The organism is Stutzerimonas stutzeri, from assembly GCF_000952685.1.
GTDB classification, from domain to species: domain Bacteria; phylum Pseudomonadota; class Gammaproteobacteria; order Pseudomonadales; family Pseudomonadaceae; genus Stutzerimonas; species Stutzerimonas stutzeri_E.
In genome coordinates this window covers 114994-172664 of sequence record NZ_JYHV01000007.1, presented here as the reverse complement: position 1 = coordinate 172664, position 57671 = coordinate 114994, and the positions used below count along the sequence as shown (strand labels likewise).

Annotated in this window: 50 protein-coding genes, 3 tRNA genes and 2 rRNA genes (2 of these 55 only partly in view); 26 read left to right on the top strand and 29 right to left on the bottom strand. The window is 59.9% G+C overall.

What is annotated here, in order from left to right; genetic code table 11:
• From UF78_RS02975 to tyrS, 5 genes are all read right to left on the bottom strand, one after another.
• Positions 1–1764: ribosomal RNA gene (locus tag UF78_RS02975) — 23S ribosomal RNA — on the bottom strand; it reaches 1127 nt to the left of the window's first position.
• A gap of 249 nt (positions 1765–2013) precedes the next feature.
• Positions 2014–2089 (bottom strand) — tRNA-Ala (locus UF78_RS02970).
• A gap of 30 nt (positions 2090–2119) precedes the next feature.
• Positions 2120–2196: transfer RNA gene (locus tag UF78_RS02965), tRNA-Ile, on the bottom strand.
• A gap of 91 nt (positions 2197–2287) precedes the next feature.
• Positions 2288–3824: ribosomal RNA gene (locus UF78_RS02960) — 16S ribosomal RNA — on the bottom strand.
• Together the 16S and 23S rRNA genes with 2 tRNA genes alongside form the textbook arrangement of a ribosomal RNA operon.
• A 565-nt stretch (positions 3825–4389) precedes the next feature.
• Complete coding sequence (tyrS, locus tag UF78_RS02955) at positions 4390–5595, bottom strand: tyrosine--tRNA ligase (RefSeq protein WP_045160569.1); 1206 nt, start codon at positions 5593–5595, stop codon at positions 4390–4392.
• A 185-nt stretch (positions 5596–5780) separates the two neighbouring features.
• On the opposite strand from tyrS, the gene UF78_RS02950 reads away from it, so the two are divergent.
• Positions 5781–7187 carry an OapA family protein gene (locus UF78_RS02950; RefSeq protein ID WP_080890540.1) on the top strand — a complete coding sequence of 469 codons (1407 nt, stop codon included), beginning with the start codon at positions 5781–5783 and terminating at the stop codon, positions 7185–7187.
• Positions 7187–8278 carry an anhydro-N-acetylmuramic acid kinase gene (locus UF78_RS02945; protein WP_045160568.1) on the top strand — a complete coding sequence of 364 codons (1092 nt, stop codon included), beginning with the start codon at positions 7187–7189 and terminating at the stop codon, positions 8276–8278. Before UF78_RS02950 ends, UF78_RS02945 begins: the two co-directional genes overlap by 1 nt.
• A gap of 84 nt (positions 8279–8362) precedes the next feature.
• On the opposite strand, the gene erpA is transcribed toward UF78_RS02945, so the two are convergent.
• Positions 8363–8713 carry an iron-sulfur cluster insertion protein ErpA gene (gene erpA / locus UF78_RS02940; protein WP_014851496.1) on the bottom strand — a complete coding sequence of 117 codons (351 nt, stop codon included), beginning with the start codon at positions 8711–8713 and terminating at the stop codon, positions 8363–8365.
• A 142-nt stretch (positions 8714–8855) separates the two neighbouring features.
• Complete coding sequence (gene argC / locus UF78_RS02935) at positions 8856–9890, bottom strand: N-acetyl-gamma-glutamyl-phosphate reductase (protein WP_045160567.1); 1035 nt, start codon at positions 9888–9890, stop codon at positions 8856–8858.
• A 135-nt stretch (positions 9891–10025) separates the two neighbouring features.
• Between argC and hemJ the strand changes: the two genes are divergently transcribed.
• The 3 genes from hemJ to UF78_RS02920 all read left to right on the top strand — a co-directional run bounded on the left by hemJ (position 10026) and on the right by UF78_RS02920 (position 12493).
• Positions 10026–10454 carry a protoporphyrinogen oxidase HemJ gene (gene hemJ / locus UF78_RS02930; RefSeq protein WP_045160566.1) on the top strand — a complete coding sequence of 143 codons (429 nt, stop codon included), beginning with the start codon at positions 10026–10028 and terminating at the stop codon, positions 10452–10454.
• A gap of 20 nt (positions 10455–10474) precedes the next feature.
• On the top strand, positions 10475–11449 hold the full coding sequence (locus UF78_RS02925; protein ID WP_045160565.1) for an NAD(P)H-dependent flavin oxidoreductase: 975 nt from the start codon (positions 10475–10477) through the stop codon (positions 11447–11449).
• A gap of 108 nt (positions 11450–11557) precedes the next feature.
• A complete protein-coding gene (locus UF78_RS02920) occupies positions 11558–12493 on the top strand; it encodes a DUF805 domain-containing protein (RefSeq protein WP_045160564.1) in 936 nt (311 codons plus the stop codon).
• A gap of 16 nt (positions 12494–12509) precedes the next feature.
• Here the strand turns inward: UF78_RS02920 and UF78_RS02915 are convergent, their stop codons facing one another.
• Positions 12510–13985: an AAA family ATPase gene (locus UF78_RS02915; protein WP_045160563.1), complete on the bottom strand. Its 1476-nt coding sequence runs from the start codon at positions 13983–13985 to the stop codon at positions 12510–12512.
• 81 nt (positions 13986–14066) lie between these two features.
• Here UF78_RS02915 and UF78_RS02910 point away from each other — a divergent pair, with 81 nt between their 5' ends.
• Both UF78_RS02910 and coq7 read left to right on the top strand, forming a co-directional pair.
• A complete protein-coding gene (locus tag UF78_RS02910) occupies positions 14067–14408 on the top strand; it encodes a histidine triad nucleotide-binding protein (RefSeq protein ID WP_025240292.1) in 342 nt (113 codons plus the stop codon).
• Between the two features lie 62 nt (positions 14409–14470).
• A complete protein-coding gene (gene coq7 / locus UF78_RS02905) occupies positions 14471–15118 on the top strand; it encodes a 2-polyprenyl-3-methyl-6-methoxy-1,4-benzoquinone monooxygenase (RefSeq protein ID WP_045160562.1) in 648 nt (215 codons plus the stop codon).
• A 44-nt stretch (positions 15119–15162) separates the two neighbouring features.
• Here coq7 and speD read toward each other — a convergent pair whose 3' ends face one another.
• The gene (gene speD / locus UF78_RS02900) at positions 15163–15963 is read right to left on the bottom strand and encodes an adenosylmethionine decarboxylase (protein ID WP_045160582.1); all 801 of its coding nucleotides are present in this window, start codon (positions 15961–15963) and stop codon (positions 15163–15165) included.
• A 267-nt stretch (positions 15964–16230) separates the two neighbouring features.
• Entirely contained in the window at positions 16231–16653 is a 423-nt protein-coding gene (locus UF78_RS02895; RefSeq protein ID WP_045160561.1) for an OsmC family protein, read from the bottom strand.
• A 217-nt stretch (positions 16654–16870) separates the two neighbouring features.
• Here UF78_RS02895 and crp point away from each other — a divergent pair, with 217 nt between their 5' ends.
• Entirely contained in the window at positions 16871–17515 is a 645-nt protein-coding gene (gene crp, locus UF78_RS02890; RefSeq protein ID WP_045160560.1) for a cAMP-activated global transcriptional regulator CRP, read from the top strand.
• 55 nt (positions 17516–17570) lie between these two features.
• Here the strand turns inward: crp and trpC are convergent, their stop codons facing one another.
• The 13 genes from trpC to UF78_RS02825 all read right to left on the bottom strand — a co-directional run bounded on the left by trpC (position 17571) and on the right by UF78_RS02825 (position 32322).
• Positions 17571–18404 carry an indole-3-glycerol phosphate synthase TrpC gene (gene trpC, locus UF78_RS02885; RefSeq protein WP_045160559.1) on the bottom strand — a complete coding sequence of 278 codons (834 nt, stop codon included), beginning with the start codon at positions 18402–18404 and terminating at the stop codon, positions 17571–17573.
• Complete coding sequence (gene trpD / locus UF78_RS02880; protein ID WP_045160558.1) at positions 18401–19447, bottom strand: anthranilate phosphoribosyltransferase; 1047 nt, start codon at positions 19445–19447, stop codon at positions 18401–18403. The genes trpC and trpD overlap by 4 nt, the downstream gene beginning before the upstream one ends.
• Complete coding sequence (locus tag UF78_RS02875; protein ID WP_045160557.1) at positions 19447–20040, bottom strand: aminodeoxychorismate/anthranilate synthase component II; 594 nt, start codon at positions 20038–20040, stop codon at positions 19447–19449. The genes trpD and UF78_RS02875 overlap by 1 nt, the downstream gene beginning before the upstream one ends.
• Positions 20041–20042: 2 nt before the next feature.
• Positions 20043–21527 (bottom strand): anthranilate synthase component I, encoded by a 1485-nt coding sequence (gene trpE, locus UF78_RS02870; protein ID WP_045160556.1) that lies wholly within the window; start codon positions 21525–21527, stop codon positions 20043–20045.
• A 179-nt stretch (positions 21528–21706) separates the two neighbouring features.
• Positions 21707–22408 carry a phosphoglycolate phosphatase gene (locus UF78_RS02865; RefSeq protein WP_045160555.1) on the bottom strand — a complete coding sequence of 234 codons (702 nt, stop codon included), beginning with the start codon at positions 22406–22408 and terminating at the stop codon, positions 21707–21709.
• Positions 22405–23079, bottom strand: coding sequence for a ribulose-phosphate 3-epimerase (rpe, locus tag UF78_RS02860; RefSeq protein ID WP_045160554.1), 675 nt, complete (start codon positions 23077–23079; stop codon positions 22405–22407). The genes UF78_RS02865 and rpe overlap by 4 nt, the downstream gene beginning before the upstream one ends.
• A gap of 101 nt (positions 23080–23180) precedes the next feature.
• Entirely contained in the window at positions 23181–24461 is a 1281-nt protein-coding gene (gene gabT, locus UF78_RS02855; protein ID WP_045160553.1) for a 4-aminobutyrate--2-oxoglutarate transaminase, read from the bottom strand.
• Between the two features lie 183 nt (positions 24462–24644).
• Positions 24645–25472, bottom strand: a complete 828-nt coding sequence (locus tag UF78_RS02850; protein WP_045160551.1) for an ABC transporter permease — start codon at positions 25470–25472, stop codon at positions 24645–24647.
• A 63-nt stretch (positions 25473–25535) separates the two neighbouring features.
• Entirely contained in the window at positions 25536–26789 is a 1254-nt protein-coding gene (locus tag UF78_RS02845) for an ABC transporter permease (protein ID WP_045160550.1), read from the bottom strand.
• A gap of 75 nt (positions 26790–26864) precedes the next feature.
• Positions 26865–27896 carry an ABC transporter substrate-binding protein gene (locus tag UF78_RS02840; protein WP_045160549.1) on the bottom strand — a complete coding sequence of 344 codons (1032 nt, stop codon included), beginning with the start codon at positions 27894–27896 and terminating at the stop codon, positions 26865–26867.
• Positions 27897–27947: 51 nt separating this feature from the next.
• On the bottom strand, positions 27948–29057 hold the full coding sequence (locus UF78_RS02835; protein WP_045160547.1) for an ABC transporter ATP-binding protein: 1110 nt from the start codon (positions 29055–29057) through the stop codon (positions 27948–27950).
• 210 nt (positions 29058–29267) lie between these two features.
• Positions 29268–29897 carry a response regulator gene (locus tag UF78_RS02830; RefSeq protein WP_045160545.1) on the bottom strand — a complete coding sequence of 210 codons (630 nt, stop codon included), beginning with the start codon at positions 29895–29897 and terminating at the stop codon, positions 29268–29270.
• Positions 29898–29901: 4 nt separating this feature from the next.
• Positions 29902–32322, bottom strand: coding sequence for a PAS domain-containing sensor histidine kinase (locus UF78_RS02825; RefSeq protein WP_045160581.1), 2421 nt, complete (start codon positions 32320–32322; stop codon positions 29902–29904).
• A 104-nt stretch (positions 32323–32426) separates the two neighbouring features.
• On the opposite strand from UF78_RS02825, the gene UF78_RS02820 reads away from it, so the two are divergent.
• Positions 32427–33440: an alpha/beta hydrolase family protein gene (locus UF78_RS02820; protein ID WP_045160544.1), complete on the top strand. Its 1014-nt coding sequence runs from the start codon at positions 32427–32429 to the stop codon at positions 33438–33440.
• A 30-nt stretch (positions 33441–33470) separates the two neighbouring features.
• Here UF78_RS02820 and UF78_RS02815 read toward each other — a convergent pair whose 3' ends face one another.
• The 3 genes from UF78_RS02815 to UF78_RS02805 are packed head-to-tail and all read right to left on the bottom strand — an operon-like array spanning position 33471 to position 35932.
• On the bottom strand, positions 33471–34241 hold the full coding sequence (locus tag UF78_RS02815) for a DnaJ domain-containing protein (protein ID WP_045160543.1): 771 nt from the start codon (positions 34239–34241) through the stop codon (positions 33471–33473).
• Positions 34242–34913: an N-acetylmuramate alpha-1-phosphate uridylyltransferase MurU gene (gene murU / locus UF78_RS02810; RefSeq protein ID WP_045160542.1), complete on the bottom strand. Its 672-nt coding sequence runs from the start codon at positions 34911–34913 to the stop codon at positions 34242–34244.
• On the bottom strand, positions 34910–35932 hold the full coding sequence (locus UF78_RS02805) for an aminoglycoside phosphotransferase family protein (RefSeq protein WP_045160541.1): 1023 nt from the start codon (positions 35930–35932) through the stop codon (positions 34910–34912). The genes murU and UF78_RS02805 overlap by 4 nt, the downstream gene beginning before the upstream one ends.
• Positions 35933–36063: 131 nt before the next feature.
• Here UF78_RS02805 and UF78_RS02800 point away from each other — a divergent pair, with 131 nt between their 5' ends.
• The 11 genes from UF78_RS02800 to UF78_RS02750 all read left to right on the top strand — a co-directional run bounded on the left by UF78_RS02800 (position 36064) and on the right by UF78_RS02750 (position 50292).
• Positions 36064–38847: an LPS-assembly protein LptD gene (locus tag UF78_RS02800; protein WP_045160540.1), complete on the top strand. Its 2784-nt coding sequence runs from the start codon at positions 36064–36066 to the stop codon at positions 38845–38847.
• Positions 38828–40135 carry a peptidylprolyl isomerase gene (locus tag UF78_RS02795; RefSeq protein WP_045160580.1) on the top strand — a complete coding sequence of 436 codons (1308 nt, stop codon included), beginning with the start codon at positions 38828–38830 and terminating at the stop codon, positions 40133–40135. Before UF78_RS02800 ends, UF78_RS02795 begins: the two co-directional genes overlap by 20 nt.
• Positions 40136–40215: 80 nt before the next feature.
• Positions 40216–41196 (top strand): 4-hydroxythreonine-4-phosphate dehydrogenase PdxA, encoded by a 981-nt coding sequence (gene pdxA / locus UF78_RS02790; protein WP_045160539.1) that lies wholly within the window; start codon positions 40216–40218, stop codon positions 41194–41196.
• A 248-nt stretch (positions 41197–41444) separates the two neighbouring features.
• Positions 41445–42254: a 16S rRNA (adenine(1518)-N(6)/adenine(1519)-N(6))-dimethyltransferase RsmA gene (gene rsmA / locus UF78_RS02785; RefSeq protein WP_045160579.1), complete on the top strand. Its 810-nt coding sequence runs from the start codon at positions 41445–41447 to the stop codon at positions 42252–42254.
• A gap of 26 nt (positions 42255–42280) precedes the next feature.
• A complete protein-coding gene (gene apaG / locus UF78_RS02780) occupies positions 42281–42664 on the top strand; it encodes a Co2+/Mg2+ efflux protein ApaG (RefSeq protein WP_045160538.1) in 384 nt (127 codons plus the stop codon).
• On the top strand, positions 42661–43485 hold the full coding sequence (locus UF78_RS02775) for a symmetrical bis(5'-nucleosyl)-tetraphosphatase (protein ID WP_045160537.1): 825 nt from the start codon (positions 42661–42663) through the stop codon (positions 43483–43485). The genes apaG and UF78_RS02775 overlap by 4 nt, the downstream gene beginning before the upstream one ends.
• Positions 43478–43807 carry a thiosulfate sulfurtransferase GlpE gene (gene glpE / locus UF78_RS02770; protein WP_045160536.1) on the top strand — a complete coding sequence of 110 codons (330 nt, stop codon included), beginning with the start codon at positions 43478–43480 and terminating at the stop codon, positions 43805–43807. The genes UF78_RS02775 and glpE overlap by 8 nt, the downstream gene beginning before the upstream one ends.
• A 271-nt stretch (positions 43808–44078) precedes the next feature.
• A complete protein-coding gene (locus UF78_RS02765; RefSeq protein ID WP_045160535.1) occupies positions 44079–46001 on the top strand; it encodes a PrkA family serine protein kinase in 1923 nt (640 codons plus the stop codon).
• Between the two features lie 114 nt (positions 46002–46115).
• Entirely contained in the window at positions 46116–47387 is a 1272-nt protein-coding gene (locus tag UF78_RS02760) for a YeaH/YhbH family protein (protein ID WP_045160534.1), read from the top strand.
• Positions 47388–47397: 10 nt separating this feature from the next.
• Positions 47398–48954: a SpoVR family protein gene (locus tag UF78_RS02755; protein ID WP_045160533.1), complete on the top strand. Its 1557-nt coding sequence runs from the start codon at positions 47398–47400 to the stop codon at positions 48952–48954.
• Between the two features lie 84 nt (positions 48955–49038).
• Complete coding sequence (locus tag UF78_RS02750; RefSeq protein ID WP_045160532.1) at positions 49039–50292, top strand: multifunctional CCA addition/repair protein; 1254 nt, start codon at positions 49039–49041, stop codon at positions 50290–50292.
• Positions 50293–50308: 16 nt separating this feature from the next.
• Here UF78_RS02750 and folK read toward each other — a convergent pair whose 3' ends face one another.
• Both folK and folB read right to left on the bottom strand, forming a co-directional pair.
• On the bottom strand, positions 50309–50851 hold the full coding sequence (folK, locus tag UF78_RS02745; protein ID WP_045160531.1) for a 2-amino-4-hydroxy-6-hydroxymethyldihydropteridine diphosphokinase: 543 nt from the start codon (positions 50849–50851) through the stop codon (positions 50309–50311).
• Positions 50842–51195 carry a dihydroneopterin aldolase gene (folB, locus tag UF78_RS02740; RefSeq protein ID WP_045160530.1) on the bottom strand — a complete coding sequence of 118 codons (354 nt, stop codon included), beginning with the start codon at positions 51193–51195 and terminating at the stop codon, positions 50842–50844. The genes folK and folB overlap by 10 nt, the downstream gene beginning before the upstream one ends.
• 75 nt (positions 51196–51270) lie before the next feature.
• On the opposite strand from folB, the gene plsY reads away from it, so the two are divergent.
• Positions 51271–51840, top strand: coding sequence for a glycerol-3-phosphate 1-O-acyltransferase PlsY (plsY, locus tag UF78_RS02735; protein WP_045160578.1), 570 nt, complete (start codon positions 51271–51273; stop codon positions 51838–51840).
• A 12-nt stretch (positions 51841–51852) separates the two neighbouring features.
• Here the strand turns inward: plsY and tsaD are convergent, their stop codons facing one another.
• Positions 51853–52878, bottom strand: coding sequence for a tRNA (adenosine(37)-N6)-threonylcarbamoyltransferase complex transferase subunit TsaD (tsaD, locus tag UF78_RS02730; protein ID WP_045160529.1), 1026 nt, complete (start codon positions 52876–52878; stop codon positions 51853–51855).
• 196 nt (positions 52879–53074) lie between these two features.
• On the opposite strand from tsaD, the gene rpsU reads away from it, so the two are divergent.
• The 5 genes from rpsU to UF78_RS02705 all read left to right on the top strand — a co-directional run.
• Entirely contained in the window at positions 53075–53290 is a 216-nt protein-coding gene (gene rpsU, locus UF78_RS02725; protein WP_003283508.1) for a 30S ribosomal protein S21, read from the top strand.
• A gap of 137 nt (positions 53291–53427) precedes the next feature.
• Positions 53428–55359 carry a DNA primase gene (gene dnaG, locus UF78_RS02720; RefSeq protein ID WP_045160528.1) on the top strand — a complete coding sequence of 644 codons (1932 nt, stop codon included), beginning with the start codon at positions 53428–53430 and terminating at the stop codon, positions 55357–55359.
• A gap of 67 nt (positions 55360–55426) precedes the next feature.
• On the top strand, positions 55427–57283 hold the full coding sequence (gene rpoD / locus UF78_RS02715; protein ID WP_045160527.1) for an RNA polymerase sigma factor RpoD: 1857 nt from the start codon (positions 55427–55429) through the stop codon (positions 57281–57283).
• 119 nt (positions 57284–57402) lie between these two features.
• Positions 57403–57479, top strand: a tRNA-Ile gene (locus UF78_RS02710).
• Positions 57480–57606: 127 nt separating this feature from the next.
• Positions 57607–57671: the 5' portion of a tyrosine-type recombinase/integrase gene (locus UF78_RS02705; protein WP_045160526.1), read on the top strand. 1030 nt of this gene lie beyond the right edge of the window; 65 of the gene's 1095 nt are visible here — the first part of the coding sequence; it begins with the start codon at positions 57607–57609; its stop codon lies beyond the right edge, outside the window.

Genomic DNA, 57671 nt, shown 5'->3' with positions numbered 1-57671 from the left:
ACAGTCGCAGCGGCCTGGTATCTTCGACCGGCATGAGCTTACGGGGTAAACCCTTCACCCTCACCGGCGCACCTTCTCCCGAAGTTACGGTGCCATTTTGCCTAGTTCCTTCACCCGAGTTCTCTCAAGCGCCTTGGTATTCTCTACCCAACCACCTGTGTCGGTTTGGGGTACGGTTCCTAGTTACCTGAAGCTTAGAGGCTTTTCCTGGAAGCATGGCATCAACCACTTCTCCTTCTAAAAGAAGGATCGTCATCAGTTCTCGGCATTAAGATCCCGGATTTACCTAAGACCTCTGCCTACCACCTTAAACTTGGACAACCAACGCCAAGCTGGCCTAGCCTTCTCCGTCCCCCCATCGCAGTAACTAGAAGTACGGGAATATTAACCCGTTTCCCATCGACTACGCTCTTCAGCCTCGCCTTAGGGACCGACTCACCCTGCGTCGATTAACGTTGCGCAGGAACCCTTGGTCTTTCGGCGTGCGAGTTTTTCACTCGCATTGTCGTTACTCATGTCAGCATTCGCACTTCTGATACCTCCAGCAAGCTTCTCAACTCACCTTCACAGGCTTACAGAACGCTCCTCTACCGCTCAACTTACGTTGAACCCGTAGCTTCGGTACCTGGTTTGAGCCCCGTTACATCTTCCGCGCAGGCCGACTCGACTAGTGAGCTATTACGCTTTCTTTAAAGGGTGGCTGCTTCTAAGCCAACCTCCTAGCTGTCTGAGCCTTCCCACATCGTTTCCCACTTAACCAGGATTTTGGGACCTTAGCTGACGGTCTGGGTTGTTTCCCTTTTCACGACGGACGTTAGCACCCGCCGTGTGTCTCCCGTGCTGACACTTGCTGGTATTCGGAGTTTGCATCGGTTTGGTAAGTCGGGATGACCCCCTAGCCGAAACAGTGCTCTACCCCCAGCAGTGATACACGAGGCGCTACCTAAATAGCTTTCGAGGAGAACCAGCTATCTCCGAGCTTGATTAGCCTTTCACTCCGATCCACAGGTCATCCGCTAACTTTTCAACGGTAGTCGGTTCGGTCCTCCAGTTAGTGTTACCCAACCTTCAACCTGCCCATGGATAGATCGCCCGGTTTCGGGTCTATTCCCAGCGACTAGACGCCCTATTAAGACTCGCTTTCGCTACGCCTCCCCTATTCGGTTAAGCTCGCCACTGAAAATAAGTCGCTGACCCATTATACAAAAGGTACGCAGTCACCTAACAAAGTAGGCTCCCACTGCTTGTACGCATACGGTTTCAGGATCTATTTCACTCCCCTCTCCGGGGTTCTTTTCGCCTTTCCCTCACGGTACTAGTTCACTATCGGTCAGTCAGTAGTATTTAGCCTTGGAGGATGGTCCCCCCATATTCAGACAAAGTTTCTCGTGCTCCGTCCTACTCGATTTCACTTCTAAGATCCTTTCGCGTACAGGGCTATCACCCACTATGGCCGCACTTTCCAGAGCGTTCCGCTAAAATCAAAGAAGCTTAAGGGCTAGTCCCCGTTCGCTCGCCACTACTAAGGGAATCTCGGTTGATTTCTTTTCCTCAGGGTACTTAGATGTTTCAGTTCCCCTGGTTCGCCTCACACACCTATGTATTCAGTGTGTGATAACCATCTTATGATGGCTGGGTTCCCCCATTCAGACATCTCCGGATCACAGTCTGTTTGCCGACTCCCCGAAGCTTTTCGCAGGCTACCACGTCTTTCATCGCCTCTGACTGCCAAGGCATCCACCGTATGCGCTTCTTCACTTGACCATATAACCCCAAGCAATCTGGTTACTGTCTATAACGTGAAGACGACATTCGCCGAAAATCCGCATTTCGCTCTCTCGAGCAACTCGCAAATTTTACCTTGACTTGAATAATCACCAGTGAAAGTAATTACCCAAATCTACTTCTATCACATACCCAAATTTTTAAAGAACAGTTACTGGCGCAAAGACCAGAAATCAATACACTCAAAGAGCGCATTCATTTCTGTGCTTTCAGCGATTATCGAGTTAATGGTGGAGCCAAGCGGGATCGAACCGCTGACCTCCTGCGTGCAAAGCAGGCGCTCTCCCAGCTGAGCTATGGCCCCATCTACAGATCGGCCACATCCCATGACAATTGGTGGGTCTGGGCAGATTCGAACTGCCGACCTCACCCTTATCAGGGGTGCGCTCTAACCAACTGAGCTACAGACCCAATCGTCTCTCTCGGGTCGAAACCCAATCGCTTTTCGCTAGTGAATCAAGCAATTCGTGTGGGAACTTATGAAGAAGCTGAAGTCTTCGATTAAGGAGGTGATCCAGCCGCAGGTTCCCCTACGGCTACCTTGTTACGACTTCACCCCAGTCATGAATCACTCCGTGGTAACCGTCCCCCCGAAGGTTAGACTAGCTACTTCTGGAGCAACCCACTCCCATGGTGTGACGGGCGGTGTGTACAAGGCCCGGGAACGTATTCACCGTGACATTCTGATTCACGATTACTAGCGATTCCGACTTCACGCAGTCGAGTTGCAGACTGCGATCCGGACTACGATCGGTTTTATGGGATTAGCTCCACCTCGCGGCTTGGCAACCCTTTGTACCGACCATTGTAGCACGTGTGTAGCCCAGGCCGTAAGGGCCATGATGACTTGACGTCATCCCCACCTTCCTCCGGTTTGTCACCGGCAGTCTCCTTAGAGTGCCCACCATTACGTGCTGGTAACTAAGGACAAGGGTTGCGCTCGTTACGGGACTTAACCCAACATCTCACGACACGAGCTGACGACAGCCATGCAGCACCTGTGTCAGAGCTCCCGAAGGCACCCCTCCATCTCTGGAAGGTTCTCTGCATGTCAAGGCCTGGTAAGGTTCTTCGCGTTGCTTCGAATTAAACCACATGCTCCACCGCTTGTGCGGGCCCCCGTCAATTCATTTGAGTTTTAACCTTGCGGCCGTACTCCCCAGGCGGTCGACTTAATGCGTTAGCTGCGCCACTAAGATCTCAAGGATCCCAACGGCTAGTCGACATCGTTTACGGCGTGGACTACCAGGGTATCTAATCCTGTTTGCTCCCCACGCTTTCGCACCTCAGTGTCAGTATTAGCCCAGGTGGTCGCCTTCGCCACTGGTGTTCCTTCCTATATCTACGCATTTCACCGCTACACAGGAAATTCCACCACCCTCTGCCATACTCTAGCTTGCCAGTTTTGGATGCAGTTCCCAGGTTGAGCCCGGGGCTTTCACATCCAACTTAACAAACCACCTACGCGCGCTTTACGCCCAGTAATTCCGATTAACGCTTGCACCCTTCGTATTACCGCGGCTGCTGGCACGAAGTTAGCCGGTGCTTATTCTGTCGGTAACGTCAAAACAGCAAGGTATTAGCTTACTGCCCTTCCTCCCAACTTAAAGTGCTTTACAATCCGAAGACCTTCTTCACACACGCGGCATGGCTGGATCAGGCTTTCGCCCATTGTCCAATATTCCCCACTGCTGCCTCCCGTAGGAGTCTGGACCGTGTCTCAGTTCCAGTGTGACTGATCATCCTCTCAGACCAGTTACGGATCGTCGCCTTGGTGAGCCATTACCTCACCAACTAGCTAATCCGACCTAGGCTCATCTGATAGCGCAAGGCCCGAAGGTCCCCTGCTTTCTCCCGTAGGACGTATGCGGTATTAGCGTTCCTTTCGAAACGTTGTCCCCCACTACCAGGCAGATTCCTAGGCATTACTCACCCGTCCGCCGCTGAATCAGGGAGCAAGCTCCCTTCATCCGCTCGACTTGCATGTGTTAGGCCTGCCGCCAGCGTTCAATCTGAGCCATGATCAAACTCTTCAGTTCAATACTGCTTGGGTTTTGAGAAAACCCTAAACTTGGCTCAGCAATCGCAAATCTCTTCTCCTAAAAGAAGAGCACTCAATGATTTCTCGTTGAGTACATTGTGATGCTGATAATCTTGCTGACCATCAGTCTTACCTCACAAGCACCCACACGAATTGCTTGATTCAGTTGTTAAAGAGCGTTTCGATCAAGTCTTTCGTCTCAACCGAGGCCGCGCATTCTACAGCAGCCTTGTTTCTCGTCAAGCTGTTTTTGAAGAAGTTTTTCTTTCTTCTCAACCGCTTGCGCTTCCGATCAATCTCGCGTCTCTCGTCAGCGGGAGGCGAATCATACAGCGTCCAAAACCGCTGTCAACCACCTCTTTCAACCGCCTCCGATCAACCCGACCGAAGCGCCAACAGGACTCAACCTTCACCCTGTCAGCCCGGCGCATTCTACTCGAAGCCGCCTTCCGTGCAAGCCTTTATTTTAGCTAACTTCTTGATTTACAAGACGTTTCGCCAAAGGCCTGCGCCGGAGAAGGTGCGCATTATAGGCACTCAAAAAACCACGTCAACGGTTGTTTTCAGTTTTGTTCAGCCTTGAGCGAAACCCGCCCAAAGGACTTCTTGCCCGCCTGGCACACGTGCGTACTACCAAGCCTGACGATAAAGGTTCGATCAACGACGTCGCCATCCACCCGAACCCCGCCCGAGGCCAGCAGATCACGAGCCACTGCCGCGTTCTTTACAAGGCCCGCTCGATTCAACACCGAAGAGATGGGCATATCTTCGGCAGATTGCAGTTCGATCTCGGGAATATCTTCAGGAAGCTCGCCCTCTTTCATTCTATTACCCGCCGATCGGTGAGCTGTCGCGGCGGCCTCCTCGCCATGGAAACGAGCCACGATCTCCTCGGCGAGCTTGATCTTGATGTCGCGCGGATTCGCGCCACGCGCCACGTCCGCCTGAAACTCTTCGATTTCAGCCATGTCGCGAAAACTCAACAACTCGAAGTAACGCCACATCAGTACATCCGGGATCGATACCAGCTTGCTGTACATAACACCCGGCGCTTCCTGGATCCCAACATAGTTGCCAAGTGACTTGGACATCTTCTTCACACCGTCCAATCCCTCAAGAAGAGGCATGGTGACAATGCATTGAGACTCTTGCCCATAAGAACGCTGCAGCTCACGCCCCATCAGGAGGTTGAATTTCTGGTCCGTCCCACCAAGCTCCACGTCCGCCCGTAGCGCAACGGAGTCATACCCTTGAACCAGTGGGTAGAGGAATTCGTGAATCGCTATAGATTGATTGGTCGAGTAGCGCTTACTGAAATCATCTCGCTCCAGCATACGAGCTACGGTGTACTGCGAGGCGAGACGAATGAAGTCCGACGGGGTCAGCTGATCCATCCAGGACGAGTTGAAAGCGACTTCAGTCTTGGTCGGATCAAGGATTTTGAATACCTGGTTCTTATAGGTTTCTGCGTTTTCCAAAACCTGCTCACGCGTCAAGGGAGGCCGCGTTGCGCTCTTGCCGCTCGGGTCACCGATCATCCCGGTGAAATCGCCTATAAGGAAGACAACTTGATGCCCCAGGTCCTGGAACTGACGAAGCTTATTAATAAGCACCGTGTGCCCAAGATGAAGGTCCGGGGCTGTTGGATCGAAACCAGCCTTGATTCGAAGTGGAAGGCCGCGATTGAGTTTGCTGACCAACTCCGCCTCGACGAGCACTTCGTCAGCGCCCCGCCTGATCACCGACAACTGCTCTTGAACCGACTTCATTGGAGGCCCCATACCAGGAAATAAAGGGGGTCAACCTTACAAGAACGCCGGGAAAATTCAACGGCAGCGAATGTGAACCAACAGGTGGGGACAGGAATTCAGGGTTGCCTCAACAGCACTTTGGTTATATTTTAGACAGATATTTTCTCTGTACAAAATATCGCCAGACATTCTCTAGATATCTAATGACCTATTCAAAATCGAAAGCCCCTCTCTACCCGAAGAGCCATCTCCTGGCTGCAAGCGGTGTAGCTGCGCTTCTGAGCCTGGCACTTCTTGTATTTCCATCCCGAGAAGTCGAAGCGAAAAAGACCTTTCTCGATCTTAGCCTCGATACCGCCGCAGAGCTCGCAACCGTAAGCGAAGAGCCTCTCGTAAGCGATGTCTCGGAGACGCCGTTCGCTTCGATCGAAAACGCTGACGAGCCTGAGTTTCAGGTATCGCTGCCCGAGCCGAAACAAGACGAAGAAAAAGCCGTCGAGGCAAAGCCTCTCTCGAAAGAAGTGGTCGTTGCCAATGGAGATACGCTATCGACCGTATTCGCAAAAGTAGGCCTGCCGCAATCCACAGTCCATGAGGTACTGACAAGCAGCAAGGAGGCGAAGCAGCTTGCGCACCTCAAAGTTGGTCAGCGTCTCGAGATCGAACTGGATGAGCAAGGCAACCTGGCTCAGCTGCGCAGCCCACTGAACAAACTGGAAAGCGTGCACCTAGAGCGGTCTAGCACAGGCTATGTATTCAAGAAAGAACAATTCAAGCCGGACGTCAGCACCGCCTACGCCTTCGGCCAGATAGAAAGCAGCCTGTTTCTTGCCGCCAAGCGCGCAGGCCTCAGCCATAACCTCACGATGGATCTAGCCAACGTGTTCGGTTACGACATCGACTTCGCCATGGATATACGCAAAGGCGACTCGTTCGAAGTCATCTACGAGCAGAAGACCGTTGCCGGTGAGAAAGTCGGAACAGGGAACATTCTCGCGGCCCGCTTTACTAACCGAGGCAAAAGCTACACCGCTGTTCGCTATACCAACAAGCAGGGTGGCAGCAGCTACTACACAGCCGATGGTAAAAGCATGCGCAAGGCTTTCATTCGCACGCCAGTGGATTTCGCCCGCATCAGCTCACGCTTTTCAAACGGTCGAAAGCATCCGATCCTGAACAAGATCCGTGCCCACAAGGGTGTGGACTATGCCGCGCCACGGGGCACGCCTATCAAGGCCGCCGGTGACGGTAAAGTGCTCCTAGCGGGCCGCAAGGGCGGATACGGCAACACCGTGGTGCTTCAGCACGGCAACCGCTACCGTACGCTTTACGCTCATATGCAGGGCTTCGCCAAAGGCGTGCGCAACGGCTCAGCGGTCAAACAAGGTCAGATTATCGGCTATATCGGCACGACAGGCCTGTCCACCGGCCCGCACCTGCACTATGAATTCCAAGTCGACGGTGTGCACGTCGATCCACTGGGGCTAAAACTCCCCATGGCGGACCCGATTGCAAAAAACGAACAACAGCGCTTCATGCAGTTGAGTAAGCCCCTGATGGCGCGCATGGATGAAGAACGGGCGACCATGCTGGCCATGAAGGGCGAGTAATGCCGCGCTATATCGGGGTCATGTCAGGTACCAGTCTGGACGGCCTGGACTTTGCCTTGATCGAGCAGAACGAGCGGACGACCCTGCTTGCCACGCATTACGAGCCGATGCCTTCGCAGTTGAAGCAAGATTTGCTCGACCTATGCTCTAGCGGCCCGGACGAACTAGCCCGAGCCGCGATGGCAGAGCAAGCCTGGGCTGAGTTGGCAAGCGATGGGATACAGAAATTGCTCGGCAAGGCGCAGACCGACGCAACAGCCATTCGTGCCATAGGCAGTCATGGCCAGACGGTACGGCATGAGCCGCAACGCGCCTTCACTATCCAGATCGGGCACCCCTCGCTGCTGGCGGAGTTGACAACCATCAGCGTAGTAGCTGATTTCCGGCGGCGCGACATAGCCGCCGGCGGCCAAGGGGCGCCCTTGGTACCAGCGTTCCATGAGGCGATGTTCAGCGATGCAGCTCGCGCCAGAGCGGTGCTCAATATCGGTGGATTCAGCAACCTCAGCCTGCTTTGCCCCGGTAAAGCGACGCGTGGTTTCGATTGCGGGCCAGGCAATGTGCTGCTCGACGCCTGGACCCAGCGCCACCAGAATCGTCCCTACGATCGAAACGGGGATTGGGCGTCAAGCGGCAGTGTCAACCCCCGATTACTCACAGCACTTCTCAGCGACAACTTCTTCGCCACCCAAGGACCGAAGAGCACGGGACGAGAGCTGTTCAACCTGTCCTGGCTGGATGCCCACCTCACCTCGTGTACCAGCGTTGCCCCAGAAGATGTCCAGGCTACCCTGCTGGAGCTGACCGCCCGCAGTATCTGCGATGCATTGCTTGCCACCCAACCCGAGACAAAGGAAGTATTGGTTTGCGGCGGCGGCGCGCACAACACTGCGCTGATGCATAGATTGCAAGCGCTAGTGCCGGAATGCCAAGTGACCAGCACCGCAGAGTACGGGGTAGAGCCAGACTGGATAGAAGCCATGGCTTTTGCCTGGCTGGCACATTGCTGCCTCGAAGGCATCGCTGCCAACCGACCTAGCGTGACAGGAGCACGAGGGCCTCGCGTTCTGGGCGCAATCTATCCCGCCTGAATCTGCGATGCTCATTGCGTACGAGTACAAACAAAAACACCGCGCCTCGGCGCGGTGTTCTTGTTTCAGTTCAGCAAAGCGTTTTCAGATCGAGAAGGACTGACCGCAACCGCAGGTTGTCGTGGCATTCGGATTCTTGATGACGAAGCGAGACCCTTCCAGTCCTTCCTGATAGTCGACTTCAGCGCCAGCCAAATATTGGTAGCTCATCGGGTCCACCACAAGGCTCACACCCTCACGCTCAATGATGGTGTCATCTTCTGCCAAATCCTCATCGAAGGTGAAGCCGTACTGAAAACCAGAGCAACCGCCACCCGTAACGAAGACGCGCAGCTTCAGCCGCGGATTCCCTTCTTCATCGACCAGGCTCTTCACCTTGCTCGCGGCACCCTGACTGAACTGAATCGCGGTGGGCGTGAAGGACTCGACACTCATTTGGTTCTCCTGGCGCGGGAGCGCACATTACTGCGTTGACGCCGCATTATCGGCTTCTCCTACGAAACTGGTCAACTATTCATCAGACACCGATTCCATAGAAGCGGTGCTCTTCCGAGCAGCGAGCCTGACGTCCGCCATTTCAGGGCAGCAGCGCCGCGTTAGCCAGGCCAAGCCGCTCATCCAGGCCGAAGGCGATGTTCATATTCTGCAGTGCCTGACCGGACGCGCCCTTGACGAGGTTGTCGATGACCGACAGCACCACCACCAGATCCCCGCCTTGAGGACGATGAACCGCGATACGGCACATGTTGGCACCACGCACGCTACGTGTCTCAGGGTGGCTGCCTGCCGGCATGACATCGACGAACGGCTCATTGGCGTAACGCTGCTCGTAAAGAGCCTGCAAATTCACAGAGGTGTCAGCAACGGTCGCGTACAGCGTGGCATGGATGCCGCGAATCATTGGCGTCAGGTGCGGCACGAAGGTTAGCCCGACGTCTCCCCCCGCTGCGCGGCGCAGCCCCTGGCTGATCTCAGGCAGATGGCGATGTCCCTTGACCGCATAAGCCATCATGCTTTCACCCGCCTCGGTGAACAAAGACCCTATCTTCGCCGCCCGACCGGCGCCGCTGACACCCGACTTGCAATCGGCGATCAGTCGCGATGTATCGGCCAAGCCATTTTCTAGCAGCGGTAGGTAGCCAAGCTGGGTCGCGGTCGGATAACAGCCAGGAACAGCAATCAGCCGGGCGCCCTTGATCCGCTCGCGGTTGACTTCTGGCAGGCCATATACGGCCTCTGGCAGTAGCCCTGGCGCGCCATGCGGCTGCCCGTACCACTTAGCCCATTCATCGGCGTCCTGCAAACGGAAGTCCGCAGACAGGTCGATGACTCGAGTGCCCGCGTCCAACAGCTCTGCCGCCAGCGCATGGGCAACGCCATGGGGAGTCGCAAAGAAGACCACATCGCAGGCGCCCAGCGTCGAGGTGTCCGGCACGCTAAAGGCCAGTTCATCGTAATGGCCGCGCAGGTTCGGAAACATATCCGTCACCTTGACCCCGTTCTCGGAACGAGACGTGATCACCGCGACTTCGGCCTGGGGGTGCTGTGCCAACAGACGCAGCAGTTCAACCCCGGTGTAGCCTGTGCCGCCAACGATTCCGACCTTGACCATGAGCTGCCTCGCGCATTGAAACGATAAAGAACGCTGATGATAAAGGTGCCTGCCTCCAGGGCCAACCACCTAGATGACGCGCGGGGCCCCAAGCCTCTACTATCAGTCGGACTCTGAAAACCAAGGAATCCTCGAATGCTCTATCTCTGGCTGAAAGCCCTGCACATCGTTGCGATCGTCTGCTGGTTCGCCGGGCTGTTCTATTTGCCGAGGTTGTTTGTGTATCACGCCATGAGCGAGGACGCGACCAGTCGCGAGCGATTCAGGGTCATGGAGCGCAAGCTCTATCGGGGGATCATGATGCCCTCGATGATCGCCACGCTGCTTTTCGGGATAGGCATGATCGCTTTGAACCCCGCATTGTTCAGCAGCGGCGGTTGGCTACACGCCAAACTGGCGCTGGTCGTCCTGTTGATCGGCTATCACCACGTTTGCGGCGCGCAACTGAAGCGCTTCGCGCGCGACGAGAACACCCGCAGCCATGTGTTCTACCGCTGGTTCAACGAATTTCCCGTGTTACTACTGCTGGCCATCGTCATTCTCGTGGTCGTCAAACCGTTCTGAACCTATTGAAGGAACCTGTCATGTCACTGCCAGCCCTCCTCGAAAAACGCCTGCGCCTGCCTTTGGTCGCCGCCCCGATGTTTCTGGTGTCCAATCCAACGCTGGTTACCGCATGCTGCCGTAGCGGCATCGTAGGCAGCTTCCCTGCTCTGAATCAGCGGGAAAGCAGTGGATTTCGAGATTGGCTGCTGGAGATAGGCCAGCAGCTGTCGGGCCTGCACGCAGCCGCGCCATACGCCGTCAATCTGATCGTGCATCACAGCAATCCCCGCCTACAGGCAGATCTTGCGATCTGCGTTGAGCAGCAGGTCCCAATCGTCATCACCAGTCTTGGCGCCGTGAAGGAAGTGGTAGACGCCGTCCATGGCTACGGCGGCCTGGTCTTTCACGACGTCACCACACGCCGGCACGCGGAAAAGGCCGCCGAAGCCGGGGTCGACGGTCTGATCGCAGTTGCCACCGGCGCTGGTGGCCACGCAGGCACCTGGAGTCCGTTTGCGTTGATTGCCGAAATTCGTCAGTTCTTCGACAAAACGTTGCTGCTCTCAGGCTGCCTCAACCACGGCCACGAAATATTCGCAGCGCAGCTGCTGGGCGCGGATCTCGCCTACATGGGGACGCGTTTCATCGCCACCCGCGAGAGCCAGGCCTCGGATGAATATAAACGAATGCTGCTGCAGGCCCACGCAGCGGATATCGTCCACACCGCCGCAGTTTCAGGCGTGCCGGCGAGCTTTCTGCGCCAGAGTCTGCAACAGGCTGGCTACGACGAAGCGCGCCTGAACGGCACGGGGAAAATGAACTACGCGGAAAAACTCAAACCTGTCAGTGATGAGGCAAAGGCATGGAAGACCGTCTGGTCGGCTGGGCAGGGCGTGGGCGAGATACATGATCTACCGAGCGCCGAAGAGCTGATAGCCCGCCTGGATCGCGAATACCGGGCCGCCCATGGTCAAGCCGCACAGCTCTCACAACGCTGGCTGCGGCAACCGTGACGCGCATCTCATTTCGCATCACCGCCATGCCCAGCTCTCCGCTGCAACTTGTTGGCGGCACAGCAGCGCTTTAGGCTTTAGCTAATCCCCTGGGAACAAGGATGTTGCATGAGTGCCGACCATTACCGAATCGTCTTCGATGGCGAGCTCGAACCAGGAATGTCAGCCGACACCGTCAAGAGTAACCTGGCCAGACTGTTCAAGAGCGACGCCGACAAGGTCGAACGTCTCTTCAGTCGCGGCTCGGTCAATATCAAGCGAAATCTGAGTGCGCTCGAAGCCGATCGATACCTGGAGGCGTTGCTACGTGCCGGAGCGCGGGCCCGCAAGGAGCCGGAGGCAAGCAAAGGTTTAACGCTGAGCCTCATTGACGACGCATCGACATTGTCAAGCGAGCCCTCAACGACTGCCGATCAGATGGAATGTCCCAAGTGCGGGCATTCGCAGCCAACCGCCATCCAGTGCGGAAGCTGTGGTGTAGTTATTCAGAAGTATTTGGCACGCCAGGCGCAGCAGGCCGAAGCATTAAAACAGGGCGAAATTCTCGCTGCGGCACAACCCTACGCCCCACCCCGAGCTCAGGTTGGCGAACCGACACCGGAGTACGGCGAGCTCAAGGTCTTTACCGTACAGGGCCGGATTGGGCGCTTGCGCTACCTCGCATGGTCAATGGCGCTGATGGCCGCAGTGCTCGGGTTATTCCTCATTGCAAGCATGGCGTCAGCCGTTTCCGAGATACTCGGATGGATACTCATCGGAGTTGTTGGCCTGGGCTTCCTGTTCATCAGCACACAAATCTGCGTGCAGCGTCTGCATGATATCGGGTGGTCCGGCTGGCTCATACTGCTCAATCTGGTACCGATAGTCGGCAATCTATTTTCACTGGCAATGCTGCTGATGCCGGGCAACGACGGCATGAATCGCTTCGGCCCGCCGCAACCACCAAACAGTAGAGCGGTAAAAATTCTCGCCTCGCTCTGGCTACTCGTGCCCGTCATTGGCATCCTGGCCGCTATTGCCCTGCCGGCATATCAGCAAATGTAATAGAAGCGAGCGCTTATCAGGCCAGCACCGCGCGCCCAGAAGCCCAGCCTCGCAAAGCGTCCAGCTTTTCCGCCATCACAACCGAGAGCGGCGAGGTCGCTCTGATGCATTCCAGCAGCATCGCCTGGTCCGGCTCACGCAATTGAGCTTGTCCGGCATAAACAGCCGCCACTACTACCTGCTCGATCTCTGCGCCGGAGAAGCCATCACATGCGCCAGCCAGTGCTGACAGATCGAAGCTATCGGCGCTCAGCTCACGCCGAGCCAGGTGAATGCGGAAAATTTCGGCGCGGGTCGATTCATCGGGCAAATCAACGAAAAATAATTCATCGAAGCGGCCCTTGCGCACCAATTCCGGCGGCAGACGATCTACCGCGTTGGCGGTTGCCACCATGAACACTGGCGCATCACGCTCGGCCATCCAGGTGAGCAAGGTACCCAATACGCGCTGACTGACACCGCCATCCATTTCGCCCGTGGCGAGGCCCTTTTCCAGCTCATCCATCCACAGCACGCACGGCGCCATCTGCTCGGCCAGCTTCAGCGCCTCGCGCAGGTTGCGCTCGGTCTCTCCGAAGAATTTGTTGTATAGGCAGGCAAAATCCAGGCGCAGCAACGGCAAGCCCCACAGCCCGGCCACCGCCTTGGCCGCCATGCTCTTGCCGCCTCCCTGCACGCCAACCAGCATTACGCCGCGCGGCATGTCCGTGCGGCTGCCGGCAAGAAAGGCGCCCTGACGCTCGCCCAGCCACCGCTTGAAATTTTGCAAACCACCGACATCGGCGAACCGCGCCGTTTCGTATTCGAAACCGAGCACGCCCTCCATATCCAGCAGCTCGAATTTCTTGCGGTTGAGCTCCGGCAAATCGTCCTGAGTGATCGCCCCGTCGTCGCAAATCAGGCTATGCGCCAAGCTGCGGGCCTCGGCATGGCTAAGGCCGCGCAAATTCTTCACCACCTGTTGCAGCGTGCGATTGTCGGTACGCACCCGGGCACCGCGATTGCGCTCACTCCAGCGGGTCGCCTCATCGCGCACGATGCCCAGCAACTCTTCCTCAGACGGCAGCGTCAGACTGAACCGTGCCGCATATCGCTGGACCTCCGCCGGCAGCTTGAGTGCATGGGAGACCAGCACCAGCGTCGGTGCCGACGGCCCTTGCGTCATCGCGATCTCCTTCAACAGCCGCACCAGACGCGGCTCATCGAGAAACGGATGCAGGTCGCAGAAAACGTAGAGATTGCCAAGCGGATCATGCTTGACCTGCTTCAGCGCGACCTCGGCTGCGCAGCTCTCACCCGCGTCCAACGCCTCGCCGCCAAACGACAAATGCCTGAGCCCTTCCGTCGCGGACCAGACGTACATCACCAGGCCACGACTGACGGCCAACCCAGTCAAGGTTTCCAGTACCCGCCGTTCGTCCCAGGACTCGATTACTACCAACCTGAACCTTGATTCAAGCACCAACACCAGATCACGAATATCGTTCTTCATTCCCTATCCCCCTGTGCAGGCTGACCGGGCTCAAATTGGCCTGTTACACTGATTGATCGTTCCACTTGCTGGAGAAACGCCATGGATTGTCTGTTCTGCAAGATCGTGGCCGGGGACATCCCCGCACAGAAGATATATGAAGACGATCAAGTCATCGCATTCAACGACATCGCACCCCAGGCGCCGGTGCATTTTCTAGTCATCCCGAAGAAGCACATCGCAACCCTCCACGACCTGAGCGAAGAAGACGACAAGGCGCTCGCTGGCCACATCCTCTTCACCGCCCAGCGCCTCGCTGAACAGCAAGGCTGCCAGGAAGGCTTCCGGGTCGTCATGAACTGCAACGACCTGGGTGGCCAGACGGTCTACCACATACATATGCATGTGCTCGGCCAGCGTCAGATGCATTGGCCACCGGGCTGATCGACAACCCACTCGAGACGTACAGCGCAGCCCCATGGCTGCTCCGAAACACTGGAGGCGACATGCCCAACCGACGCGAATACTCTCCCGCCGACCGCCTGCTGATGCAGGCCGATGCCGCGTTAAGAACCCTGCTGCCGTTCAGCGGCCAGCCTCACCGGCCGACGCCCGCAGTATTGAAGAACGAGACCGATCTGAGCGACAGCGAAGCGCGTCACGTAGCGGGCCTTATGCGCATCAATCATACCGGCGAGGTCTGCGCACAGGCGATGTATCAGGGGCAGGCACTGACGGCACGCTTGCCGAAGGTTCGCGAGGCGATGGAGCGAGCCGCCGACGAAGAGATCGATCATCTGGCCTGGTGCGAACAGCGCATCCACCAACTAGGTAGCCATACCAGCGTGCTCAATCCGGTCTTCTACGGGTTGTCGTTCGGCATCGGCGCTGCCGCCGGGCTGATCAGTGACCGCATCAGTCTGGGCTTCGTTGCCGCGACCGAAGATCAGGTCTGCAAGCATCTCGATGAACACCTGCAGCAGATTCCACTTGGCGACGAGAAGTCGCGGGCCATTCTCGAGCAAATGCGCACCGACGAGGCCCAGCACTCGACCGCTGCCCTCGATGCCGGTGGCTTGCGGTTTCCGGCACCGATCAAATTTGGCATGAGTCTAATGGCCAAGGTGATGACGAAAACCACCTACCGGATCTAACCAGCGGGAACGAAAAGGGCGCCGTATGGGCGCCCTTCTATTTCTTACGGTTTACCCGGCATATTGCGCGCGTAGAAGATCTCCAGCATCTCGTGGCGCAGACGGTCTTCCACTTGCTCACGCTGCTCCGCAGAGAGATTACTGGTGGCGTCACCGAACAGATAATTCTCCAGCTCGAATTCCTTCAGCAGCATCTTGGTGTGGAAGAGGTTCTCCTGATAAACGTTTACATCGGTCATCTGATAGGCCGACCGCGTGTCATCGGACAGATAGTTCTGAATCGAATTGATTTCATGATCGATGAAGTGCTTCTTGCCTTCCACATCACGGGTGAAACCGCGAACGCGATAATCGACGGTGACGATATCCGAATCGAATTGATGAATCAGATAATTGAGCGCCTTTAGCGGCGAGATAACGCCACAAGTCGATACATCGATATCCACGCGGAAGGTTGCAATGCCTTCGACGGGATGAATCTCGGGGTAGGTGTGAACCGTGATATGGCTCTTGTCCAAGTGCGCCAGAATCGTATCGGGCAGAGGACCGGGCGATTCTTCAATCTGGCTATCGGTCGGCGTAACAGGCTGTTCCGAGATGAGAATGGTGACGCTCGCGCCCTGCGGTTCGTAATCCTGCCGAGCAATATTGAGAATATTCGCACCAATGATATCCACAACATCGGTCAGAATCTGCGTCAGCCGCTCCGCGTCATACTGTTCGTCGATGTACTCTACGTACGCCTGCTGATCTTCCTGGGTTTCGGCATAGCAGATGTCGTAGATATTGAAGCTCAAGGACTTCGTCAGGTTGTTGAACCCGTGGAGCTTGAGTTTGCTTTTCACCATTGGAGACTCTCTTTGATGCGGCTCACCGCGTGATTGAGCATGCCCGTCAGATACGCTGTACCTGCGTAGGACCGTATACACCTCTTCGCATTTGCGACCGTGGCTGTGCTGTTCTAATGAAACGGCCCCGTTAAAAACGGGGCGCGCATTATGCAGATTGATGACGCCAGGTTCCAGTGCTAAGAGCGTCGATCACTGGCTTTGGTGCCTACATTTAGCCTCGACGCACCGAGCCTGAGCGCTAGCGGCTTTTACCCGAGCTAATCAGCCCAGCTCGACAATCTCATAGTCATGGGTAATTGCCACGCCTGCTCGCCCAAGCATGATCGAGGCGGAGCAGTACTTCTCGGCCGAAAGCTCTACAGCCCGCTTGACCTGAGCGTCCTTCAAGGCGCGGCCCTTGACGACAAAGTGCAGATGGATCTTGGTGAATACCTTGGGATCCTCGCTGGCCCGCTCCGCCTCAAGAAAGGCTTCGCAGCTTTCCACCGCCTGACGGGACTTCTTGAGGATGCTTACCACATCGAAGTTGCTGCAACCCCCGAGCCCCAGCAAGAGCATTTCCATTGGACGAACACCGAGATTGCGCCCGCCGTTTTCCGGCGGACCGTCCATCACCACGACATGACCACTGCCCGACTCGCCAAGAAACATCGCTTCGCCGGCCCACTGAATGCGCGCTTTCATCGATAGACTCCGGTTAAAAAGGAGCGCAGCTTAGCATGACCATCGAATGCGACTGGAGGGCGCAATCCGACGAAATGAATGCTTTGAAGTTGATATTCGTGTCGCAGTTTTGTTGTCGACACGGACCGGTCTGTTAAGCTCCCTCAGCCTGATTACAGAACTCAGTCATACATAATAAGAACTGCCTTCTATTGGACACATCTTCCGGGACTACAGCATGGTCGCTATTACACTCACGCCCAAGATTAAGAACATCGACAAACTACTCGCGCATTGCCATCGTCGGCGCTATACAGCCAAGAGCACGATCATCTATGCAGGCGATCGCTGCGAAACGCTCTTCTTTATCGTCAAAGGCTCGGTCACCATCCTGATCGAGGATGATGACGGCCGAGAAATGATCATTGCCTATCTCAACTCCGGAGACTTCTTCGGAGAGATGGGGCTATTCGAAAAGGAAGGTTCAGAGAAAGAGCGCAGTGCCTGGGTCCGCGCCAAGACCGAGTGCGAAGTCGCCGAACTGAGCTACGCCAAGTTCCGTGAACTGACACAGCAGGATCCCGACATCCTTTATGCGCTCGGCAGTCAAATGGCCGAACGTTTGCGCAATACCACGCGCAAGGTCGGCGACCTGGCATTTCTCGATGTGACCGGCCGGGTAGCCCGCACTCTGCTCGACCTCTGTAAGCAGCCGGACGCGATGACCCATCCGGACGGCATGCAGATAAAGATCACCCGTCAGGAAATAGGCCGTATCGTCGGGTGTTCGAGGGAAATGGTCGGCCGTGTACTCAAAAGCCTGGAATCTCAAGGCCTGGTACATGTGAAGGGCAAAACCATGGTGGTGTTCGGAACTCGCTGATATCGAGTCTGCACCATTGAAAAAGCCGGCAATTTGCCGGCTTTTTCAATTTCGATCAGTCCGGATCGCCAGCCAGCCGCGGACGGGCGCGCTCAGGGAAAAACAAGCGCTGCAGCTCGACGCCGGGTTGCTCGGCACGCATGAAGGCCTCACCCACCAGAAACGCGTAGACCTGGTTGATCTCCATCAACTCCACATCGGCACGATGAAGGATCCCGCTCTCGGTCACTACCAAGCGATCCCGGGGAATGCGTGGCAGCAGATCCAGCGTCGTTTCCAAGCTGAGTTCGAAGGTGTGCAGGTTACGGTTGTTGATTCCGAGCAAGGGCGTCTCCAGGCGCAAGGCCCGCTCCAGCTCTGCGCCGTCATGCACCTCTACCAGCACATCGAGCCCCTGGGCCTTCGCCACGTCGGCCAGCTCGGCCATCTGCGCGTCTTCCAGCGCAGCGACGATCAGCAGAATGCAGTCGGCGCCCAGCGCCCTGGCCTCGATCACCTGATAGGGATCGACCATGAAATCCTTACGAATCACTGGCAGCTTGCAGGCGGCGCGGGCCTGCTGCAGGTATTCATCGGCGCCCTGGAAGAAATCGATGTCGGTCAGTACCGACAGACAGGTCGCGCCGCCCGCCTCGTAGCTCCTGGCGATGTCGGCGGGCACGAAGTCTTCGCGCAGCACACCCTTGCTGGGCGAAGCTTTCTTCACCTCGGCGATGACCGCGGGCTGCTTGTTGCGTACCTGCTCCTGCAAGCTGCGGGCGAAACCACGAACCGGATCCGCCGCAGCCGCTCGCTGTTCCAGCTCGGCCAGACCGATGCGGCCACGGCGCTCGCTGACTTCCTCGCGTTTGCGCGTGATGATCTTTTCCAGAACCGTCGGCACGCTCATTGCGCCTTCTCCTGCTTGAACACCACGGTAAAGGACACCAGCTCCTCGAACTTGTCCCGTGCAAGGCCGGTGTGCAACGCGTCATGGGCGATCTCGACGCCCTGCTTCAGGCTGCTGGCCACATCGGCGGCGTAAAGCGCAGCGCCGGCGTTCAGTACGATCATATCCGCCGCCTTCTGACCATTCTCGGTCTTGCGACGGCCCAGCGCGTCTCGAATCAGCTCCAACGAGCCCTGGGCGTTGTCGACGTTGAGGCCGATCAGGCTCTGGCTCTTGATGCCAAAGTCCTCCGGCTGGATGCGGTACTCACTGATTTCGCCCTTGTTCAGCTCGGCCACGTAGGTCGGCGCAGCCAGGCTGATTTCGTCCAGCCCGTCCTGGGCATGCACCACCAGCACATGCTGGCTGCCCAGACGCGAGAGCACTTCGGCCATCGGACGGCAAAGCTCCTTGCTGAACACGCCCAGCACCTGATGTTTGACGCCCGCCGGGTTGGACATCGGGCCGAGGATGTTAAACAAGGTACGCAGCCCCAGCTCGCGCCGGGGCCCAGCGGCGTGTTTCATCGCGCCGTGATGCGCCGGGGCAAACATAAAGCCCACGCCCACGGCATCGACGCTGCGTGCCACCTGCTCAGGCGTCAGGTCCAGATTAACCCCCGCCGCCTCCAGCAGATCGGCGCTGCCGCTCTTGCCTGAGACTGCGCGATTACCGTGCTTGGCGACCTTGCCGCCGGCGGCCGCGACGACGAAGGCCGCGGCAGTGGAGACGTTGAAGATATTCATGCCGTCGCCGCCGGTGCCACAGGTGTCCACCAGGCGATGGGTATCGAAATGCACCGGCTCGGCGAGCTCCCGCATCACCTGTACCGCACCGACGATCTCGTCGATGGTCTCGCTCTTCATACGCATGCCCATGAGGAACGCGCCGATCTGCGCATCGGTGCACTGGCCGGTCATGATCTGACGCATCACCGCTTTCATTTCATCGGTGCTCAGATCCAGCTGACCAACGATGCGGTTGAGGGCTTCCTTGATGTCCATCAGCGCACGCCTCCGGTTTGCTTCAGAAAATTGGCGAACAGCTCGTGTCCCTGCTCGGTCAGGATGGATTCGGGGTGAAACTGCACCCCCTCGACATTCAGCGTCTTGTGCCGCAGTCCCATGATTTCGTCGACGCTGCCGTCGGCGTGCTGCGTCCAGGCCGTTAATTCCAGACAGGCCGGCAACGTTTCTCGCTTGACCACTAGCGAGTGGTAGCGCGTCACCGTGAGCGGGTTGTTCAGGCCGGCGAATACGCCAAGGTCGTGATGAAAGACCGGGCTGGTCTTGCCATGCATGACCAGCCGCGCGCGAACCACATCGCCACCAAAGGCCTGGCCGATGCTTTGATGGCCAAGGCATACGCCGAGGATCGGCAGCTTGCCGGCGAAATGACGGATCAATTCCAACGAGACGCCCGCCTCGTTCGGCGTGCAGGGGCCGGGCGAGACGACGATACGTTCAGGGTTCAGGGCTTCGATTTCGGCAACGCTCAACTCGTCGTTGCGCACCACTTTGACATCTGCGCCCAGCTCGCCGAGATACTGCACGACGTTGTAGGTGAAGGAATCGTAGTTATCGAGCATCAGCAGCATGATCAGTTCTCCTGCTGGTCGTGTTCGGCCAGCGCCACCGCACGGAACATGGCGCGGCGTTTATTGAGCGTTTCTTCCCACTCCAGCGCGGGCTGGGAGTCGGCCACGATACCGGCGCCGGCCTGCACATGGAGTTCACCATCCTTGATGACCGCCGTGCGGATGGCGATGGCAGTGTCCATGTTGCCGTTCCAAGCCAGATAGCCGACTGCGCCGCCGTATACGCCGCGCTTGACCGGCTCCAGCTCGTCGATGATTTCCATGGCACGAATCTTCGGCGCGCCGGACAAGGTGCCCGCCGGCAGGATCGCACGCAGCGCATCCATGGCGGTCAATGGCGCCTTGAGCTGGCCGGTGACGTTAGACACGATGTGCATGACGTTCGAATAGCGCTCGATGACCATCTTCTCGGTCAGCCGCACCGAGCCAGTCTCGGCCACCCGACCGACATCGTTGCGCCCCAGATCGATCAGCATCAGGTGCTCGGCCAGCTCCTTGGCGTCGCTGAGCAGATCCTGCTCCAGCGCAAGATCAGCCTCTTCGTTAGCCCCGCGCGGGCGGGTGCCGGCGATCGGCCGGACGGTGACCAGCCCTTCCTCGACACGCACCAGCACTTCGGGTGACGAGCCCACCACGTGGAAATCGCCAAAGTTGAAAAAGTACATGTAAGGCGTCGGGTTGAAGCAGCGCAGTGCGCGGTAGAGGTCGATCGGCGCTGCCTTGAAGGGGATCGACATGCGCTGGGAGATCACTACCTGCATGCAATCGCCCGCGAGTATGTAGTCCTTGATGCGGTTGACCGCCTGCTCATAATCTTCGCGGCTGAAACTGGAGCGGAAGGTCGGCTCGGCGCCGCCGCCCTTTTCAAAATCCAACCCCAGGCGCGGCCTGATCGACTGACGCAGCTTCTCGCGAAGCGCTTGCAGTTTCGCCTGCCCCGTCTCGTAGGCGTCGGGCTGCTCCGGATCGACCAGCACGATGCAGTGCAGCTTGCCGGCCAGATTGTCGAACACAACCACAGCATCGGAGACCATCAGCAGGATATCTGGCGTGCCCAGCGGATCGGGATTGGGGCAGTTCGCCAGCTTGCGCTCGACATAGCGGACGCTGTCGTATCCGAAATAGCCCACCAAACCACCGTTGAACCGCGGCAGCCCTTCGACCGGCGCGACGCGGTAGCGCTGCTGGAACGCCTCGACGAATGCCAGCGGATCCTCGACCTCGCAGGCCTCGGTCTCGGCCCCATCGGTGGTGACGCTGATGCGGTGGTCATGCACACGCAGCACGGTGCGGCACGGCAGGCCGATGATCGAATAACGGCCCCACTTCTCACCGCCTTGCACGGACTCGAGCAGGTAGGAATTGGGCGCGTCGGCGAGCTTGAGATACAGCGTGAGCGGCGTGTCGAAGTCGGCGAGGGTTTCGAACGACAGGGGAATGCGATTGTGGCCTTCGGCGGCCAAGCGCAGGAATTCTTCGCGGGTCATATCAGCCTCGTGGTCGGAGGGAGCTACTTGGGTCGATTGCAAACGTACCGGCCGAGCCGGCAGGAAATATCAGGCGCGCCAGCGCCAACGGGCCAGGGCCTTGATGACATTCATCCATTGTTTGCGGGTGACCACCACGATCTGATCTCGTCTGCAGGGTGTGCGGAACAGAAGCCACACTAGCGCAGCCCCGGGACCGAAGCAACCAGCTCGCGCAGGTCATCGAGCACCAGTGTCGGCTCCTCGTTGGTGATGGGCTCGCCGTGGTTGTAGCCATAAGTCAGCGCGACACAGGGAACCGCCGCCGCTTTCGCCGCGCGCACATCGTTGCGCGAGTCACCGACGAACAGCGACGCACCGGGCTCGACGCCGGCCTGGCTCATGACCCACAGCAACGCGGCCGGATCAGGCTTTTGTTGGGGCAAGGTATCGCCACCGACCAGCCACTGGAAGTAACCGGCTAGCCCTTTCTCCTGGAGCAACGGCTCGATGAACTGCGCCGGCTTATTGGTGATGATCGCCAGCTTCACATCGCGCTCGCACAGCCAATCCAGACATTCATGGACACCCGGATAGACAGCGGTCAGTTCGTGGCCGCCAAAATAGGCCTGCATGAACAGCGCCAGCGCCTCGTCGGCTAACTCATCGGCCACGCCGTCATGCTGCAATTGACCGGCCAGTGCACGGCGTACCAGCACCTTCGAACCGTTGCCGACCCAGTCACGTACCCGTGCGACGCCGGCAGGTTCGCGGCCCAGCAGCATCAGCATCTTGTCCACCGCGGCAGCCAGGTCCGGCACCGAATCCATCAGGGTGCCGTCCAGGTCGAACATCACCAGCCGTGGCAGCTTACCGTCGAAAAGCTGTTCCAGACGGGTCATGGCCGCGCCAGCGCCAGTTCGGCGCGCATATGGTCGATCACGGCCTTGTAATCCGGCTGATTGAAAATGGCCGAGCCGGCAACGAAGGTGTCGGCACCTGCGGCGGCGATCTCGCGGATGTTCTTCGGATTAACACCGCCGTCGATCTCCAGGCGGATCTCGCGGCCGCTGGCATCGATCAGTGCACGTGCTTCGCGCAACTTGTCCAGCGTGTTGGGGATGAACTTCTGCCCGCCGAAACCTGGGTTGACGCTCATCAGCAGGACCATATCGATTTTGTCCATCACGTACTTGAGCACATCGAGCGGTGTGGCCGGGTTGAACACCAGCCCGGCCTTGGCGCCGCCGTCCTTGATCAGCTGCAGTGATCGATCGATGTGATCCGAAGCCTCCGGGTGAAAGGTGATGTAGCTGGCACCGGCCTCGAGAAAATCGCCGATCATGCGATCCACCGGGCGGACCATCAAGTGCACATCGATGGGCGCGGTGACGCCGTGCTTGCGCAGCGCCGAGCAGACCATCGGGCCGATGGTCAGGTTGGGGACGTAGTGATTGTCCATCACATCGAAATGAACGATGTCTGCGCCAGCGGCGAGCACGTTGTCCACTTCCTCACCCAGGCGGGCGAAGTTGGCGGAGAGGATGGAGGGAGCGATGGCGAACGGCTGCATGACGACCTCGGATAGCACGGCGGAATGCCGCGCATTGTACCCGAGGGCCGGAGTGGCGGCGCGCCTGACATCCGCTGTGGATGCCGACGCGCCGCAGCGGGTCAGGTCAGCTCATCGAAGCACTCGGCGATGATCGCCAGGCCGCGCTCGAGCAGCTCGTCCTCGGCGGTCAAAGGCACCAGCACGCGCAGCACGTTGTAGTAAGTACCGCAGGACAGCAGGATCAGGCCCTTGTCCCGGGCCTTGGCGACGATCTGCGAGGTCAGCGCCGCCGCAGGACGCGCATGGTCGCCGTCTTCGAACAACTCGATGGCGATCATCGCGCCGAGCCCGCGCACCTCGCCGACTTCCTTGTGCCGCGCCTGGATGTCTTTGAGGCCAGTGGTGAGCTTCTCCGCCACCGCCTTGCAGCGGTCGAGCAGCTTCTCCTCCTCGAAAATCTCCATGACCGCCAGCGCCGCCGCACAGGACAGCGGGTTGCCGGCGTAGGTGCCGCCCAAGCCGCCCGGGGCGATGGCATCCATGATCTCGGCCTTGCCGCAGACGCCCGCAATCGGGAAGCCACCGCCGACCGACTTGGCGAAGGTCGTGAGGTCAGCCACCACACCCATTTGCTCCATGGCGAAGAAGGTGCCGGTGCGCCCGGCACCGGTCTGCACTTCATCAGCGATCAGCAGAATGCCGTGCTGGTCGCAAAGCGCACGCAGGCGGACCATGAACTCCTTCGGCGCGACATTGAAGCCGCCCTCGCCCTGCACCGGCTCGATGATGATTGCGGCGATGTCGCGTGGCTCGGCGTCGTTCTTGAAGATGCGCTCGATGCTGGCGATTGACTCGTCAACGCTGACACCGTGAATCGCGCATGGATACTGCGCGCGAAAGATGCCGCCCGGCATCAGACCCATGCCGGCGGAGTACGGCGCGACCTTGCCGGTCAGCCCGAGGGTCATCATGGTGCGGCCATGGTAGGCGCCGGTGAATGCGATCACTCCGGCGCGACCGGTGGCGGCGCGGGCGATCTTCACCGCGTTTTCCACCGCCTCGGAGCCGGTGGTGACCAATAGGGTCTTCTTGGCGAAATCACCGGGCACCCGGGCGTTGATCTTCTCGCACAGTTCAACATAGGGCTCGTAGGCCAGTACCTGGAAGCAGGTATGGGTTAGCTTGTGCAGCTGCTCTTCCACTGCCTTGATGATCTTGGGGTGCAGGTGGCCAGTATTCAGCACGGCGATGCCACCGGCGAAATCGATGAACTCGCGACCCTCCACGTCGACCACGCTGCTGTTTTTCGCGTGATCGGCAAAAATCGGATGGATCTGGCCGACGCCACGGGGAACGGCGGCGACACGGCGTTGCATCAGGGATTCGTTGGTCTTGCTCATAAGCTCCTCGGTAGCCACTCATCGTCGGCACGGGTCGGAATGAACGTCAGGAACCAAGCGCCGCAGCATACGATGATCGACTGCCGCACCCTCCAGGCGTTCGGATTACAGTAAATGGCTGTTCGTTATTTTGCACGCTCAATTTGAATCGCTGCCCAATGCCTGCGTTATCGCGAGGGCTGTTCAGGCAGGTTGATGGGTGCGCATCTTCTCGGAGCGACCGCGCAACCATTCCAGGGTCAACAACAGGGCGATGGAGAAACCGATCAGCAAGGTTGCAGCAGCAGCGATGGTCGGACTCAGGTTCTCGCGGATACCGCTGAACATCTGCCGCGGCAATGTGATCTGCTCGGGGCCGGCAAGGAACAGCGTCACCACCACCTCGTCGAAAGACGTGGCGAAGGCGAACAGCGCACCACTGATCACGCCCGGTGCGATCAACGGCAAGGTCACCCGGAAGAAGGTGGTCAGCGGTGAGGCACCCAAGCTGGCGGCGGCGCGCACCAGGTTGTAGTTGAAGCCCTGCAGCGTGGCCGAGACGGTGATGATTACGAAGGGCACGCCCAGCACCGCGTGCACCAGGATCAGCGAAAGGTAGCTGTTGCCCATGCCCAGCGGCGCGAAGAACAGGTAGCTGGCCACGCCGACGATGACCACCGGCACGACCATCGGCGAGATCAGCAGGGTCATCACCAGCGCCTTACCGCGGAATTCGCCGCGGGTCAGCCCGATCGCAGCCAGGGTTCCGAAGACCATTGCCAGCACCGTTGCCGCGGGCGCGATGAGCAACGAGTTCTTCAGCGAACGCATCCAATCGGCAGACGTAAACAACGCCTCGTACCAGCGCAGCGAAACGCCCTGCAGCGGATATACCAGGAACGAGCCGGAGTTGAACGACAAGGGCACGATCACCAGCACCGGCACGATCAGAAACAGCAACACCAGCGCGCAAAGGATGCGCAAGGTGTAGAACCAGACGCGCTCGATGGGCGACATGTAGGGGCTCAGCATGTAAAGGTCTCCTGCCCGGATAAACGAAGGGATGGCCGTGTTTGCCGTAGCTGCGCCGCCATCTCAACCCAACCGCAGCCGACTGGCACCGACCAGCCAGCTGTAGACGATGTAGAGCAGCATGGTGGCGAGCAGCAGCAGACCACCCAACGCCGTGGCCATGCCCCAGTTGATGGTGGTGTTGGTGTAGAAGGCGACGAAGTAGCTGACCATCTGATCGTTCGGGCTGCCGAGCAGCGCCGGCGTGATGTAGTAGCCAATGGAAATGATGAACACCAGCAGGCAACCGGCACCCACGCCGGCAAGCGTCTGCGGAAAATACACCCGCCAGAAGCTGGCGAAGGGGTGGCAGCCCAGTGAGATCGCTGCACGCATGTAGCTCGGCGAGATGTTCTTCATCACGCTGTAGATCGGCAGGATCATGAACGGCAGCAGGATGTGCACCATGGCGATGTAGACACCGGCGCGGTTGAACACCAGCTGCAGCGGCTCGTCGATCAGCCCCATCTTCAGCAGCGCGCCATTGATCAGACCGCTCGACTGCAGCAGCACGATCCACGCCGCGACGCGCACCAGAATCGACGTCCAGAACGGCAGCAGCACCATGATCATCAGCAGATTGCTCTTGCGCGCCGGCAAGTTGGCCAGCAGATAGGCCAACGGGTAAGCCAGCACCAGGCAAATGGCCGTGATCACCAGGCCCATCCAGAAGGTACGGGCGAAGATATCCAGGTATACCGCTTGGTCAGGCGAGACCGGCGCCAGCTCGCCCATATCGTCAATTCGATGGTCGAGCGCGGCCAGCAGGTAATACGGCGTGACGGCGCTATTGTTACGGCGGATGACCTGCCAGTAGGCTGGATCGCCCCAGCGTTCATCGAGCGCCTCAAGCGCGTCCTTGTAAGAGGACGGTTGTTCCTTGAAGGGCAGCGCCCGCGCGCTCTTGGTCAATAGACTGCGGTAACCGGCCTGTTCCATATTGAGGCGCTTGGACAGATCGCCCAGGGACTGATTGCGACGAGCCTCGATTAAATCCTCGCTCAGCGCGCGGTACACCGGCTCGTCGGGCAAACCGCGGCCATCCCAGGCGGCGATCGCCTCCACCGTTCGCGGCAGGTTGCCAACCACTTCGGGGTTGTCGACGCTGCGCCAGAGCAGCGAGGCGATCGGCAGCACGAAGGTCAGCAGTAAAAACACCAGCAGCGGCAGAATCAGCGCCTTGGACTTGAGACGATTCATGCGTTCGGCGCGTGCCAATCGCCGCTTCAGCGTTGGCTCGGCGAGCGCGGGGACAGGCAGGGTGATGGCAGTCGCCATGGCGTACTCCGCGAGGTGAGAGGGTTCCAGCGCCGCAAGCCCGGCGAATCCACTCGCCGGTCGTGCGGCTGACGCTTAGCGTGCGGCCCAGGCGTTGAAGCGCTGTTCCAGTTGCTCGCCGTAGTCGGCCCAGAAGGTCACATTCATGGCCACCTGGTTGGCGATGTTTTCCGGCGTGGTCGGCATGTTTTTCAGCAGTTTCTGGTCGAGCAGTTCGACGGCCTTCTTGTTCGCCGGACCATAGGCGATGTTTTCCGAGTAAGTCTTCTGCTGTTCCGGTTGCACGGTGAAGGCGACGAACTCGAGCGCCTCCGTCTGATTCTTCGCGCCTTTCGGAATGGCCCAGGAGTCGAAGTCGTAGATGCCGCCGTCCCAGACGATCTGCAGGTTGCTCTCATCCTGTACCGCGGCGATGCGACCGTTGTAGGCACTGCTCATGACCACGTCACCGGAGGCCAGGAATTGCGGCGGCTGAGCACCGGCTTCCCACCACTGGATGCTGGACTTGATCTGATCGAGCTTCTTGAACGCGCGATCCTGGCCTTCTTTGGTGGCCAGCACTTCGTACACCTCTTTCGGGGCGACACCGTCGGCCATCAGCGCGAACTCCAGCGTGTACTTGGCGCCCTTGCGTAGGCCGCGCTTGCCCGGGAATTTCTCGGTGTCCCAGAAATCCGCCCAGCCGGTCGGTGCGCTGGCGAGCTTGTCGGCGTTATAGGCCAGCACCGTCGACCAGACGAAGAATCCGACCCCGCAAGGTTGCACGGCACCCTCGACGAAGTCGGCCGGGTTACCCACCACTGAGGGATCGATTTCCTCGAACAGCCCCTCGTCGCAACCGCGCGACAGTTCCGGCGATTCGACTTCCACCAGGTGCCAGGACACGCTGTTGGTATCGACCATGGCTTTCACCTTGGCCATCTCGCCGTTGTATTCACCAGCGATGATCTTATGACCAGTCTTGGCTTCGAACGGCTGGTTGAAGGCTTTGATCTGCGCCTGCTTGTTCGCCCCACCGAAGGTGACCGCCGTGAGGCTTTCCGCCGTGGCCTGCGCCGCGCAAACCAGGCCGAGGCTCAGGGCGGTCAGTTTCAGAGATTTCAGCATTGTTATTCGCTCCATGATGCGGTTGAAAACAGCTTTCTTGCTTGCCCCTGCTCAAGCCGCTTGCAGCGGGTCCAGTGCACGGACGTGCTCCACCTGCCAGCCGATCGGCACGACATCGCCAACCGTCAGGGCGGGATCGAATTCGGCGATCGGCTGCTTGACGAAGAAGTCACTGATGCCGCACACCTCAAGGCGGATACGGATGTGATCGCCGAGATAAACGAACTCGGCGACGCGCCCGGTGAAGCGGTTCGGGCAGCTGGCGCTGGCGCTGTTCAAGCGAACCCGCTCGGGGCGAATTGACAGGTTGACCGGTGCGCCGGGATCGCCGACCTTGACCGCCAGCGCCTCGACCCTTTCCCCACGGCCGAGTTCAACGGTGCAGTTGTCGCCGTTGCGGCTGATCAGTCGCGCTGGCAGCCGGTTGTTCTCGCCGAGGAAATTGGCGACGAAGGTGTTGGCAGGTCTCTCATACAATGCGCGCGGTTCATCGATCTGCTGGATCTCGCCCTGATGGAACACCGCCACCCGGTCGGACATGGTCAGCGCCTCGCCCTGGTCGTGAGTGACATACACCACGGTGACTCCCAGGCTCTGGTGTAGATGCTTGATTTCCATCTGCATCTGCTCGCGCAATTGCTTGTCCAGCGCACCCAGCGGCTCGTCCATCAAGACCAACTGAGGCTCGAACACCAGTGCCCGGGCCAGCGCCACGCGCTGCTGCTGGCCACCGGATAGCTGTGCCGGGTAGCGATTACGGAAGCCTTCGAGCTGAACCATCGCCAGGGCGCGCTTGACCCGCTCCTTGACGTCGAGCTTGGCCATGCCGCGCACGCTCAGCGGGAAGGCGAGGTTTTCAGACACCGTCATGTGCGGGAACAAGGCGTAGTTCTGGAACACCATGCCCATGTCACGCTTGTGCGGCGGCAGCTTGTTGATCGAGCGCCCGTCGAGCAGGATTTCGCCAGCGGTCGGCGTCTCGAAACCGGCGAGCATCATCAGGCTGGTGGTCTTGCCGGAGCCAGATGGGCCGAGCAGCGTGAGGAATTCGCCCTTGCGGATGTCCAGGTTGAGGTCTTTGACGATCAGCGCTTCTCCGTCATAGCTTTTCTGGATGCCACGAAAGCTGACCAGTACATTGTTCGCTTGAGAATCGAGCATGCCGCACCTGTGTTCCGTTGTTCCGTGGCCACAGGTTAGGAGCCTGGAATAACGTCGCACATCGGCGCAGCGGAGTGATTGGACTCAGCGTAACGGAGAGGCTGTTGTAGGGATCGCCCTACAAAGTGCCAACTCGCAGCAAGACGTTGGAACCGGGCAAACGTCTTAAAAGGGCTGTTGCAGAGCTGTCAGCAAGCTGCAACGCCCCCTTCAGACCAGCTTGTGTTCCATGGCATAGCGCACCAGATCGGCCACCGAATGAGCGACCAGTTTCTGCATCAGCCGGGCCTTGTGGGTGCTGATGGTCTTGCTACTGAGTGCCAGCTTGGTGGCGATGTCATTGACCGAATCGCCATGCACCAGGCGTTCGAACACCGAATATTCACGTTCGGACAGCAGCGCATGGGGTGGTCGGGAGTCGGTCAGACCGACCTCGAAGACCATCCGGTCGGCCAGTTCGGGATCGATATAGCGCCCGCCGGCGGCAACCTTGCGCACGGCGGTGAGCAGCAGCGCCGGGTCGCTGTCCTTGGTGGCGTAGCCGGCCGCGCCGATCTTCAGCGCCCGCGCCGCCATCTGCGCCTCGTCATGCATCGACAACACCAGAATCGCCGGCGGCTCGCTCAACGCACGGATCCGCGGGATGGCTTCGAGTCCGTTGACGCCGGGCATGGAGATGTCCAGCAGGACGACATCGCAGGATGTTTGCCGCAGAAGGTCGAGCAACTGTTGGCCATTTCCGGCCTCGCCGATCACCTGCATGTCTTTGGCCAGCCCAATCAGTTGCTTGATGCCCTCGCGAACGATGGTGTGATCTTCAGCGACGATTACCCGAATCATGGCGTTAGCTCTCCAATGTGCTGATCAGCGTCGCGGGTTCAGCCGGGGCATCCAGCGGAACCGAGACATGAATCGAAGTTCCCTCGCCCGGCTGGCTTTCCAGCAGCAGCGTGCCGCCGAGCATCTGCGCCCGTTCCTGCATGCCGACCAGACCGAACGAGGGCCCATGCCGGCCCGGCTGGACGGCGAATCCTTGGCCATCATCGCTGACGCTCAGGCACAGCACATCCCCCTGCCGCTCGAGGCGGAGGCTCACCGTTTGCGCATTGGCGTGACGCATGACGTTGGTTAGTGCCTCCTGAAGGATGCGGAACAGGCCGATGGCCTTTGCATTGCTCAGTTGCGGTGGACATTCCGGCACTTCTACCAGGCAGGCGATGCCGGTGCGCTCCTCGAAGCGCCGTGCCTGCCAATCGATGGCCGAGGCGATACCGGCATCGAGGATCGGCGGGCGCAAGGCGGTCGCGACGTCACGTACCTGCTGGAACAGCTGGGCGATCAGTCGTTTCATACCCTGCAGTCGCGCCGCCAGGCCGGGGTCGAGTTGGGCGAAGCTGATCTCGCACATGGAGATTTCCAGCTTCAGTACTGTGAGCATCTGCCCCAGCTCGTCATGCACTTCGCGGGCAATGTGGGCCTTCTCTTCCTCGCGCACGGTTTCAACGTGCGCCGCCAGTTTGCGCAATTGCGCACGCGAGGCATCCAGTTCCAGTTCTATTCGCTTGTTGTCGGTGATGTCCCAGACGATGCCGTCCCAGACCTGCCGTCCCTGCAGCTGGCCGCGCACCGATGCCCGAATATCGGCCCAGCGGATCTCTCCGGAGCGCGTAAAGATGCGCCCCTGCCAGCGCCAGTCGCTCATGCTGTCCAGCGCCTGTTGCTGGCTGCTCCAGTAACCTGGCTCGTCTTCGGGATGGACCAGGCTGCGGATGCCGCGGCCTGGCTGGAGCAACAGTTCTGCTGAGTAACCCACCAGCCGCTGACTGGCCTCGCTGATGTAGGCGATGCTGACCGGTGCACCGGCGTGTTGCCGCTCCAGACGGAAAACCAGGCCGGGCACGTTGCCCGCCATCGCCTTGAGCCGCGCCTCGCTCTCCTGCAGCGCGGCACTGGCGCGGCGGCGTTCGGTGATGTCGGCGAGAAACACCACCAAGTACTCCTTGCTGCCCAGGCGCAGAAAGCTCAGGGTCACGGCGGCAGGAAACCGGCTTCCGTCGACACGCTGCCACTCGCATTCGTGCACCCGGTGGTCGTCGACGCCGCTACGGGCGTCGCGCCAGAGCTGCAGCCAGTCGTCCATTCCCAGACCCGGTTCCAGTGCCTGCAAGGGCTGATCGAGCAACCGCTCCGAGGCGTATCCCAGGAGTTCTTCGGCGGCTTGGTTGGCGTAGCGCACACGGCTGTCCCAGTTCAGCCAGAGGATGCCCACCGTGCTGTGATCGAGACAGAATTGCGTCAGGCGTTGCGCCTCTTCGGCCGTCTCGCGCAGCTCGATGTCTCGCCGTGCCGACTTCAGCCGGGTTTCGAGCAACCCCTGTTGACGCCGTTGCCAGGCCAGCATGACCACTGTTGCCACCAGCAAGAGGGCCAACAGCAAGCTGAGACTGCGCCAGTAGCTGATGCGTCGCGACTGATCGATGCTGCGTGATTTCAACCACTGTTCCTGCAACCGACCGAACTCCTGCGCGGGAAAGTTGCGTAACGCCTGGTCGATGATGGCGCTCATGATCGGACTGTCGCGACGCGAGCCGATGCGCAGGAGCTGTGGATTGCCGAGATCGCCCACCACGTCCAGCGAGGCGTACTCGGCTTTTTGCGAAAGCCGGCCGAACAACGGCTCGTCTACGATGGCGAAACGCACCCGCGCCTCGAGCAGCTGACGCAGCGCTTCCATCTGGCTGTCCACCTCCAGCACCGGTTGGCTCGGGTAGTTGCTGCTCATGTAGTCGGCGACCGCTCCGGGCCCTTCCAGCGCGATCAGATCACTGTTGTCCAGCCGCTCGAGATCTATCGCACGCGGGCCGTTGACGTCGCCGATGATCAGCCGTGGCACACGGAGAAAGGGATCGCTGTAACGCCAGACATGCAGACCATCGCGGGTCTGCCGCAGGCCGGGCGCGAGGTCGATCTCACCGGCGTGCATGGCCTGATCCAGCGCGGTTTCGTTGGTGTAGCGATGCCACTGCAACGCCACACCGAGGTTGGCGGCGAGCTTTTCCATGAACTGCACATTGAATCCGGACAGTCGCCGCTGACGTTGGTCATACTCGGCATAGGGCGAGGCCATTACCACGCCCACGCGCCATAGCCGATGCTCGTCCAGCCAGGCCAGCTGCGCGTCGCTCAGCGGAACGCTCGCGGCCGACACCGGTAGCTGAACCAGTGCCAATAACAGGCAGCAATAACGCAGCAGAGATGACAACATAAACCTCACATAATCGGCGGGTATGCCGAAAACGTTTTGTAGTGCATCTGCACCGCCCGCGCCAGCACCGTTACGTCCTGCCGGCCAGACATCAAGGAAATCCAATGCCTCGTTTTCGAGATTCACTGCGGTGGGTCGTCCTCCTGTCCGCGACCTTGACGGCTCTGACGACCTCCGCAGCGGATGAGCCGGCCACGACGGAACCCACTCCCGCGCCGATTCCAGCCGAGCGACCTAAGCTGCCGCCACGCAGCGACACGATGGCAGCGGACCTGCTGCGCCAGCTGCCCAACAGCGAATTCGTCAACCTAAAGGCCGGCAGCAAGGATTTCATCGCGCTCTGGCGACCGGCCAATGTCGGCGAACCCAAGGGGATCATCATCCTCTTGCCCGGAGAGGGAGAGACGGCTGACTGGCCGCGCGGCATCGGCCCGCTGCGTCGCGGTCTGCCCGATTACGGTTGGCACACTCTGAGTCTCAGCCTGCCAGACTCACCCAACCTGATCCCACTGGCAGGCGCGAAAGAGCCGACAAAACCACCAGCCGAGCCCGCCGAAGCGGAACCACCTCAGCCCACGGACGAACAAACACCCAGTGAGGCCGGGTACCTTCCAGAAGAAACGGCAGCGCTGCCGGATGAGTCTCCGACGGATGACGCAGCGGCGGGCGAGCCCACCGAGCCGCCACCAGCGGAGGCTACCCAGACCGAGCAGATCGCTGAACGTATCGAGGCGGCTCTCGCCTTTGCGCGCAGCAAGCAACCGGCGACCATCGTGTTCCTCGGCCATGGCACCGGTAGCTATTGGGCGGCGCGCTATCTCCAGCAGCTGGCGCCGGCCGATGTCCGGCGTCTACTGGTCATCCAGCCGCGCCAACCCGAAGGACAGGATGAGCCGCTTGCGCGCCTGGTCCCGGCGCTCAAGCTGGCAACGGGGGACTTCTATTACAAGGACGATATCGGTCAGCGTTCGGCGGCACGCGAACGGCTCAACGCAAGCCGTCGAAACAAGCACCCTGCTTATCTGCAAGTCGGATTGCAGCGGTTGACTGGCGATTCAAAAATCGAGCAGGAGCAGCTTCTGCGCCGGATTCGCGGCTGGCTGGCCAAGCAGACGTAGCGGCCCGATGCCCAGCACATCAGTGCGGCCTCAGCGAAAGCCGCGCCGCTCGCGGATCAAGGTATAGGCATTGTGCAACTCACGGGTTCGCTCGGTCGCTTCACGGACCTGCAGCGCCGTCGCGCCGGCACCGGCTTGCTTGTCCGGATGATGCTTGCTGAGCAATCGACGGTAGGCACGCTTGATCGCCTGAGGCTCGCTGTCTGCGCGCACGCCAAGCAGTCGCAGAGCTTGTTCATAGGCGCCACCGAGGTTGCTCGGCGCCCCCTGGCGCCGCCCACCGCTTGGATCCAGCGCCGCAATGGCTGCTGAATCCCAGCCCATCCATCGCCCCCAGAGCATCACCAGTTCGTGTTCACGCGCGTCGATCTGCCCCTGCGCCCGGGCCATCCGCCAGCAGGCCTGAAGCACCCCCTTTGCCTCGTCGTGGCGCCCCTTGAGGCGCTGCAGTGGATCGCGCAATCCCTGCCCACTGGACTTGCCCCGGTAGAACGCATCGATGGCGAGGCGCTGCGCCGCCGGGTTCAGACGTCGCCGCTGCATTTCTTGGCGCGCGGCCTGGATATGTGCCTCGCTGATTCGCCCACTAGTCTTGGCCAGGCGGCCGAGCAGGAAAAACAGCAATTCGTCGCCCTGCATCAGGGTTCTGTCGCCGCTCATCCTCTCGCGCAGCCTGGCCCAGGAATTCAGCCCGAGCCGGCGATCGAGCACTTGCCCGAGCAGTGCGCCAAGCAGCGCTCCCGGAATACTTGCGATCAGCCAGCCGATCAGCGCACCCAATAGCGTAATGGGCCAGAACATTCAGCGCTGCGCCTCCAGAATTGCCTCGACTTCGGCCAGGCGTTCGTGGGTGCCGACATCGACCCAGCGCCCGTTGTAATGCTCACCACTGACCTGGCCGGCCGCCATCGCCTGACGCAGCAGCGGCGCGAGCTTGAATGCACCGGCGCTGCAGTCTTCGAACAGCCGCGGGTGCAGCACGGCGATGCCGCTGTAGGTGAAGGTTGCAGCCGGCGCATCGGCTTCGATGACCCGGTCGCCGACCAACACGAAATCACCGGCCGGATGATGCGGCGGATTGCTCACCAGCACCAGATGCGCAAGCCCCACCAGTGGCTGCGCCAGGCCCGCAAAATCGTAGTCGGTCCAGATATCGCCATTGACCACCACAAACGGCTGATCGCCCAACAACGGCAGCGCGCGATGGACCCCGCCTCCGGTTTCGAGCGGCTCACCCTCAGCCGAATATTGAATGCGCACGCCGAACCGATCCCCCGCTCCCAGGTATGCCTCGATCTGCTCGCCCAGCCAGGCATGATTGATCACCAGTTCGGTGATGCCCGCCCTGGCCAGCGCACGCACGTGGTGCTCGATCAGCGGCACTCCACCCGCCCGCACCAGCGGCTTGGGTGTATGCAAGGTCAGCGGCCGCAGACGCTCGCCTTTTCCCGCCGCAAGAATCATTGCCTTCATGGTTGTACCTTCGCGTGCGGCAGGCCCTGCAGCAGCGCGCTCAGTTCAGCCAGTTCCGGGCGGCGCGCGGTCACCGTCTCGATGTAGGCGAAGAAACGTGGCACGTCGGCCAGATAGCGCGGTTTGCCGTCGCGATGGCAGATCCGCGCAAAGATGCCGATGACCTTCAGGTGTCGCTGCAGTCCCATCAGGTCACTGGCACGCTGGAATTCATCGAACCGGGGCTGGACCGGAACGCCCGCAGCGCGCGCGGCGTCCCAGTAACCCTGCAGCCAACCCTGTACCCGCTCCTCCGGCCAGCTGAGGAAGGCATCCTTGAACAACGAGGTGATGTCGTAAGTCACCGGGCCGATGACCGCATCCTGGAAATCCAATACACCAGGGTTCGGCTTGCTGATCATCAGGTTGCGTGGCATGTAGTCGCGATGCACCAGCACCTTTGGCTGCGCCAATGCCGAGTCGATCAGCAGTCGGCAGGTCCGTTCCCAGACCTCCAGTTCGGCGGCGCTGAAACGATGGTCCAGGTGGCGCTGCACATACCACTCCGGAAACAGCTGTAGCTCACGGCGCAGCAGGGCTTCGTCATAGCCCGGCAGCGATGCCGCCAGCGGCTGGGTCTGAAAGGCGAGCAAGGCGTGGATGGCGTCGGCGAACAAGTCGTCGGCGTTGGTTTCGTCGATGACATCGAGATAGGTTTGCCGCCCCAGGTCGCTCAGCAGCAGGAATCCTCGTTGCAGATCCTGGGCGAGAATCGCCGGCACGTTCACGCCCGCCCCGGCCAGCAGCTCCGCCATCGCAACGAACGGCTGGCAGTTTTCCTGTGGCGGCGGCGCGTCCATCAAGATGAAGCTGCGCCCCTGCGCCTCCCAGCGAAAATAGCGACGAAAACTGGCGTCGCTGCTGGCCGGAACCAGTGCCACCTCGGGTACGCTACCCCAACCTTTGCGCTCGAAAAGCTCGCGCAGCTGGGGTTCTAGCCAGGCGCTCAGGTCCTGCAGACGTTGATCGTGTTGCGGCATATCAGTGCTCTCCACGGCGCTAGCCGATAGGCGGGTCATGCTTTATTATCCAGCATCTTTTTCAGCCCATCGAGAGGCGTGCGGCCCAGCCCGGCCGATGGCTCGCCGCAAGCACGGACCCAAAAAACAAGATGGCAGTCAAATATCCCGCTTTTCGTAAAAAATTCCCCCTACTGGTTACCGGCGGCTTGCTCGCATTGCAACCCGTAGCGACTCCTCTTGTAATCGCAGCCGAGCAGTTTGCCTGCCAGCCTGGTGCGGGTGGAGGCTGGAGCTGCACCTCCGATGCCGCCAACCCCGAGCTGCCGCCTCGTCCCGTTCATCGCGGTAGCGCTGCGAGCGACACCGCCAGCGCTACACAACCGCGCAGCAGCAAGGGTGAACCCCAGGTAGCCACCACCAAGTTGGTGACCGAGAGCAAAGGTCGCGCGCTGGCCTCGCGCAGCGCTGATTACAGCCACTTGGACTGGGTCCCGCGTGACCAGCTGACCAATGCGCAACTGGCCGAGACCGGCCCCTATTGTGCCGGTACTTATGTTGAACCGAACCGTCCTGGTCGGTTCGATGAGACCCCGATGAGCGACGCGCCGACTTACGTCTCGGCGAAAGCGACGCGCTACGAACAACAGCAGGAGGTCGCGACGCTGGCCGGTGACGTGGTGTTGCGTCAAGGCAGCATCCAGGCCGAATCCGACGAAGCCAGCCTGTATCAGTTGGAGAACCGCGGCGAGCTGAAAGGCAACGTTCGTCTGCGTGATCGCGGCGCGCTCATGGTCGGCGACCGCGCCGAACTCTTCCTCGATACCGGTGAAGCCCAGGTCGAGAACGCTGAATACGTGGTCCATGAAGGCAAAGTCCGCGGCAGCGCGCAGTACGCCAAGCGCACCGAAGACGCCATCATCCGCCTCAAGGACGGGACCTACACCCGCTGTGAACCAGGCGACAACGACTGGTATCTGCAAGGCAACAACGTCACCTTGAACCCAGCGACCGGCTTTGGCTCGGCGACCAACGTGACGCTCCGGGTCAAGGGCGTCCCGGTGTTCTACACGCCTTACATTTATTTTCCGATCGACGATCGCCGCCAATCCGGCTTCCTCGCACCCAGCATCAGCTCATCCAGCGATACCGGGCTGTCATTGATCACGCCCTATTATTTCAACCTGGCGCCGAACTTCGACGCCACGCTCTATCCGAACTATATGACCGATCGCGGCCTGTTGATGGAGGGCGAGTTCCGCTACCTGACCCGCAGCAGCGAAGGGCAGTTCGGCGCGGCTTATCTGGATGACAGTAACGACGATCGCGAGCTCCAGTCCGAATACGAAGATCAGCGCTGGATGTACAGCTGGCAGCACCGGACCGGCCTGGATCGTCGCTGGCTGGCAGAAGTCGACTATACCGACATCAGCGATCCGTATTATTTCCAGGATCTGGACACCCAGCTGGGCATTGATCAGCCAGACCACCTCGACCAGCGTGGCACCCTGAGCTATCGCGGCGAAACTTACACCGCTCGCCTGAACGTGCACGCTTACGAACGCGCCACCATTGCCGACGTCACGCCTTATGAACGCCTGCCTCAGCTGACGCTCAATGGCGCGCTGCCGTTCCAGCCAGGGGGTTTGCGCTTCGCCTACAACACCGAATTCGTGAGTTTCCAGCGCAGCTTGCGCGACGGATTTTTCACTGACGAGGATGGCAACACCGGTCTGCCGGAGCATCGTTGGTACGACGATCGCCTGCGAGGCCTGGCCCGTGCCGAAGGCGAGCGTCTGCATCTGGAACCGGGCGTCAGCCTGCCGCTCGACTGGACTTGGGGCTTCGTCAAGCCTTCGCTCAAGTACGCTTATACCCAATACGATCTGGACCTTGACGCGCGTGGCAGGCAAACCCTGGCAGCCTACGAATCGTTCGACCAGTCACAGAACCGCAGCGTGCCGATCTTCAGTGTCGACAGCGGCCTCTATTTCGATCGTGACACCCAGTGGTTCGGCAAGGACTATCGTCAGAGCCTCGAGCCGCGGCTGTTCTATCTCTATGTGCCGGAAGAGGACCAGGACGACATTCCGATCTTCGACACTGGCGAAAGCACCTTCAGCTACTCCTCGCTGTGGCGTGACAATCGGTTCTCCGGTAAAGACCGCATCGGTGACGCCAACCAGGTATCGCTTGGCGTGACCAATCGCTGGATCGAACCGAACGGGTTCGAGCGCCAGCGCCTGAGCATCGGCCAGGCCTTCTACTTCGAAGACCGCAAGGTCCAGCTGCGCGGCATCGACTATCGCACGCGTTCCAATGCGACCTCGTCGGTATCGCCTTATGCCCTGGAATACATGTACCGCTACAACCGGGACTGGCGCTTCACGTCCACCTTCAACTGGGACCCGGATACTCACAGCACCCGTTCCGGCAGCGCGATGTGGCACTACCAGCCGGCCGACAATCCGAACAAGATCGTCAATATTGGCTACCGCTACCGCAACGACACCGTCCGTTTCGACCAGGCCACGGGTCTGTGGACCTACGGCGGTGACTACGGCACGCCGGGAACACCCGAATACATCAAGGACTACTACAAGATCAACCAGCACGACATTTCCACCATCTGGCCGATCCTGCCACAGTGGAGCGTGATCGCACGCTGGCAGCATGACTACAGCCGCAACCGTACCCTGGAAGCCTTTGGTGGTTTCGAGTACGACAGCTGCTGCTGGAAGCTGCGTCTGATCAACCGCTACTGGATCGATTACGACGAAACCAGTCTCAACCCATCGCAGAACGACGAGCCGGACAACGGCATCTTCCTGCAAATCGTCCTCAAGGGACTCGGCGGCGTCTTCGGCAGCTCGACCGAGACATTCCTCGACGAAGGCATACAAGGTTACCGTGAACGTGAAGATCAAGCTTTCTGATTACCTGCGCCCACTGCTGGTGGGCGCGTTCTTGCTAGGCAATGCCACGCTCGTCGCCTCGGCCGGCGCCGAGGTGCGCGCACTCGACCGTATCGTCGCCATCGTCGATAACGACGTCATCATGCAGAGCCAATTGGACCAGCGCATTCGCGAGGTCGAGCAGACAATCGAGAAGCGCGGCGCCGAAATGCCCCCGCGCGACGTCATGCAGCAGCAGGTGCTCGAGCGCCTGATCACCGAGAACCTCCAGCTGCAAATCGGTGAGCGCTCAGGCATCCGCATCTCGGATGAAGAGCTCAACCAGGCCATGGCCACCATCGCCCAGCGCAACAACATGAGCCTCGACCAGTTCCGCGCCGCCCTCGAGCGCGACGGGCTGAGCCTGGACACCGCCCGCGAGCAGATTCGCCGGGAGATGGTCATCAGCCGCGTGCGTCAACGCCGCATTGCCGAGCGTGTTCAAGTGTCTAACCAGGAAGTGGAAAACTTTCTGGCATCGGACCTGGGCAAGCTGCAGCTTTCGGAGGAATACCGACTGGCCAACATCCTGATTCCCGTGCCGGAATCAGCCGACTCAGCTGCCATCCAGGCCGCGGAGAAAACCGCCCGGGATACTTACGAACAACTGCAGAATGGAGCGGACTTCGCCAAGCTGGCGGTGTCTCGTTCCGCCAGCGAGAACGCACTGGAGGGCGGCGACATGGGCTGGCGCAAAGCCGCTCAGCTGCCTCCGCCGTTCGACACCGAAGTCAGAGCCATGAACGTCGGTGACTTCACCCAACCGGTCCGCACGCCACCAGGGTTCATTCTGCTCAAAGTGTTGGACAAGCGCGGCGGCGATACCCAGGTACGCGACGAGGTCCATGTCCGTCATATCCTGATCAAGCCGAGCCAGATCCGCAGCGAAGAGGAAAGCCGTCGCCTGGTAGAGCGCCTGCGCGATCGTATACTGGCTGGCGAGAGCTTCGCCGAACTGGCAAAAAATTTCTCTGAAGATCCGGGCTCGGCGCTCAACGGTGGCGACCTGAACTGGATCGATCCGAGTTCGCTGGTCCCCGAGTTCCGCGAAGTCATGGCTAACACCCCGAATGGCCAGCTGTCCGAACCCTTCAAGAGCCCTTTTGGCTGGCATATCCTTGAGGTGCTTGGGCGCCGCGCCACCGACTCCAGCGAGGAGTTCCGCGAGCAACAGGCGTTGTCACTGCTGCGCAACCGCAAATATGAAGAAGAGCTGCAAGCCTGGCTGCGCCAGATACGCGATGAGGCCTACGTCGAAATCAAGATCTGATACCGACTGGGTCGGTGCACGCCACAGCGGGCCTGCCAATTTGGCCGGCCCGTTTTTTTTACCTCTGAAGGCAGATCGACATGACCGTCAAACGCTTCGCCCTGACCCCCGGCGAGCCCGCCGGCATCGGTCCCGACCTCTGCCTGTTGCTCGCGCGCGACAGTCAGCCTCACGTCCTGATCGCCATCGCCAGCATTGAGCTGATGCGTACCCGCTCTACCGAGCTAGGGCTGAACATCACGCTGATCGAGGTGACACCCCTGCACTGGCCGGACCAGCCGGCACCAGCGGGCAGTCTGTATGTCTGGGATACACCTCTGGCCTCTGCCGCAACCAGCGGTCAGCTCAGCCCGACCAACGCCCACTACGTGCTTACCACCCTGCAACGCGCCGGAAAAGGCTGCCTAGATGGCAGTTTCGCCGGGATGATCACCGCGCCAGTGCACAAGGGGGTCATCAACGAGGCGGGTATTCCATTCTCTGGGCACACCGAGTTTCTGGCGGAGCTGACAAGCACTGAGCAGGTGGTGATGATGCTCGCCACCCACGGGCTGCGGGTCGCACTGGTGACCACGCATCTCCCGCTCAAGGAAGTCGCTGACGCCATCACTTCCGAGCGCCTGCAGCGCGTGACACGCATTCTGCACAGCGATCTGGTGGAGAAGTTCGGCATCGCCCATCCCCGTATTCTGGTCTGCGGGCTCAACCCTCACGCTGGCGAGGGCGGGCATCTGGGTCGCGAAGAAATCGAAATCATCGAGCCGACCCTGGAAGCGCTTCGTCGCGAGGGGCTCGACCTGATCGGCCCGCTGCCCGCCGACACTCTGTTCACCCCCAAGCACCTCGATCACTGCGATGCAGTGCTGGCGATGTATCACGACCAGGGATTGCCGGTACTCAAATACAAGGGCTTCGGTGCGGCCGTCAATGTCACCCTCGGTCTGCCGATCGTACGGACTTCGGTCGATCACGGTACTGCGCTGGATCTCGCCGGCACCGGCCGAATCGATACCGGCAGCCTGCAGGTGGCGCTGGAAACGGCCTATCAGATGGCTAGATAGCTGGAAGCTCGGTATGGCGAATAGCTCTATGATGCTGTTCGACGCCTGTCGATGATTCACGCCCCAGCGATGCCAGGTGGATATGAACGTAACATCCGCCCTATTCCACTTGGCCAACGCGGGGTCGATCGCATTCACCGAGCATGGGTTCGAGGCGACGCAAAAAGCGACAGCCACCCCAGCCTGTTAAACTGCGCACCTTTCGCTTCAAGCTTCCTGCTTCAAGCTGCTCCTGGGTACTGCTGTCCATGTCCGAGAACTATCAACACCGCGCGCGAAAGCGCTTCGGTCAGAACTTTCTTCACGATGCTGGCGTGATTCATCGCATCCTGCGCGCCATCCATGCCAAGCAGGGTGAGCGCATGGTGGAGATTGGACCGGGCCAGGGCGCCCTGACCGAAGGCCTGCTCGACAGTGGCGCACACTTGGACGTGGTCGAACTGGACCTGGACCTTATCCCGATCCTCCAGCAGAAATTCGCCTACCGAGACAATTTCTCACTGCATCAGGGCGATGCTTTGAAGTTCGATTTCGCGAAGCTGAGCCGGGAACCGGCGAGTTTGCGCATCGTCGGTAATCTGCCTTACAACATCTCCACACCGCTGATCTTTCATCTGCTCGACCACGCCGCGCTGATCCGCGACATGCATTTCATGCTGCAGAAGGAGGTGGTCGAACGGCTCGCAGCGCAGCCAGGTGGTGGCGACTGGGGACGCCTGTCGATCATGGTGCAGTACCACTGTCGCGTCGAACATCTGTTCAACGTCGGCCCCGGCGCCTTCAACCCAGCGCCGAAGGTGGAATCGGCCATCGTGCGCCTGGTGCCGCATGAGGTACTGCCGCATCCGGCGCGCGACCATCGCCAGCTGGAAACCGTGGTTCGCCAGGCCTTCAATCAGCGTCGCAAGACGCTACGCAATACACTCAAAGGCCTGCTCGATGCAGACGCGATCGCCGCGGCCGATGTCGATGGCAGCCTGCGCCCGGAACAGCTGGATCTCGCGGCGTTCGTAAGATTGTCAGATCAACTTTCCGCCCACAGCTGCGCCCGCGTCTGAAGGCGACCCCATCCGCAGGAGACCCCATGCCTGAAGACCAGCGCTACCGGATCGACGTCAGCGTCAGCCCAACCTACCTCGCCGACCAGTCGCAGCCGGAACAAAACCGTTATGCCTTTGCCTACAGGGTAACGATCGAAAACAAGGGCCAGCTCATTGCCCAGCTACTGTCTCGCCACTGGATCATTACCGATGGTGACGGTCAGGTGCAGGAAGTGCGCGGTGCCGGCGTCGTCGGCGAACAGCCGGTGATCGCACCGGGTCAGCGTCACGTCTATACCAGCGGCACGCTGATGACGTCCCGCGTCGGCACCATGCAGGGCAGCTACCAGATGCTCGCCGAAGACGGACACCGCTTCGAAGCCGAGATCGCCCCCTTCCGGCTGGCCGTTCCCGGAGCCTTGCATTGACTACCTATGCTGTCGGCGACCTGCAAGGTTGCCTCGAACCCCTCAGATGCCTGCTGCAGCAGGTCGACTTCAGCCCCTCTCGCGACTGTCTTTGGCTCGCCGGGGATCTGGTCAACCGCGGTCCGCAATCGCTCGAAGCACTGCGTTTCGTACGCGATCTGGGTAGTTCGGGCGTCACGGTGCTGGGCAATCACGATCTGCATCTGCTGGCCGTTGCGCACAATGTCGAGCGGCTGAAAAGATCCGACACGCTCCAGCCGATCCTCGATGCACCCGACCGAGCCGACCTGATCGACTGGCTGCGTCAACAGAAGCTGATCCATCACGATACCGGGCGGGAAACGACCATGGTCCATGCCGGCATCCCGCCGCAATGGACGCTGGCGAAGGCCCTGAGGCGAGCCTCCGAGGTGGAACAGGCATTGCGCGATGACGCCATGCTGCCGCCCTTCCTCGACGGCATGTACGGCAACCAGCCCGCCAAATGGAACAAGGAACTGCACGGCGTGCCGCGGCTGCGCCTGATCACCAACTATTTCACCCGTATGCGCTTCTGCAAAGCCGACGGTACGCTCGACTTGCAAGCCAAGGAAGGACTCGACTCGGCCCCACCGGGCTTCGCGCCCTGGTTCAGCCATCCCACTCGCAAGACCCGTGGCTGCAAGATCATCTTCGGCCATTGGGCTGCACTGGAAGGTCACTGCGACGAGCCCAATGTGTATGCACTGGATACCGGTTGCGTGTGGGGCAACACCATGACTCTAATGAATCTAGACAGCGGAGAAATGCACCGCTGCGATTGCGAGGCGACCCATGACTGACTTCAAACGCATCTCACCGGAGCAGGCCCAGGCGCTGCGCAACAATGGCGGTGTGATCGTCGATATTCGCGACGCGCACAGCTACACCAGCGGTCATATCACCGGCTCGACACATCTCGACAATCAATCCTTGCCGGACTTCATTGCGGCCGCTGATCTCGACCACCCGCTCGTCGTCACCTGCTACCACGGCCACTCCAGCCAGAGTGCCGCCGCCTACCTGATCAACCAGGGCTTCTCCGACGTCTACAGCCTCGACGGCGGCTTCGAGCTGTGGCGCCAGACTTTTCCACAGGACGTCGAGCAAGGCGATCCACAGTAAAAAAACATCGGCCCCGAACGCCGCGCATGGCGCGGCCTTGCGCGGCCAATCCGACGAAACGCAGCGGTAAAAACGTCTCTCTTCCCTTGAATTTGCTGAATCCGAACTATCCTTCAGTTCAGGCCATCCAAACAAATGAAAGCCGTGTACCGGCTACCGGGCCTCAGGTTTTCGACCATTAGGTGTTCGGGGGGACTCCAAGGCCGACAAGTCGGCCGCACCTGAATGCCTGATGACAACACCGGCTCCGAGCATCGTCCGAGGTGAAGTCATGAGCATTTTCAGCCATTTCCAGCAACGATTCGAAGCAACTCGCCAGGAGGAATATTCGCTTCAGGAATACCTCGACCTGTGCAAGGAAGACCGGGGTACCTACGCTACGGCGGCCGAGCGCCTGCTGATGGCGATCGGCGAGCCCGAACTGATCGACACCTCGACTGACCCGCGACTGTCGCGGATCTTTTCCAACAAGGTGATCCGTCGCTATCCCGCGTTCGAGGATTTCCACGGGATGGAAGACTGCATCGATCAGATCGTGTCCTATTTCCGGCATGCCGCGCAGGGGCTGGAAGAGAAGAAGCAGATTCTCTACTTGCTCGGCCCGGTGGGCGGCGGCAAGTCCTCTCTCGCCGAAAAGCTCAAACAGCTCATGGAGCGCGTACCCTTCTATGCGATCAAGGGCTCGCCGGTGTTCGAGTCGCCCCTGGGGCTGTTCAACCCGGCTGAAGATGCACAGATCCTTGAGGAGGACTACGGCATTCCGCGTCGCTACCTCAGCTCGATCATGTCACCCTGGGCGACCAAGCGCCTGCAGGAATTCGGCGGCGACATCAGCCAGTTCCGTGTGGTCAAGCTTTATCCCTCTATTCTCAATCAGATCGCCATTGCCAAGACCGAGCCCGGTGACGAGAACAACCAGGACATTTCCGCCCTGGTGGGCAAGGTGGATATCCGCAAGCTGGAGGAATTCCCACAGAACGATGCCGACGCGTACAGCTACTCGGGCGCCCTCTGCCGTGCCAACCAGGGCATGATGGAGTTCGTCGAGATGTTCAAAGCGCCGATCAAGGTGCTGCATCCGCTGCTGACCGCGACCCAGGAAGGCAACTACAACAGCACCGAAGGCCTCGGCGCGATTCCCTACAACGGCATCCTGCTGGCCCACTCCAACGAGTCGGAGTGGCACACCTTCCGCAACAACAAAAACAACGAAGCCTTCATCGACCGCATCTACATCGTCAAGGTGCCGTACTGCCTGCGGGTCACCGACGAGATCAAGATTTACGACAAACTGCTGTTCAATAGCTCGCTATCCAAAGCCCATTGCGCGCCCGACACGCTGAAAATGTTGGCGCAGTTCTCGGTGCTGAGCCGGCTGAAGGAGCCGGAAAACTCCAACATCTACTCGAAGATGCGGGTCTACGATGGCGAAAACCTCAAGGACACCGACCCCAAGGCCAAGTCGATCCAGGAATACCGTGACACCGCCGGTGTCGACGAGGGCATGAACGGGCTCTCGACCCGTTTCGCCTTCAAGATCCTGTCCAAGGTATTCAACTTCGATCCGCACGAGATCGCCGCCAACCCGGTGCACCTGCTCTATGTGCTGGAACAGCAGATCGAGCAGGAACAGTTCCCTGCCGAGGTGCGCGAGCGCTACCTGCGCTTCATCAAGGAATACCTGGCGCCGCGCTACGTGGACTTCATCGGCAAGGAAATCCAGACCGCCTATCTGGAGTCTTACAGCGAGTACGGCCAGAACATTTTCGACCGTTACGTGCTGTATGCCGATTTCTGGATTCAGGACCAAGAGTACCGCGACCCCGAAACCGGCGAAATTCTCAACCGGGCTGCACTCAACGAAGAATTGGAGAAGATCGAGAAACCAGCTGGCATCAGCAATCCGAAGGATTTCCGCAACGAGATCGTCAATTTCGTACTGCGTGCTCGCGCCAACAACAACGGCAAGAATCCATCCTGGCTCAGCTACGAGAAACTGCGGGTAGTGATCGAGAAGAAGATGTTCTCCAACACCGAGGACTTGCTACCGGTCATCAGCTTCAACGCCAAAGCCAGCAAGGAGGATCAGAAGAAGCACAACGATTTCGTCGTGCGCATGGTCGAACGCGGCTATACCGAAAAACAGGTACGCCTGCTATCGGAATGGTATCTGCGGGTACGTAAATCGCAGTGAGAGCAGCCGGAGCTGGATGGCTGAACGCCGGAAGCACAAGCAAAGCGTGCGCTTGCGGCGTTGTTGGCGCTTCCAGCCTCTGGCTTCCCGCTTGAAGCTGCCCCGGAGGGGCCTATGAGTTACGTGATCGACCGCCGTCTGAACGGCAAGAACAAAAGCACAGTGAATCGCCAACGATTCCTGCAGCGATACCGAGGACACATCAAGAAGGCCGTGGAGGAGGCCGTGGGTCGTCGCTCCATCACCGACATGGAGCACGGCGAGCAGATCAGCATTCCTGGTCGTGACATCGATGAGCCGATACTCCACCACGGTCGCGGCGGGAAGCAGACCATCGTGCATCCCGGCAACAAGGAATTCGTCGCCGGTGAACGCATCCCCCGACCGCAGGGTGGCGGCGCAGGCCAGGGCGCAGGCAAGGCCAGCAACAGTGGCGAAGGCATGGATGACTTCGTGTTTCAGATTACCCAGGAGGAATTTCTCGACTTCATGTTCGAGGACCTGGAGCTGCCCAATCTGGTCAAACGCCACCTGACCGGCACCGACACCTTCAAGACGGTCCGCGCCGGCATCAGCAACGAAGGCAATCCGTCGCGTATCAATATCGTGCGCACGCTGCGCTCGGCCCATGCGCGCCGCATCGCGCTGTCGGGCAGCAGTCGCGCCAAACTGCGTGAGGTGAAGGCCGAACTGGCACGCCTGAAGCTCGAAGAGCCTGCCAATTTCACCGACATCCAGGCCGCCGAGGAAGAAATAGAGCGGCTCAGCGCACGCATTCACCGTGTTCCGTTTCTCGACACCTTCGACCTCAAGTACAACCTGCTGGTCAAGCACCCCAACCCCAGTTCCAAGGCGGTGATGTTCTGTCTGATGGACGTGTCCGGCTCCATGACCCAGGCCACCAAGGACATCGCCAAGCGCTTCTTCATCCTTCTTTATCTGTTCCTCAAGCGGAACTACGACAAGATCGACGTGGTGTTCATCCGCCACCACACCAGCGCCAAAGAGGTCGACGAGGAGGAATTCTTCTACTCGCGGGAAACCGGCGGCACCATCGTCTCCAGCGCATTGAAAATGATGCAGGAGATCATGGCCGAGCGTTATCCGGCTAACGAGTGGAACATCTACGCCGCGCAGGCTTCGGACGGCGATAACTGGAACGACGATTCGCCGATCTGCAGAGACATCCTGGTCAACCAGATCATGCCGTTCGTCCAGTATTTCACCTATGTCGAAATCACCCCTCGCGAACATCAGGCGCTGTGGTACGAATATAACCAGGTGGCCGAAGCCTTCGGTGACTCGTTCGCCCAGCAGCAACTGGTGACCGCGGGAGACATCTATCCGGTGTTTCGCGAGCTTTTCCAGCGGCGCATGGCTAGCTGAGGTACGCAGCATGAAACGACAGCCCATTTCCACCGGCTCGGAATGGACCTTCGAGCTGATCCGCGCCTACGACCGCGAGATCGGTCGCATCGCTGAGCGCTATGCGCTGGACACCTACCCAAACCAGATCGAAGTCATCACGGCCGAACAGATGATGGATGCCTACGCGTCGGTAGGCATGCCGCTCGGCTATCACCACTGGTCCTACGGCAAACATTTTCTCAGCACTGAAAAATCCTATACCCGAGGCCAAATGGGCTTGGCGTACGAGATCGTGATCAACTCCGATCCGTGTATCGCCTATCTGATGGAAGAGAACACCATCACCATGCAGGCGCTGGTGATTGCCCATGCCAGCTACGGCCACAACAGCTTTTTCAAGGGCAACTACCTGTTCCGCACCTGGACCGACGCCAGCTCGATCATCGATTACCTGGTGTTTGCCAAGCAGTACATCATGCAGTGCGAGGAACGCCACGGCATCGATGCAGTGGAGGATCTGCTCGACTCCTGTCATGCGCTGATGAACTATGGTGTCGATCGCTACAAGCGCCCCTACCCGATTTCTGCCGAGGAAGAACGACGGCGGCAGAAGGATCGCGAAGAGCACCTGCAAAAGCAGATCAACGACCTTTGGCGAACGATTCCAAAATTTGGTGAAAAAGGCGACGAGCGCAAACGCGACCAGCGCTTCCCGGCCGAACCGCAGGAGAACATCCTCTACTTCATCGAGAAACACGCACCGTTGCTGGAGCCCTGGCAGCGAGAGGTGGTGCGAATCGTGCGCAAGATCGCCCAGTATTTCTATCCACAGCGCCAGACCCAGGTGATGAACGAAGGCTGGGCGACCTTCTGGCATTACACCTTGCTCAACGATCTGTACGACGAAGGACTGGTAACCGACGGCTTCATGATGGAGTTTCTCCAGTCGCATACCAGCGTGATTTATCAACCCGGTTTCGACAGCCCCTACTACAGCGGCATCAATCCCTACACCCTGGGGTTCGCCATGTATCAGGATATTCGCCGGATCTGCGAAAAACCCACGGAAGAAGACAAGCGCTGGTTCCCGGATATCGCCGGTAGCGACTGGCTGACCACCGTGAAATTCGCAATGAACAACTTCAAGGATGAGAGCTTCATCCTGCAATTCCTGTCACCGAAGGTCATTCGCGACCTCAAACTGTTCAGCATCCTCGATGATGATCACAAGGACGAGCTGCTGGTCCCTGCCATCCATGACGAGAATGGCTATCACGCCATCCGCGAATTACTGGCGGCGCAGTACAACCTGGGCAATCGCGAACCCAACGTTCAGGTCTGGAGCGTTGATCGTCGCGGCGATCGGTCGCTGACCCTGCGTCATCAGCAACACGACCGCAAACCCCTGGGCAGCTCGACCGATGAGGTGCTCAAGCACCTGCACCGGCTCTGGGGCTTCGATGTGCATCTGCAATCGATGCAAGACGACAAGCTGGTCACGACTCATCACATGCCGCCGAGGGTCGTCGACCCGGAGGCCGAAGGCAAATTCCCCGGCATGAATCTGGCGCTACCACCGATCTGATCGACTCGGCGCAGTGCCCCTCAGGAGCCTCGCGGCTTGCTGCCGCGAGGCTTTCGTTTATCCTCCGCCGGAACGGAGGACTACATGCAGATCTACAAAGTCGGCGGAGCGGTACGTGATCGGTTGCTGGGACGGCCCGTCACCGAGGTGGATTGGGTGGTGGTCGGATCCAGCGCCGAGGAAATGCAGGCCAAGGGCTTTCGCCCGGTGGGCGCGGACTTCCCGGTGTTTCTGCACCCTGCTACCGGCGAGGAATACGCGCTTGCCCGCACGGAGCGCAAGAGCGGACGCGGCTACGGCGGTTTTACCTTCTACGCCAGCGCTGACGTCACGCTCGAGGAAGACCTCGCCCGCCGCGACCTGACCATCAATGCCATGGCCGAGGATGAGCGGGGTCATCTGATCGATCCCTACGACGGCCAGGCCGACCTGGCCGCGCGCCAGCTCAGACACGTGTCCCCCGCCTTTGCCGAAGATCCCTTGCGGGTGCTGCGCGTGGCGCGCTTCGCCGCCCGCTATGCCGAACTCGGTTTCAGCGTCGCCGCTGAAACCCAAGCGCTGATGCGACAGCTCGCCGAATCGGGGGAGCTCCAGGCGCTGACACCGGAGCGTAGCTGGAAGGAAATCTCGCGCGCGCTAATGGAGCCCCGCCCCGATGTGTTCGTGCAGGTGCTGCGCGATTGCGGCGCCTTGAAGGAGCTTTTCCCGGAGATCGATGGATTATTCAGCGTGTCGCAACCGCGCTCAGGTAACGCTGAAGCCTCCCTCGGTGATCACGTGCTCGAGGTGCTGCGGCAGAACGCAATGCACGCACAACCGCTGACGGTGCGTTGGGCCTGCCTGCTGCAGCATCTGGGCGGGACGGCAATGGATGACCGGGATCCGCCGGCCGACAAGGCGGGCCTGCCGCTGATCGCAGCGCTCAGCGCTCGATACAAGGTTCCACGCGATTGCCAGGATCTGGCCATGCTGGTCGGGGAGTTTTGCCCGTGCGCGCACCGGGCACCGGAGCTGTCCGCCCAGGCGCTGTTCGAAATGCTTCAGCACTTCGACATCTACCGTCGCCCGGAGCGCTTCGAGCAGTTCATTGCCGCCTGCGAGATGGATGCGCGTGGCCGCGCCGCCCCCGAACCTACTGACTACCTTCAGGCCGACTACTTGCGCGGTGCGGCCGAGGCGGCTCGCGGCGTACAGGCGAAACCACTGATCGAGCAGGGTTATCAGGCAGCGGAACTGGGCGAGGCGCTCAAACGCGCACGTCTGCTGGCCGTGCAGGCCTATCAGCGGAGGCAGCAGAGCAACGCTGGCGAAGCACCGAGCGACCCGTACAGCGGCTAGCTGATCACAGCCGCCTTCAGGTGTCTGCGCGAGGCGCTGGCGCTATCAGCGCCATAGGCGTCAGCTGCGTGCCTTTCCACTGGAACGGCACCGGCCAGAGCTGCTGCTCGATGGTCGAGTCGCGCCACAGCTCGGCGAAGCTCCGCCCCGCACGCGGATGCATCACATCTGGCGCCAGTAGCGCCAGTGGCCAGAGCACGAAGGCATTTTTCAGCGTCTCTGGACGCGGCAGTTCCAAGCCATTGAAATTGCCCGTCAGGTCGCCGTACATCAATACATCGATGTCCAGCGGTAGACCTTTTCGGTCAGGCGCGTAGCGGCCGTTGTCCGCCTCGATGAACTTGAGCCGACGATCCAACTCCATCAACGGCAGTTCGGTGGTTCCGGACACGACCAGATTGTAGAAATTGTCGCCCTTGTAGCCCACTGCGAGGCTTTCGAAGACGGCAGAGCAACGCATGTCGCCAAGCAGTTGCGCCAGCGCATCGAGACCGGCAGTCAGATTCTGCTCGCGCTTGTTATTGCTGCCCAGCCCTAGCAGTACACGAGTCAGCGACATCCGCGTTCGATCTCCACGCCCAGCGCCGAAGCGCGTGTATTGACGCCCGGTTTGGTGACCCGCAGCCGCAGCCAGGGGATGCCGAACTGGCTCATCAGGTCAGCAGCCAGCCGCTCGGCAAAGGTCTCCACCAGCTCGAAGCGCGAAGCCTGCGCGAACCGATCGATGGCGGCAGTCACTTCTGCATAGTCCAGGGCCTTATCCAGTTCGTCATTTTCCGCGGCGGGACGAATGTCCCAGCCGAGGGTCAGATCCAGACGCAGGCACTGTCGAATGCCACGCTCCCAATCATAGGCGCCGATCAGCGTATCCACTTCCAGCCCCTCGATGAAAACTGTATCCACGCAACTCTCTCCCACGACACGACAACTTCGGTGCGCGCCGTTAGACTCAGGAGCTCCCTGCCCCGGATGGATGCCATGTTCTGGCAACTGACACTACTCGCCTATCTGACCGGTTCGCTGTCGTTCGCCATTCTACTAAGTCGCCTGACCGGTGCACCCGATCCGCGAGCCAGTGGCTCCGGTAATCCCGGCGCCACCAATATGCTGCGACTCGCCGGCAGACGCCTGGCAATCGGCACCTTATTCGGCGACCTGCTCAAGGGGCTTCTGCCAGTGTTGCTCGCCCAAGCGCTAGGCCTACCTATCGAACAACAAGCCTGGATTGCCCTCGCGGCGGTGCTGGGCCATCTGTATCCGCTGTATTTTCGCTTTCGTGGCGGCAAGGGCGTTGCCACTGCCGCTGGCGCCTTGCTCGGATTGAACCCGCCGACCGCATTGCTGGCTCTGACCATCTGGCTGGTGGTATTCAAGATAACCCGAACCAGCTCACTGGCCGCACTTGCCGCACTACCGCTCTGCCTGCCGCTGCTGGCCTGGCAACAGCCTGACGCGTTCTTGCCCATGGCGCTACTAGCCGCCCTGATCGCCTGGCGTCATCGGAGCAATCTGCGCGACCTGTTCGCCGGCACAGAGCGGCATTTCTAAGCGACAAGCCGTTCATACCGCCGCGAGTGTCTCCATCGGCCAGCGCGCCTGAACGGAAATCTCCGGCCCGTCCTGCTGCCCTGCCAGCAAGCGCTGACAACCGGCATACGCGATCATCGCACCATTGTCGGTACAGAAGCGGGGCCGCGCATAAAACACCTGGCCCTTCAGCTCACCGAGCATTCCTTCCAGGCTCTGACGTAGCGCCAGATTGGCGCTCACGCCACCGGCGATCACCAAATTCTTCAGGCCCGTCTGCTGTAGAGCGCGTCGGCATTTGATGGTCAGCGTTTCGACCACCGCCTGCTGGAAGGCCAGCGCGATATCGCAACGCGTCTGCTCACCATCGTCGCCAGCGTTACGGCATTGCTGCCAGGTCGTAAGGGTCGAGGTCTTTAGGCCGCTGAAACTGAAATCCAGCCCGGGCCGATCAGTCATGGGGCGGGGAAAGACGAAGCGGCCTGGCGTACCGCGCTCGGCGAGTAGCGCGATTTCGGGACCTCCGGGATAACGCAGCCCCATCAGCTTCGCCGTCTTGTCGAACGCCTCACCGGCCGCATCGTCCACCGACTCGCCCAGCAGCTCGTAGCGACCAATCCCGTCGACTCGAACCAGTTGCGTGTGCCCGCCGGACACCAGCAGCGCGACGAACGGAAACGCTGGCGGCTGCTCTTCGAGCATTGGCGCCAAGAGGTGCCCTTCCATATGATGCACGCCGACCGCCGGCACACCCCAGGCAAACGCCATCGCCTGCGCGCAGGAGGCCCCGACCAGCAACGCACCGACCAGGCCAGGACCAGCGGTGTAGGCCACCGCATCGATCTGACTCGCCTCGCGGTCGGCTTCGGCTAGCACCTGGCGGATCAGCGGCAGCATCCGCTTGACGTGATCGCGCGAGGCCAGCTCCGGCACCACCCCACCATAGACGCGGTGAAGGTCGATCTGACTGAACAGAGCGTCGGCCAACAGGCCGCGCTCACTGTCGTACAGCGCGACACCGGTCTCGTCGCATGAAGTTTCCAGCCCCAGCACCAGCATGGGTACAACCTTCCAGAGAAGCGAATGAAGCCGTGCATATTAATCGTCGCAAGCGGCGACCGACCAGCGCTTTTCGCTAAGGGGGCTTTGCATTCCATGCGGCAAGGCGTTAACATCCGCAACCCTTAAAACCAGCGTGCTCGCGATATTTGCCGAAGCGCGTTGTAACCGGTAAACAAGTGAAGGTACGTCCTGGATGCCCAACGTTAAAGTTAAAGAGAACGAACCATTCGACGTAGCTCTGCGTCGCTTCAAGCGTTCTTGCGAAAAAGCCGGTGTTCTGGCTGAAGTCCGCAGCCGTGAGTTCTACGAAAAGCCCACTGCCGAGCGCAAGCGTAAAGCTGCTGCCGCAGTCAAGCGTCACGCCAAGAAAGTGCAGCGCGAACAGCGCCGCAGCGTTCGCCTGTACTGATCCAGTACAACTGAAGCTGCATCAAGCCCGGCATATGTCGGGCTTTGCATTGAAATAGACTCCGCTTCGCCAGCTGGCGAATGGCCGGAGTTTTTTTCATTCCGGCCCGAACACCGCGAGCGTATTCTCATACCCCTATGGCCGGCTTGATCCCGCAATCATTCATTGATGACCTGCTCAACCGCTCCGACATTGTCGAGGTGGTGAGTTCGCGCATCCAATTGAAAAAAGCGGGCAAGAACTACACCGCTTGCTGCCCGTTCCACAAGGAAAAGACCCCATCCTTCAGCGTCAGCCCCGACAAGCAGTTCTATTACTGCTTCGGCTGCGGCGCTGGCGGCAATGCGCTCGGCTTCATCATGGATCACGACAGCCTGGAGTTCCCCCAGGCCGTCGAGGAATTGGCCAAGCGCGCCGGCATGGAGGTTCCTCGCGAGGAAAGCGGACCGGGGCGCAAGCCGCGTCAGCCCGTAGACTCGCCGCTCTACCCGCTGCTTGAGGCCGCCGCCGAATATTACCGCCAGGCCCTCAAGGGACACCCGGCCCGCAAGGCTGCCGTGGAATATCTCAAGGGGCGAGGATTGTCCGGGGTTATCGCCAGGGATTTCGGCCTCGGCTTCGCACCGCCCGGCTGGGACAACCTGATGAAACACCTGGGCGGCGATACCCTCCAGCAGAAGGCGATGATCGACGCCGGCCTGCTGATCGAAAACGCCGAAACCGGCAGGAGCTACGACCGCTTCCGCGACCGAGTGATGTTTCCGATCCGCGATAGCCGTGGCCGCGTCATTGCCTTTGGCGGTCGTGTACTGGGCGACGATAAGCCAAAGTATCTGAACTCCCCGGAAACACCAGTGTTCCACAAAGGCCAGGAGCTGTATGGCCTCTACGAAGCCCGCAAGGCCAACCGCGACCTGGACGAGATCATGGTTGTCGAAGGCTACATGGATGTGATCGCATTGGCCCAACAGGGTCTGCGCAACGCCGTTGCCACACTCGGCACCGCCACCAGCGACGAGCATCTCAAGCGCCTATTTCGTATCGTGCCGAGCGTGCTGTTCTGCTTCGACGGAGATGCTGCCGGGCGCAAGGCCGCCTGGCGCGCTCTGGAGTCGACGCTGCCAAACCTGCAAGATGGCCGTCGCGCACGCTTTTTGTTTTTGCCCGAAGGCGAAGATCCAGACACCCTGGTGCGCAGCGAAGGCACCGATGCCTTCATGGCACGGATACAGCAACAGGCCCAACCCCTGGCCGACTACTTCTTTCAGCAGCTCAGCGAAGAAGCCGATCCGCGCTCGCTGGAAGGCAAGGCCCACCTGGCCACGCTTGCGGCGCCGCTCATCGAGAAGATTCCCGGCGCCAACCTGCGCGCACTGATGCGCCAGCGCCTCGGCGAAATAACGGGCTTGCACAGCGAAGCTCTGCAACAGATGAGCACGGCATCACCAAGCGCCGCTCCAGAATACGATGACAGCATCTATTACGACACGGGCTCCGGGAATGACGAAGGCGATTACTACGCACCGCCGGAAGCTACCCAACCGAAGCGCAGCGACAAGAAAGAATGGAAGAAAGACTGGAAAAAACCCGGCCAGCGTCCAGACTTCAAGTCACGCAAACCGAGAACGCCCGCCACGGTAGAACCGCCGGCGCTGACCACTTTGCGGACACTACTGCACCATCCAGAACTTGCCCAGAAAGTCGAAGATGCTAGCCATTTCGCAGCAGAAGATGACACTTATGCGCAACTCCTTGTCGCGCTCCTTGGAACACTGCAAAAGAATCCCAAGCTGCGCAGCCTGCAGTTGATCGCACGCTGGCACGGAACCGACCAAGGGCGCCTTTTACGCGCACTTGCCGAGAAAGAATGGCTGATCTCGGCCGATAACCTTGAACAACAGTTTTTCGACACCATAACAACCCTGGCCGCCAGGCAACGCGAGCGCAGCCTCGAATCGTTGCTCCGCAAAGCTCGTCAGGGAGAACTCAGCGCGGAGGAGAAAGAACAGCTGCGCAACTTGTTAAATCGCAACTCAACACCCGCTATATCGACCTCAACTGGCGCGTGAGGTCCTTGCTCGGCTATAATGGTCAGCTTGTTTTCAACCCGCCAGAACCGTCAGTGGATAGGGTTATATGTCCGGAAAAGCGCAACAGCAGTCCCGTCTCAAAGAATTGATCCAGCGTGGCCGTGAGCAGGGGTACCTGACTTACGCCGAGGTCAATGACCACCTACCGGAGGATATTTCCGATCCGGAACAGGTGGAAGACATCATTCGCATGATCAACGACATGGGTATCAATGTATTCGAGGTCGCCCCGGATGCCGATGCCCTGTTGCTGGCCGAAGCCGATACCGATGAAGCCGCAGCCGAAGAAGCCGCAGCAGCGCTTGCCGCTGTCGAAACCGACATCGGCCGCACCACAGATCCCGTGCGCATGTACATGCGCGAAATGGGCACCGTCGAACTGCTGACCCGCGAAGGCGAAATCGAAATCGCCAAACGCATCGAGGAAGGCATTCGCGAAGTGATGAGCGCAATCGCCCACTTTCCGGGCACCGTAGACAGCATTCTCGCCGACTACGAGCGCGTCACCACCGAAGGCGGCCGTCTGTCCGACATCCTCAGTGGCTATATCGACCCTGACGACGACGGCGCCGCCGGCCCGCAACAGGAAGTCGAACCCGCCACTCCGCAGACAGCGGCAAAGCCGGCTGCAGATGACAAGGACGACGACGAAGAGGACGACTCCGACAGCGAGGAAGAGGAAGGCGATGGCGGTCCGGATCCGGAAGTCGCTCGCGTTCGCTTCGGCGCGGTTGCTGAGCAACTTGAAGCCGCCAAGAAAGCGCTGAAGAAGCACGGCCGCGGCAGTCAGCAAGCGACCGACGCGCTGCAGGAGCTGGCCACGCTGTTCATGCCGATCAAGCTCATCCCCAAGCAATACGATGCGCTGGTCGAACGCGTACGCGGCGCCCTGGGCCAGGTTCGCGCCCAGGAACGCGCCATCATGCAGATCTGCGTGCGTGACGCGCGCATGCCTCGCGCCGATTTCCTGCGTCAGTTTCCGAACAACGAGACCGACCTGGGTTGGGCCGATCAGTTGGCTAGCGGCAAAAGCAAGTACGCCGAAGCCATCGCCGCACGCAAGGAAGATATCCAGCGCTGCCAGGAAAAGCTGCTCGCACTTGAAGAAGAGTGCGCTCTGCTGATCACGGACATCAAGGACATCAACCGCCGCATGTCCATCGGCGAGGCCAAGGCTCGCCGGGCGAAGAAAGAGATGGTCGAGGCCAACCTGCGCCTGGTGATCTCCATCGCCAAGAAATACACCAACCGCGGCCTGCAATTCCTCGACCTGATCCAGGAAGGCAACATCGGCCTGATGAAAGCGGTGGACAAGTTCGAATACCGCCGCGGCTACAAGTTCTCGACCTACGCCACTTGGTGGATTCGCCAGGCGATCACTCGCTCCATTGCCGACCAGGCGCGGACCATCCGCATCCCGGTGCACATGATCGAGACGATCAACAAGCTCAACCGCATCTCCCGTCAGATGCTACAGGAGATGGGCCGCGAGCCTACACCTGAAGAGCTTGGCGAGCGCATGGAAATGCCCGAGGACAAGATCCGTAAGGTACTGAAGATCGCCAAAGAGCCGATCTCCATGGAAACCCCGATCGGTGACGACGAAGACTCGCATCTGGGCGACTTCATCGAAGACTCCGCCATGCAATCGCCGATCGACGTGGCGACTGTGGAGAGTCTCAAGGAAGCCACTCGCGAAGTGCTCTCCGGCCTCACTGCCCGTGAAGCCAAGGTACTGCGCATGCGCTTCGGCATCGACATGAACACCGACCACACCCTCGAGGAAGTCGGCAAACAGTTCGATGTAACCCGCGAGCGGATCCGTCAGATAGAAGCCAAGGCGCTACGCAAGCTGCGCCACCCGACGAGAAGCGAGCACTTGCGCTCCTTCCTCGACGAGTAAAACCAAAACCCCCGGCCCGTGCCGGGGGTTTTGCATTCAAGGCCAGACAAAACAACGACGTACGCTCAGCTTCGCTTGGCGCATCAGCAGCAGCACCGGTATAATCCGCCGGCCTCTGAGGGCCTATAGCTCAGTTGGTTAGAGCAGAGGACTCATAATCCTTTGGTCCACGGTTCGAGTCCGTGTGGGCCCACCACCTTCAAAGCCGCGCAATGCGCGGCTTTAAGCTTTTTAGGGTTGTGGCATCTGGATCAGCCTATGGTCCAAAGGTACAAAATCGGTACAGTACTGGTTAGCCAGTCTGCCTTTGGAGTCCTTATCTGATGGCAACAATCGTCAAAACCCCTGCCGGCACATGGAAGGCCGTAGTCCGAAAAACGGGCTGGCC

Coding starts and splice junctions, on each gene's coding strand:
- tyrS (WP_045160569.1), bottom strand. CDS start 5,595: ATGAAGTCGGTTCAAGAGCAGTTGTCGGTGATCAGGCGGGGCGCTGAC.
- UF78_RS02950 (WP_080890540.1), top strand. CDS start 5,781: ATGACCTATTCAAAATCGAAAGCCCCTCTCTACCCGAAGAGCCATCTC.
- UF78_RS02945 (WP_045160568.1), top strand. CDS start 7,187: ATGCCGCGCTATATCGGGGTCATGTCAGGTACCAGTCTGGACGGCCTG.
- erpA (WP_014851496.1), bottom strand. CDS start 8,713: ATGAGTGTCGAGTCCTTCACGCCCACCGCGATTCAGTTCAGTCAGGGT.
- argC (WP_045160567.1), bottom strand. CDS start 9,890: ATGGTCAAGGTCGGAATCGTTGGCGGCACAGGCTACACCGGGGTTGAA.
- hemJ (WP_045160566.1), top strand. CDS start 10,026: ATGCTCTATCTCTGGCTGAAAGCCCTGCACATCGTTGCGATCGTCTGC.
- UF78_RS02925 (WP_045160565.1), top strand. CDS start 10,475: ATGTCACTGCCAGCCCTCCTCGAAAAACGCCTGCGCCTGCCTTTGGTC.
- UF78_RS02920 (WP_045160564.1), top strand. CDS start 11,558: ATGAGTGCCGACCATTACCGAATCGTCTTCGATGGCGAGCTCGAACCA.
- UF78_RS02915 (WP_045160563.1), bottom strand. CDS start 13,985: ATGAAGAACGATATTCGTGATCTGGTGTTGGTGCTTGAATCAAGGTTC.
- UF78_RS02910 (WP_025240292.1), top strand. CDS start 14,067: ATGGATTGTCTGTTCTGCAAGATCGTGGCCGGGGACATCCCCGCACAG.
- coq7 (WP_045160562.1), top strand. CDS start 14,471: ATGCCCAACCGACGCGAATACTCTCCCGCCGACCGCCTGCTGATGCAG.
- UF78_RS02895 (WP_045160561.1), bottom strand. CDS start 16,653: ATGAAAGCGCGCATTCAGTGGGCCGGCGAAGCGATGTTTCTTGGCGAG.
- crp (WP_045160560.1), top strand. CDS start 16,871: ATGGTCGCTATTACACTCACGCCCAAGATTAAGAACATCGACAAACTA.
- trpC (WP_045160559.1), bottom strand. CDS start 18,404: ATGAGCGTGCCGACGGTTCTGGAAAAGATCATCACGCGCAAACGCGAG.
- trpD (WP_045160558.1), bottom strand. CDS start 19,447: ATGGACATCAAGGAAGCCCTCAACCGCATCGTTGGTCAGCTGGATCTG.
- UF78_RS02875 (WP_045160557.1), bottom strand. CDS start 20,040: ATGCTGCTGATGCTCGATAACTACGATTCCTTCACCTACAACGTCGTG.
- trpE (WP_045160556.1), bottom strand. CDS start 21,527: ATGACCCGCGAAGAATTCCTGCGCTTGGCCGCCGAAGGCCACAATCGC.
- UF78_RS02865 (WP_045160555.1), bottom strand. CDS start 22,408: ATGACCCGTCTGGAACAGCTTTTCGACGGTAAGCTGCCACGGCTGGTG.
- rpe (WP_045160554.1), bottom strand. CDS start 23,079: ATGCAGCCGTTCGCCATCGCTCCCTCCATCCTCTCCGCCAACTTCGCC.
- gabT (WP_045160553.1), bottom strand. CDS start 24,461: ATGAGCAAGACCAACGAATCCCTGATGCAACGCCGTGTCGCCGCCGTT.
- UF78_RS02850 (WP_045160551.1), bottom strand. CDS start 25,472: ATGCTGAGCCCCTACATGTCGCCCATCGAGCGCGTCTGGTTCTACACC.
- UF78_RS02845 (WP_045160550.1), bottom strand. CDS start 26,789: ATGGCGACTGCCATCACCCTGCCTGTCCCCGCGCTCGCCGAGCCAACG.
- UF78_RS02840 (WP_045160549.1), bottom strand. CDS start 27,896: ATGCTGAAATCTCTGAAACTGACCGCCCTGAGCCTCGGCCTGGTTTGC.
- UF78_RS02835 (WP_045160547.1), bottom strand. CDS start 29,057: ATGCTCGATTCTCAAGCGAACAATGTACTGGTCAGCTTTCGTGGCATC.
- UF78_RS02830 (WP_045160545.1), bottom strand. CDS start 29,897: ATGATTCGGGTAATCGTCGCTGAAGATCACACCATCGTTCGCGAGGGC.
- UF78_RS02825 (WP_045160581.1), bottom strand. CDS start 32,322: ATGTTGTCATCTCTGCTGCGTTATTGCTGCCTGTTATTGGCACTGGTT.
- UF78_RS02820 (WP_045160544.1), top strand. CDS start 32,427: ATGCCTCGTTTTCGAGATTCACTGCGGTGGGTCGTCCTCCTGTCCGCG.
- UF78_RS02815 (WP_045160543.1), bottom strand. CDS start 34,241: ATGTTCTGGCCCATTACGCTATTGGGTGCGCTGATCGGCTGGCTGATC.
- murU (WP_045160542.1), bottom strand. CDS start 34,913: ATGAAGGCAATGATTCTTGCGGCGGGAAAAGGCGAGCGTCTGCGGCCG.
- UF78_RS02805 (WP_045160541.1), bottom strand. CDS start 35,932: ATGCCGCAACACGATCAACGTCTGCAGGACCTGAGCGCCTGGCTAGAA.
- UF78_RS02800 (WP_045160540.1), top strand. CDS start 36,064: ATGGCAGTCAAATATCCCGCTTTTCGTAAAAAATTCCCCCTACTGGTT.
- pdxA (WP_045160539.1), top strand. CDS start 40,216: ATGACCGTCAAACGCTTCGCCCTGACCCCCGGCGAGCCCGCCGGCATC.
- rsmA (WP_045160579.1), top strand. CDS start 41,445: ATGTCCGAGAACTATCAACACCGCGCGCGAAAGCGCTTCGGTCAGAAC.
- apaG (WP_045160538.1), top strand. CDS start 42,281: ATGCCTGAAGACCAGCGCTACCGGATCGACGTCAGCGTCAGCCCAACC.
- glpE (WP_045160536.1), top strand. CDS start 43,478: ATGACTGACTTCAAACGCATCTCACCGGAGCAGGCCCAGGCGCTGCGC.
- UF78_RS02765 (WP_045160535.1), top strand. CDS start 44,079: ATGAGCATTTTCAGCCATTTCCAGCAACGATTCGAAGCAACTCGCCAG.
- UF78_RS02760 (WP_045160534.1), top strand. CDS start 46,116: ATGAGTTACGTGATCGACCGCCGTCTGAACGGCAAGAACAAAAGCACA.
- UF78_RS02755 (WP_045160533.1), top strand. CDS start 47,398: ATGAAACGACAGCCCATTTCCACCGGCTCGGAATGGACCTTCGAGCTG.
- UF78_RS02750 (WP_045160532.1), top strand. CDS start 49,039: ATGCAGATCTACAAAGTCGGCGGAGCGGTACGTGATCGGTTGCTGGGA.
- folK (WP_045160531.1), bottom strand. CDS start 50,851: ATGTCGCTGACTCGTGTACTGCTAGGGCTGGGCAGCAATAACAAGCGC.
- plsY (WP_045160578.1), top strand. CDS start 51,271: ATGTTCTGGCAACTGACACTACTCGCCTATCTGACCGGTTCGCTGTCG.
- tsaD (WP_045160529.1), bottom strand. CDS start 52,878: ATGCTGGTGCTGGGGCTGGAAACTTCATGCGACGAGACCGGTGTCGCG.
- rpsU (WP_003283508.1), top strand. CDS start 53,075: ATGCCCAACGTTAAAGTTAAAGAGAACGAACCATTCGACGTAGCTCTG.
- dnaG (WP_045160528.1), top strand. CDS start 53,428: ATGGCCGGCTTGATCCCGCAATCATTCATTGATGACCTGCTCAACCGC.
- rpoD (WP_045160527.1), top strand. CDS start 55,427: ATGTCCGGAAAAGCGCAACAGCAGTCCCGTCTCAAAGAATTGATCCAG.